Origin of the sequence: uncultured Tenacibaculum sp. (assembly GCF_947495995.1) — a bacterium.
Taxonomy (GTDB): Bacteria; Bacteroidota; Bacteroidia; order Flavobacteriales; family Flavobacteriaceae; genus Polaribacter.
In genome coordinates, this window is record NZ_CANMAX010000005.1 from 1 (window position 1) to 57,671 (window position 57,671).

The 57,671-nt window shown below is 30.4% G+C and carries 50 protein-coding genes (1 of these 50 running past the window's edge); 29 read left to right on the plus strand and 21 right to left on the minus strand.

Going from position 1 to position 57,671, the window contains the following annotated elements; all coding sequences use genetic code 11:
* From Q1A15_RS13930 to Q1A15_RS13940, 3 genes are all read right to left on the minus strand, one after another.
* Nucleotides 1-4,559: thrombospondin type 3 repeat-containing protein (locus tag Q1A15_RS13930; protein WP_299625051.1), on the minus strand; the 4,559-nt coding region annotated here is incomplete at its 3' end.
* 519 nt (nucleotides 4,560-5,078) lie between these two features.
* A complete protein-coding gene (locus Q1A15_RS13935; RefSeq protein WP_299625054.1) occupies nucleotides 5,079-6,212 on the minus strand; it encodes a cysteine desulfurase family protein in 1,134 nt (377 codons plus the stop codon).
* Between the two features lie 30 nt (nucleotides 6,213-6,242).
* Nucleotides 6,243-6,788: a Smr/MutS family protein gene (locus Q1A15_RS13940; protein ID WP_299625057.1), complete on the minus strand. Its 546-nt coding sequence runs from the start codon at nucleotides 6,786-6,788 to the stop codon at nucleotides 6,243-6,245.
* Nucleotides 6,789-6,894: 106 nt separating this feature from the next.
* On the opposite strand from Q1A15_RS13940, the gene Q1A15_RS13945 reads away from it, so the two are divergent.
* A complete protein-coding gene (locus tag Q1A15_RS13945) occupies nucleotides 6,895-7,542 on the plus strand; it encodes a hypothetical protein (protein WP_299625060.1) in 648 nt (215 codons plus the stop codon).
* 10 nt (nucleotides 7,543-7,552) lie between these two features.
* Here the strand turns inward: Q1A15_RS13945 and ppk2 (Q1A15_RS13950) are convergent, their stop codons facing one another.
* Nucleotides 7,553-8,356, minus strand: coding sequence for a polyphosphate kinase 2 (gene ppk2 / locus Q1A15_RS13950; protein WP_299625063.1), 804 nt, complete (start codon nucleotides 8,354-8,356; stop codon nucleotides 7,553-7,555).
* Nucleotides 8,357-8,362: 6 nt separating this feature from the next.
* Entirely contained in the window at nucleotides 8,363-9,220 is an 858-nt protein-coding gene (gene ppk2 / locus Q1A15_RS13955) for a polyphosphate kinase 2 (RefSeq protein ID WP_299625066.1), read from the minus strand.
* 72 nt (nucleotides 9,221-9,292) lie between these two features.
* Here ppk2 (Q1A15_RS13955) and Q1A15_RS13960 point away from each other — a divergent pair, with 72 nt between their 5' ends.
* Nucleotides 9,293-10,231, plus strand: coding sequence for a lipid A deacylase LpxR family protein (locus Q1A15_RS13960; RefSeq protein ID WP_299625069.1), 939 nt, complete (start codon nucleotides 9,293-9,295; stop codon nucleotides 10,229-10,231).
* A gap of 90 nt (nucleotides 10,232-10,321) precedes the next feature.
* Nucleotides 10,322-11,440 (plus strand): DNA polymerase III subunit beta, encoded by a 1,119-nt coding sequence (dnaN, locus tag Q1A15_RS13965; RefSeq protein WP_299625072.1) that lies wholly within the window; start codon nucleotides 10,322-10,324, stop codon nucleotides 11,438-11,440.
* Nucleotides 11,441-11,493: 53 nt separating this feature from the next.
* On the opposite strand, the gene Q1A15_RS13970 is transcribed toward dnaN, so the two are convergent.
* The 3 genes from Q1A15_RS13970 to Q1A15_RS13980 all read right to left on the minus strand — a co-directional run bounded on the left by Q1A15_RS13970 (nucleotide 11,494) and on the right by Q1A15_RS13980 (nucleotide 14,890).
* Complete coding sequence (locus tag Q1A15_RS13970; RefSeq protein ID WP_299625075.1) at nucleotides 11,494-12,870, minus strand: S8/S53 family peptidase; 1,377 nt, start codon at nucleotides 12,868-12,870, stop codon at nucleotides 11,494-11,496.
* Nucleotides 12,860-13,561, minus strand: coding sequence for a hypothetical protein (locus Q1A15_RS13975; RefSeq protein ID WP_299625078.1), 702 nt, complete (start codon nucleotides 13,559-13,561; stop codon nucleotides 12,860-12,862). Before Q1A15_RS13975 ends, Q1A15_RS13970 begins: the two co-directional genes overlap by 11 nt.
* A 372-nt stretch (nucleotides 13,562-13,933) precedes the next feature.
* The gene (locus tag Q1A15_RS13980; protein ID WP_299625081.1) at nucleotides 13,934-14,890 is read right to left on the minus strand and encodes a hypothetical protein; all 957 of its coding nucleotides are present in this window, start codon (nucleotides 14,888-14,890) and stop codon (nucleotides 13,934-13,936) included.
* Nucleotides 14,891-15,191: 301 nt separating this feature from the next.
* Here Q1A15_RS13980 and Q1A15_RS13985 point away from each other — a divergent pair, with 301 nt between their 5' ends.
* The 8 genes from Q1A15_RS13985 (at nucleotide 15,192) to Q1A15_RS14020 (ending at nucleotide 21,607) form a co-directional block, all read left to right on the plus strand.
* Nucleotides 15,192-15,956, plus strand: a complete 765-nt coding sequence (locus Q1A15_RS13985; RefSeq protein ID WP_299625084.1) for an AAA family ATPase — start codon at nucleotides 15,192-15,194, stop codon at nucleotides 15,954-15,956.
* A gap of 1 nt (nucleotide 15,957) precedes the next feature.
* Nucleotides 15,958-16,848, plus strand: a complete 891-nt coding sequence (locus tag Q1A15_RS13990) for a ParB/RepB/Spo0J family partition protein (protein ID WP_299625087.1) — start codon at nucleotides 15,958-15,960, stop codon at nucleotides 16,846-16,848.
* A 35-nt stretch (nucleotides 16,849-16,883) separates the two neighbouring features.
* On the plus strand, nucleotides 16,884-17,435 hold the full coding sequence (locus Q1A15_RS13995; protein WP_299625090.1) for a DUF5683 domain-containing protein: 552 nt from the start codon (nucleotides 16,884-16,886) through the stop codon (nucleotides 17,433-17,435).
* A gap of 1 nt (nucleotide 17,436) precedes the next feature.
* Nucleotides 17,437-18,138, plus strand: coding sequence for a 4-hydroxy-tetrahydrodipicolinate reductase (gene dapB, locus Q1A15_RS14000; RefSeq protein WP_299625093.1), 702 nt, complete (start codon nucleotides 17,437-17,439; stop codon nucleotides 18,136-18,138).
* 73 nt (nucleotides 18,139-18,211) lie between these two features.
* The gene (lepB, locus tag Q1A15_RS14005) at nucleotides 18,212-19,780 is read left to right on the plus strand and encodes a signal peptidase I (protein WP_299625097.1); all 1,569 of its coding nucleotides are present in this window, start codon (nucleotides 18,212-18,214) and stop codon (nucleotides 19,778-19,780) included.
* 2 nt (nucleotides 19,781-19,782) lie between these two features.
* Nucleotides 19,783-20,397: a WbqC family protein gene (locus Q1A15_RS14010; protein WP_299625100.1), complete on the plus strand. Its 615-nt coding sequence runs from the start codon at nucleotides 19,783-19,785 to the stop codon at nucleotides 20,395-20,397.
* Nucleotides 20,398-20,424: 27 nt separating this feature from the next.
* A complete protein-coding gene (locus Q1A15_RS14015) occupies nucleotides 20,425-21,015 on the plus strand; it encodes a Crp/Fnr family transcriptional regulator (RefSeq protein ID WP_299625103.1) in 591 nt (196 codons plus the stop codon).
* A 1-nt stretch (nucleotide 21,016) separates the two neighbouring features.
* Nucleotides 21,017-21,607 (plus strand): hypothetical protein, encoded by a 591-nt coding sequence (locus Q1A15_RS14020; protein WP_299625106.1) that lies wholly within the window; start codon nucleotides 21,017-21,019, stop codon nucleotides 21,605-21,607.
* Between the two features lie 121 nt (nucleotides 21,608-21,728).
* Here the strand turns inward: Q1A15_RS14020 and Q1A15_RS14025 are convergent, their stop codons facing one another.
* From Q1A15_RS14025 to Q1A15_RS14035, 3 genes are read right to left on the minus strand one after another with little or no spacing between them, the layout of a single operon-like run.
* Entirely contained in the window at nucleotides 21,729-23,231 is a 1,503-nt protein-coding gene (locus Q1A15_RS14025) for an oligosaccharide flippase family protein (protein ID WP_299625109.1), read from the minus strand.
* A 1-nt stretch (nucleotide 23,232) separates the two neighbouring features.
* Nucleotides 23,233-24,519, minus strand: a complete 1,287-nt coding sequence (locus Q1A15_RS14030; protein ID WP_299625112.1) for a glycosyltransferase family 4 protein — start codon at nucleotides 24,517-24,519, stop codon at nucleotides 23,233-23,235.
* Nucleotides 24,516-25,700, minus strand: coding sequence for a glycosyltransferase family 4 protein (locus tag Q1A15_RS14035; RefSeq protein WP_299625115.1), 1,185 nt, complete (start codon nucleotides 25,698-25,700; stop codon nucleotides 24,516-24,518). Before Q1A15_RS14035 ends, Q1A15_RS14030 begins: the two co-directional genes overlap by 4 nt.
* 278 nt (nucleotides 25,701-25,978) lie before the next feature.
* On the opposite strand from Q1A15_RS14035, the gene Q1A15_RS14040 reads away from it, so the two are divergent.
* Nucleotides 25,979-27,676, plus strand: coding sequence for an AraC family transcriptional regulator (locus Q1A15_RS14040; protein ID WP_299625118.1), 1,698 nt, complete (start codon nucleotides 25,979-25,981; stop codon nucleotides 27,674-27,676).
* On the opposite strand, the gene Q1A15_RS14045 is transcribed toward Q1A15_RS14040, so the two are convergent.
* A complete protein-coding gene (locus Q1A15_RS14045) occupies nucleotides 27,657-30,062 on the minus strand; it encodes a YfhO family protein (RefSeq protein WP_299625128.1) in 2,406 nt (801 codons plus the stop codon). The genes Q1A15_RS14040 and Q1A15_RS14045 overlap by 20 nt on opposite strands.
* Before the next feature lies 1 nt (nucleotide 30,063).
* Nucleotides 30,064-30,318, minus strand: coding sequence for a DUF4834 family protein (locus Q1A15_RS14050; protein ID WP_299625131.1), 255 nt, complete (start codon nucleotides 30,316-30,318; stop codon nucleotides 30,064-30,066).
* A gap of 155 nt (nucleotides 30,319-30,473) precedes the next feature.
* On the opposite strand from Q1A15_RS14050, the gene Q1A15_RS14055 reads away from it, so the two are divergent.
* From Q1A15_RS14055 to Q1A15_RS14075, 5 genes are all read left to right on the plus strand, one after another.
* Entirely contained in the window at nucleotides 30,474-31,805 is a 1,332-nt protein-coding gene (locus tag Q1A15_RS14055; protein WP_299625134.1) for a transporter, read from the plus strand.
* 18 nt (nucleotides 31,806-31,823) lie between these two features.
* The gene (locus Q1A15_RS14060; protein ID WP_299625137.1) at nucleotides 31,824-32,942 is read left to right on the plus strand and encodes a GTP cyclohydrolase; all 1,119 of its coding nucleotides are present in this window, start codon (nucleotides 31,824-31,826) and stop codon (nucleotides 32,940-32,942) included.
* Nucleotides 32,942-33,649, plus strand: a complete 708-nt coding sequence (locus Q1A15_RS14065; RefSeq protein WP_299625140.1) for a 16S rRNA (uracil(1498)-N(3))-methyltransferase — start codon at nucleotides 32,942-32,944, stop codon at nucleotides 33,647-33,649. Before Q1A15_RS14060 ends, Q1A15_RS14065 begins: the two co-directional genes overlap by 1 nt.
* A gap of 110 nt (nucleotides 33,650-33,759) precedes the next feature.
* Complete coding sequence (locus Q1A15_RS14070) at nucleotides 33,760-34,917, plus strand: helix-turn-helix domain-containing protein (protein ID WP_299625143.1); 1,158 nt, start codon at nucleotides 33,760-33,762, stop codon at nucleotides 34,915-34,917.
* Between the two features lie 411 nt (nucleotides 34,918-35,328).
* On the plus strand, nucleotides 35,329-35,970 hold the full coding sequence (locus Q1A15_RS14075; protein ID WP_299625145.1) for a DUF4159 domain-containing protein: 642 nt from the start codon (nucleotides 35,329-35,331) through the stop codon (nucleotides 35,968-35,970).
* 1 nt (nucleotide 35,971) lies between these two features.
* On the opposite strand, the gene Q1A15_RS14080 is transcribed toward Q1A15_RS14075, so the two are convergent.
* From Q1A15_RS14080 to Q1A15_RS14105, 6 genes are all read right to left on the minus strand, one after another.
* On the minus strand, nucleotides 35,972-36,487 hold the full coding sequence (locus tag Q1A15_RS14080) for a GNAT family N-acetyltransferase (RefSeq protein WP_299625147.1): 516 nt from the start codon (nucleotides 36,485-36,487) through the stop codon (nucleotides 35,972-35,974).
* A gap of 62 nt (nucleotides 36,488-36,549) precedes the next feature.
* Entirely contained in the window at nucleotides 36,550-37,086 is a 537-nt protein-coding gene (locus Q1A15_RS14085) for a Crp/Fnr family transcriptional regulator (protein ID WP_299625149.1), read from the minus strand.
* A 17-nt stretch (nucleotides 37,087-37,103) separates the two neighbouring features.
* Nucleotides 37,104-40,022 carry a glycoside hydrolase family 3 N-terminal domain-containing protein gene (locus tag Q1A15_RS14090; protein WP_299625151.1) on the minus strand — a complete coding sequence of 973 codons (2,919 nt, stop codon included), beginning with the start codon at nucleotides 40,020-40,022 and terminating at the stop codon, nucleotides 37,104-37,106.
* Between the two features lie 85 nt (nucleotides 40,023-40,107).
* On the minus strand, nucleotides 40,108-40,593 hold the full coding sequence (locus Q1A15_RS14095) for an ABC transporter ATPase (protein WP_299625154.1): 486 nt from the start codon (nucleotides 40,591-40,593) through the stop codon (nucleotides 40,108-40,110).
* Nucleotides 40,593-41,423 (minus strand): 3'-5' exonuclease, encoded by an 831-nt coding sequence (locus tag Q1A15_RS14100; RefSeq protein WP_299625156.1) that lies wholly within the window; start codon nucleotides 41,421-41,423, stop codon nucleotides 40,593-40,595. The genes Q1A15_RS14095 and Q1A15_RS14100 overlap by 1 nt, the downstream gene beginning before the upstream one ends.
* Nucleotides 41,424-41,497: 74 nt before the next feature.
* Nucleotides 41,498-42,358: a PPK2 family polyphosphate kinase gene (locus Q1A15_RS14105; RefSeq protein WP_299625159.1), complete on the minus strand. Its 861-nt coding sequence runs from the start codon at nucleotides 42,356-42,358 to the stop codon at nucleotides 41,498-41,500.
* 105 nt (nucleotides 42,359-42,463) lie between these two features.
* On the opposite strand from Q1A15_RS14105, the gene Q1A15_RS14110 reads away from it, so the two are divergent.
* The 6 genes from Q1A15_RS14110 (at nucleotide 42,464) to Q1A15_RS14135 (ending at nucleotide 45,856) form a co-directional block, all read left to right on the plus strand.
* Entirely contained in the window at nucleotides 42,464-43,186 is a 723-nt protein-coding gene (locus Q1A15_RS14110; protein ID WP_299625162.1) for a DUF1223 domain-containing protein, read from the plus strand.
* A 131-nt stretch (nucleotides 43,187-43,317) separates the two neighbouring features.
* Complete coding sequence (locus Q1A15_RS14115; protein ID WP_299625164.1) at nucleotides 43,318-43,833, plus strand: NAD(P)H-dependent oxidoreductase; 516 nt, start codon at nucleotides 43,318-43,320, stop codon at nucleotides 43,831-43,833.
* A 57-nt stretch (nucleotides 43,834-43,890) separates the two neighbouring features.
* Nucleotides 43,891-44,223, plus strand: coding sequence for a metalloregulator ArsR/SmtB family transcription factor (locus tag Q1A15_RS14120; protein WP_299625166.1), 333 nt, complete (start codon nucleotides 43,891-43,893; stop codon nucleotides 44,221-44,223).
* 32 nt (nucleotides 44,224-44,255) lie between these two features.
* Nucleotides 44,256-44,864 (plus strand): protein-tyrosine-phosphatase, encoded by a 609-nt coding sequence (locus Q1A15_RS14125; protein ID WP_299625167.1) that lies wholly within the window; start codon nucleotides 44,256-44,258, stop codon nucleotides 44,862-44,864.
* 6 nt (nucleotides 44,865-44,870) lie between these two features.
* The gene (locus Q1A15_RS14130; RefSeq protein WP_299625169.1) at nucleotides 44,871-45,344 is read left to right on the plus strand and encodes a DUF6428 family protein; all 474 of its coding nucleotides are present in this window, start codon (nucleotides 44,871-44,873) and stop codon (nucleotides 45,342-45,344) included.
* 158 nt (nucleotides 45,345-45,502) lie between these two features.
* The gene (locus Q1A15_RS14135) at nucleotides 45,503-45,856 is read left to right on the plus strand and encodes a hypothetical protein (protein WP_299625171.1); all 354 of its coding nucleotides are present in this window, start codon (nucleotides 45,503-45,505) and stop codon (nucleotides 45,854-45,856) included.
* Nucleotides 45,857-45,909: 53 nt separating this feature from the next.
* Here the strand turns inward: Q1A15_RS14135 and Q1A15_RS14140 are convergent, their stop codons facing one another.
* Nucleotides 45,910-47,211: an NAD(P)/FAD-dependent oxidoreductase gene (locus Q1A15_RS14140; protein WP_299625173.1), complete on the minus strand. Its 1,302-nt coding sequence runs from the start codon at nucleotides 47,209-47,211 to the stop codon at nucleotides 45,910-45,912.
* Nucleotides 47,212-47,417: 206 nt separating this feature from the next.
* Between Q1A15_RS14140 and Q1A15_RS14145 the strand changes: the two genes are divergently transcribed.
* Entirely contained in the window at nucleotides 47,418-47,846 is a 429-nt protein-coding gene (locus Q1A15_RS14145; RefSeq protein WP_299625175.1) for a hypothetical protein, read from the plus strand.
* Here Q1A15_RS14145 and Q1A15_RS14150 read toward each other — a convergent pair.
* On the minus strand, nucleotides 47,843-48,598 hold the full coding sequence (locus Q1A15_RS14150) for a helix-turn-helix domain-containing protein (RefSeq protein ID WP_299625177.1): 756 nt from the start codon (nucleotides 48,596-48,598) through the stop codon (nucleotides 47,843-47,845). The two genes, Q1A15_RS14145 and Q1A15_RS14150, sit on opposite strands and share 4 nt — an antisense overlap.
* A 224-nt stretch (nucleotides 48,599-48,822) precedes the next feature.
* Between Q1A15_RS14150 and Q1A15_RS14155 the strand changes: the two genes are divergently transcribed.
* The 5 genes from Q1A15_RS14155 to Q1A15_RS14175 all read left to right on the plus strand — a co-directional run.
* Nucleotides 48,823-49,218 (plus strand): molecular chaperone Tir, encoded by a 396-nt coding sequence (locus tag Q1A15_RS14155; protein ID WP_299625178.1) that lies wholly within the window; start codon nucleotides 48,823-48,825, stop codon nucleotides 49,216-49,218.
* A gap of 5 nt (nucleotides 49,219-49,223) precedes the next feature.
* Nucleotides 49,224-49,931 carry a PspA/IM30 family protein gene (locus Q1A15_RS14160; RefSeq protein WP_299625179.1) on the plus strand — a complete coding sequence of 236 codons (708 nt, stop codon included), beginning with the start codon at nucleotides 49,224-49,226 and terminating at the stop codon, nucleotides 49,929-49,931.
* A gap of 16 nt (nucleotides 49,932-49,947) precedes the next feature.
* On the plus strand, nucleotides 49,948-50,706 hold the full coding sequence (locus Q1A15_RS14165) for a hypothetical protein (RefSeq protein WP_299625184.1): 759 nt from the start codon (nucleotides 49,948-49,950) through the stop codon (nucleotides 50,704-50,706).
* Between the two features lie 49 nt (nucleotides 50,707-50,755).
* The gene (locus Q1A15_RS14170) at nucleotides 50,756-52,825 is read left to right on the plus strand and encodes a flotillin family protein (RefSeq protein ID WP_299625187.1); all 2,070 of its coding nucleotides are present in this window, start codon (nucleotides 50,756-50,758) and stop codon (nucleotides 52,823-52,825) included.
* Between the two features lie 238 nt (nucleotides 52,826-53,063).
* A protein-coding gene (locus Q1A15_RS14175; protein ID WP_299625190.1) for a DNA repair ATPase crosses the window boundary here: on the plus strand, nucleotides 53,064-57,671 show its 5' portion. Its footprint extends 249 nt past the window's final position; the window shows 4,608 of its 4,857 coding nt (coding positions 1-4,608); the start codon lies at nucleotides 53,064-53,066; its stop codon lies beyond the right edge, outside the window.

Here is a 57,671-nt window from a genome sequence, read left to right on the forward strand (position 1 = left end):
CCTGGACTTAATGAACTAAAGTCTCCGCTTGTATTTGTCACTGCCGCAACTACTGGACTTGTTCCTGTTACCTCATAGACTTCATTGCTTCCTAAACTTGGTGCTGTAATATCAATAGTTCCTGTTGGTACTGTACAGGTAGGTTGTACCGTAACACTTGCCGTTGGACTTACTGGAGTTTCATTTACAGTTATATTAATTGTAGAACTATCATCTCCACAACCTCCAGGTGAAGCTACTGTATAGGTTATTGTTACAGAACCTGCTGCAACTCCTGTTACTACTCCTGATGAACTCACTGTAGCTATAGAAGTATTTGAACTACTCCAACTTCCTCCAGAATCTCCTGTTGTTGAAATTGTTACTGTAGAAGAAGTACATACTAAAGGTCCTCCACTTAATGTTCCAGCATCTGGAGCATTTGATGTAGTTACATTAGATGTTGTTCCTTGACCTTGGTCTCCTCCAATATCTGCTGTTCCTCCATTATTAACTAAATTTGGAACTCCATTAGTATTAACACTTCCTGAAATTCTATCGCTTGATAATTGAGCTGGAGTTACATTTTCATCTGCTTCGATTGCATCTGGACATCCGTCATCATCTGAATCTAAATCTAAATGATTTGGAGTTCCGTCTCCATCTGTATCTAAATTACAGAAAAGACTTCCAAAAGGTAAATCTTGTCTAGATATAGTACCTGGTAACTCATAATCTACATCTAAAGATTCTAAACCTCCATTTTCATAAAACAAAACTTCAACCTCATGTAAACCAACTGATAAATAATAACTACCTGTAGCTGTAATCGCTGGGTGATCACCATCATTATCTACTATTTCATTTCCATTGATAAATAATTTTGATCCATCATCAGATGTTGTATAAAAATTATAATTTCCTGGTGTTGTAATATTTAAATACCCTTTAAATCTTAAACCATAAGAGTTATTGTCTTCGAATATAGAAGCAATAATAGCATCTACATCGAATGAAGTAAAAGTACCTGAAGCATCTGGATTAATCGTAGGAATATTATCAACAGTTAAACCTGCTGGTGTTCCATCGTAATATTCGTAAGAAATACTTCCCGCACATGCAGCTAATTCTGCTGTATCTAAAATACCATCATTATCATCATCTAAATCAGCTATATCACCAATTCCATCATTATCGGTATCTGTAGTATCAACAAATAGGGTTGCACTATTTACTATATTAATACAACTATTACTATTATGAGAAACTACTAAAAAGTATTCTGTATTATTTAATCCTGTTACATTTACAACTGTTAATGTGCCTGTATTTTCTCCACTATAATTTGTATTTGATGCTGCAATAGCTGTACCTCCTGAACTTGGATCTCCAATGTACCACTGATAAACTACATCTGCATTTGCATTTCCTGCCGTTCCATAATTCGGAGTTCCAGAAGTATAACTTGTTGCACTTGAAGCTGTAACTGAAGTTACTGTAAATATTGTTCCAACACCAGTTGCAATAATTTGATCTACTAGAGCAGTAGCGTCTACAGTAGTTTGAACTGCAATAAATTCTCCTCCACTTGCAGATAAACCGTTGTATCCTCCTGTTCCTCCTGTAACTCTACCATTAGAAGAAAAACCTGTTCCATCTAAAATTCCATCTGCAGGACTAGTATCTGTCCCTCCAGATTCCACAACATCTAAACAATTATCTCCATCTGAATCTGTGTCAAGATGACTAGGAATATTGTCATTATCTACATCATTAAAAGTACAATATTCAAAATCTGTAAATGTAAAAGTAACAGAACCATTGTTTGCTACATTTCCATCTTGTCGTTCTTTTCTTGTAATTACTTGGAAAGAAGAAACTACTCCATTGATTGAAACATCTGTATAACTTTGATTTGCATCTCCTCCATTTATATATGAAGTGATTGTTGGAGAATTTGAACCATTATTTTCTATTTCAAATAATACACCTGAAATATTAGGATCTCCAACAGAGCTACCATTATAATCAGTACTAATTTGATTTGAAACTGGACTACCAAAATCATTTAAGAAAACACTATTTGCTCCAGAAGGTCCTGAAGAATTAAATGTTACTTTATCACCTTGATCTATACCTGTCCATCTAAAATTAACGTTAGTTACTGGTTCACTAAAAGTAAATGTATAAACGACTGTATCTCCTGCACCATCATCTGCACTATTACCTTGCACTCTTAATGTAGTTACATCTTGAACTTGTAACTGAGTTAAATTAGCATTGGTTAAACTAGTTGTTAAATCTACATTTACACCATCATGTGCATATATATTATTAATTTGACCTGCTGTTAAGAAGTTTCCGGTCGTTCCAACATTTAAAGCACCTGACGCACAATTTAATTCTTCATTTACATCTGTAATACCATCATTATCATTATCTGTATCACATCTATCTGGCACACCATCGGAATCAATATCATCAGCATCGTTAAAACCATTACAAACATCATTAACATTTGGTACACCATCTTGATCATCATCACATTGTGGATCTCTTGAGCTAAAATCTCTAGAAGTTCCTAGAGCTTGACCAGAACTAACAACAGTTGGAATACCATTAGTATCTTGCCCTCCATTAAGTTGACCACTAGAACTATTTACTTGAGCAATTAAAATATTATCTCCTCCTTCAAGAGCATCAAAACATCCGTCTCCATCAGAATCTAAATCTAATCTATCTATAGAACCATCGTTATCTGTATCTATATCTGTACATATTTGATGAGCTCCAACAACTATTTCTATTATCTCAAATCTACCTCCACTTCTTTGATCCATTTCTATTTGGATAAATTCAGTATCAGCAGTTAGTGTATAATCTAATTGAGTTACACCTGAAACATCTTCATCATTTATAAAAAACTCATTAATACCGTTCCCTAAATCTGCTGTTGCATTTGGTAACTGAGCTACACGAAGCCTTCTATTACTTGTATTGTTTTCCCAAACATAAATACTTATTGTAGTACCTAAAGGAATTTCTTGGTTAGTAGCTGTTCCTGATAAATCAACTATAATATATTCATTAACACCATTTAGCACCAACCCTGAGTCATTGGAAAAATTGTTATTGTTTATTAACCCATGATCACCATTAGAGACATTACCTCCTGAATCTGAGTCCACTTCAGCTGACGAAGCAACTGCAACAGGTGTACAATTAGATTCTTCTGTATCTAAAATCCCGTCATTATCATCATCTAAATCACAAACATCTCCAATACCATCACCATCAGCGTCTTCTTGACCTGGGTTAGGCGTTTCTGGACAATTATCTGATTCATCTATTATTCCATCTCCATCCTGATCTTGTACACAAGTATTAAAAAAGACAACTTGCTGTGAAAAGTTAAACCCTTGAGTGCTACCACAAGCACTAAAATCTATTGACTGGAAATTTGCTGCTGTAGTTGAACTAACCGTATTTGGATTACTTAAATAAAATAAAGTAGTACCATTATTAACTGAAAGGTATAAATTATCATCCGGTCCTAGTTGAATACCAGCTACAGCATTACCTGTTAATCCTGTAGAAAAATTTTGTCCTAAAACGTGTACAGTTAATGCACTTTGCCAACCAATAAACTGATTATCAAAAGTTAAGTTACTATGACCAAAAAATAATCTTGAGCCATCAGGTGAAAATTCTAAACTATATCCTGTAAAAGTATCTTGAGTTGTAGTTAATGGAACTTTTGTCCAAGTTCCTACAGAACCAGTTGTTGGATTAAAATCTGCATACCAAATCCCACCGTTTGCAGTTCCAAATCCACCTTCTACAGCTATTGCTACTCTATCATTTTGTTGTGAAAATCGTATAGATGCACGTTCTCCCCTTCTTGGTAAAGCCGCAGGTAAAGAAAATTCTACATCTGGATTATCTGCTCTAGTTGGAGACATCAAACTTCCATCATTTATCTCCCAAAGTTTGATAGAAGCCGCACAATTCGTTGTACAACTTGCATTATCATTAGCAATTACAGCTACCCAACCACCACAACGATCACCGTTATTGGTACCAAAGATTGCCTCAGAAGCTCCTGTAACAAATTGAACATTTTTGGTAGTTACAGACATTGCATCTACATCTACTATAGAATAATATCCTGTTCCAGCTCTTAATTCATCACTTCCGTTACCGTGTAAAACATATACTTGCCTTGCATTGGTACCTGGAACTGGCATAACCGTAGCCATTTGTGTTCTTGTTCCGTTAGTTAATAACCCAGAACCATTAGTAATTACAGTTCCTGTATTATCATAAACATCTCCATCATCTACGTAGAAGATTAAGTCACCTGTGAGTGGATCACTCCAAGTTGCGGTTGCTTCGAAAGCACCTCCAGATGTTAAACCACAAGAAATTGTTGGCGGACTAGTTCTAAAGTCCATTAGATAACCTCTTCCATTCCACCAATTTGACTCAACTCCTTGAGCAAAGGCTGAATTTAGGGTAACAAGAAAAAAAACAATAGCAATTATTGCTTTTGGGGATTTGACACGGTAAAAGTTTCTCATTTTGATAACTTTCTATTTTGAAAACTTACTTAACTATATTCATTAATAGCTATCAAATATGTAAAAACAGTGAGAATCTTGTTTATAAAATACAAGGGGTATGGAGAAGACAAAATATATTCCTCCTAAACGATACTTTACATTACAAAGACCCTGACTATAAGTTAAATAACTTGATAGCGGTGGGGGGAACATATTTGAATACAAATATATATTTTTTTCATACTCGTATCCTATTTTTAAGATACTTTTTTTAAAAAAAAGTCACAATTTTGTGAAAAAAGAATAAAATCTATAAAAAAATTAACCGCAGTCTCTTTCCATTTATGGATAAATCATAGTTTTTGACTTTTATAGATATTTTCAAAACAAATCAATAAAATAACAAAAAACAATACAACAACAAACACCGATAACAAAAAACTATTTAGACAACTTCATATAATCACTTTTAAGAGACTTTTTCTAAAGACACAATAAATCACATTAAACAAAAAACAAAAACCAATTAGAGAAGACTTAAATGATTTTTTTTATTTTTTCAATTACAAAATCTATTTCTTCTAAGGTAGAAAACTTACTAAATGAAAAACGAACAGAAGATTCTTCTATTTCACTTTCGTTTAAAATATCAATAAGCACATGAGATTTTTTTGACGCACCACTTTGACATGCACTTCCACCTGAAGCAAAAACCCCATTCAAATCTAGATTGAATAAAATCATTTTTACTTCTTTAGGAAATCTTACATTTAATATAGTATGTGAAGATTTTTCAATATCATTAGACAAACCATTAAAACTAATTTCTGGGAAATTTGATTTTAACGACTTTATAAAATACTTTTTCAAATTCAAAATATATTCTAAATCTTTATCAAGATTTTCGCAAGCATATTCTAATGCTTTACTCATTCCTAAGATAGCATGTACATTTTCGGTTCCTGATCTTTTTCCTTTTTCCTGTCCTCCACCAAAAAGAATCGGTTTAATCGCTATATCATTTTTAACATACAAAAAACCAACACCTTTAGGTCCGTGAAACTTATGAGCACTAGCTACTAGAAAATCAACATTAAATTTACTTAAATCGATATCAAAATGCCCAACAGCCTGAACTGCATCTGTATGAAATAGAGCATTATTTTCTTTACAAACACCACCTACTTCTTTTACTGATAAAATATTTCCAATCTCATTATTCACCCACATTAAACTAACTAAAGTTTTATCATCAGAAAGTGATAATAAATCTTTCAAATTACTCAAATCAACTTCACCTTTATCATTAAGCTTAACGTATTCTAACTGAAAATCATAATCTTTTTGTAACTCTAACAACACATCTAAGACCGCATGATGCTCTATTCTTGAAGTAATCACTCGCTTTACCCCTAAAAACTTGACTGCATTAGACAACACCAAGTTATTAGCCTCTGTTCCACCAGAAGTAAAAACAATTTCATTAGAAGAAACATTCAACATTTTGGCAATATTCTTCCTAGATGTTTCAATTGCAACTTTTGCTTTTCTTCCAGATTCATGAATTGAAGATGGATTCCCATAGTTCTCCATCATAGATTTAGCCATAACATCCACCACTTCTTTTAACATAGGAGTAGTTGCCGCATTATCAAAATACACTTTTTTCATAATGAAATTATTTATTGCAAAAATACCACTTTAATGATTCTGAAACACATAAACCTCTGTAGCTCCTAACCCATATTTTTGATAAGAAGCATCATAAAATTTTACCGGATATCTATTTAATAGGTAATGCAATTCAGATTTTAAAACTCCTTCACCAACACCGTGAATGAATATAATTTTAGAAATCTTTTTTTGAATACAGTATTCAACTTTTCTTTTAGCTACATCCATTTGAATAGATAGAATATCGTAATTATCCATTCCTCTTTTAGATTTTACTAATTTTTCAATATGCAAATCTACCTCCATGACAACCTCATTTCTATCTTTAATAAAAGAACTCTTTTTCTTTTTAAAAGAATCTACTTCTTTTTTCTTTAAAAAATTTCCATCTATTCTTGTACGTTTAGAAATCTCAATTTGCTCTACTCCTATTTTTACAAGTTCAGTTTTTTTAAAGACTATTTCCATTTCATCATCAGTTTTCACCCATACATCTTCACCAGTAATTCTCACTACCACACCTTTAATAACATCGTCTAAGACAGCTACTTTATTACCAATTTCTAAACACATAATTAACTTTTACTTAAAAACAAGATCTCTAGCTCTTTCTTACTTTTGCAACAGAAAGTATAGTGCAAAAATACACTTAAAGTCCCCTTTTAACACCATTAAACTAATGATAAAAACCACTAATTTCGAAACTAAAGTTTTTTTTGAAGATGCAGGAAAAAATTCAAATGTTTCAGAAGAAAGGAAAGATTTATTGTATTCAATTGCCGATAAGATAGTTGACGAACTAGAAGATCGAGACAAAATTAACTTAAATTTTATATGTACTCATAACTCAAGAAGAAGTCAAATGGCGCAAGTTTGGGCTTTTTATGCAATTGATTACTTTAAACTTAACAATATCTTTGCTTATTCTGGTGGTACAGAAACAACAGCTTTTCACAGAAATACTGTGAAATGTCTACAGAAAACAAGCTTTGATTTTAGTGTTGAAGATTTCTCACACCAAAATCCTTTATATTTAATTTCATTTAAAGGTTCGAAAGAATCAATTAAAGGTTTTTCTAAATTGTTCGATAATGAAGACAATGATTATCCGTATATCGCAATTACAACTTGTGATCACGCTGATGAGAATTGCCCATTTATACCTGATGCTTTAGGAAGATTTCACCTACCTTATACTGATCCAAAAGTAGCAGACAACACAGATAATCAAAACGAAAAATATTTAGAAACCAGCAAAAAAATTGCTGGTGAACTATATTTAGTTTTTGAAGAAGTACAACGATTAACTTCTGAGCAATCTATATAAAAAAAACTGCTTAAATCTCCGTGTTTTTATCGTAGGGTATACTATCTAACACATGCTCGATACATTCAATTCTGGCATCTGTTTTTCTGTTTGCTTTTATGATTTTCCATGGAGATAACTCTGTATTTGTTTTCTTAAACATTTTCTTTTTATACTCAGTATAATCATCCCATAAATCTTGTGCGCGTTCATCAACAGGAGTCATTTTCCATTGTTTTAAAGGATCTTTTTTTATCTCATCAAAACGTTTCTGTTGTTCTTTTTTAGAGATTGACATATAGATTTTCACCAAGCGGATTCCAGACTGAAGAATCATTTTTTCGAAACCATTAACTTGTTTCATAAATACTTTATACTCCTCTTCAGTACAAAATCCATTCACAGGTTCAACCACAGCTCTGTTATACCAACTTCTATCAAACAAAACTAATTCACCTGCCTTTGGTAATTGCTCAACATAACGCTGAAAATACCATTGCGTTTGTTCTTCTTCTGTTGGTTTTGGTAACGCGACAATTCGCATAAAACGAGGATTAATCCTCTCTGTAATTCTTCGAATCGCACCACCTTTTCCAGCAGCATCTCTTCCTTCAAAAAGAATTATAATACGCTCATTATTTTGTATCGCCCAAGTTTGCAATCGAATTAACTCTACTTGAAGCTCTTCTAATTTTTCTAAATAATTTACGTAACGTAAAGCTTTATCTATATTATATGGATCTCTGGATAAAATTGCTAAAAGCCCTTCTTTAGAGTTTAACTTTTTAGCATCATCTTCAGATAAATTTGTTTGACCTCTCTTCTTATTTTCCATATACTTTTAATCATTTTGTATTACAGATCTGTAATATCTCATTACTACATTTGGATCTGGATTCAAATATGTAACTGCATCTTCTTTTCCATCGTAATCAAACTTTGATAAAACATGACGCATTGCTTCTAATCTAGCTGTTTTTTTACTGTTTGTTTTTATGATAGTCCACGGACAATATGTTGTATGCGTGTTGCTAAACATTTCGCCTTTATAATATGTGTATCTATCCCACAACTCTTGTCCTTTTTTATCTACCGGACTAAATTTCCAGTGTTTTAATGGATTATCCATTCTGGCTTCAAATCGTCTTAGTTGTTCTTTCTTCGTGATTGACAACCAAAACTTAATTACAGTTATACCATCTTCGTATAGCATATGTTCAAATTCAGGTACTTGAACTAAGAACTTTCTGTATTGCGCATCTGTACAAAACCCCATTACCGGTTCTACAACTGCTCTATTATACCAACTTCGATCGAAAAAAACTATTTCTCCTGGGTTTGGTAATTCTTTTATATATCGCTGAAAATACCACTGACCTCTTTCAACTTCAGTAGGTTTATTTAATGCTACCAAACGAGAAGAACGCGGATTTAAATGCTCCATAAACCTTCTAATATTTCCTCCTTTTCCAGCAGCATCTCTTCCTTCAAAAATTATAGCGACTCTTTTATTATTTTTAGCAACCCATTGTTGCAGTTTTACCAATTCAATTTGAAGACTTTTTAACTCTTTACTGTACTCTAATTCTCTTTCAACAGACTTAAATGAAAAGTTATTCTCCTCAATAAAAGTCAATAAGTCATCATTGCTCTTAAATCGAAGAAAATCTTCAGCTTTTATATCTCTCTTATTTTTCATGTAAAATAAATCTTGTACTAAATTATAAATTCTACATTAGAATACTATATGTTTTTTTGTTATTTTCGTCTAGTGAAAAAATTAATTTTATTATTCTTTATCGTAATTAATTGCTATAGTCAAAGGAAATATTCGAAACAATTTAGCTTTGTAAACGATAACGACCTTTACATATCTTTCTATCAAGATAGATACTACACTAATGGTGCTTTTTTAACCTATTCTTACTTAAGTTCGAAAGAACCCAAAGAAGTAATTAAGAAAATATACAACTTTCAACTCGCACAAAAACTATACTCACCTTTTAAAGCTAACGTTAGTTTTTTAGATGAACACGATAGACCTTTTGCTGGTTATTTATACGGAAGATTTGGGATTGGATATTTCTTTAAAAACAAATCTTTTTTAAAACTTAATGGAGATATTGGGGTTATAGGTCCGTCTGCTTTCGGTGAAGAATCTATGAATTTCGTACATGATATTTATGGTTTTGAACCTGCAACTGGATGGAGATACCAAATACAAGATGCATTCGCTCTTAACTTAAACGCAGAATATTCTAAGCAAATTGCTTCTTCTAAATACATAGATTTAAATTGGAACAGTAGTCTGAATTTTGGAACAGTTTTTACAGATATTTCCACAGGTTTTATTTCTAGAATTGGAATTAAACCTCTGCAAGATATTGCTAACAGTATTGCTTTTGACAGTAACTTGAACAACGAATTCAGCAATTTTAACAACGAAACAGAAGTGTTTTTCTATGTAAATCCTTCTGTTAGATATGCTATTTATGACGCTACCATACAAGGAAGCTTTTTAAATGACAATAATATAGTAACCTATGAACTTAAGCCTATAGTTTTCACAACTGAATTTGGCTTTAAGTTTACCGCAAATAGATTCAATTTTAAATATGCTATAATCCATCATTCCAAGAAATTAAAGAGTGTAAACGTACCCAATGGTAATTTCTACGGAAGTATTTCGGTGAATTATGGGTTTAATTAATCAACAATGCTATTAAAAGTGTTAATAAATTAATTTTAAATATAACTTGAATAGAATATCTTTGTACATCAAATTCTTTAGAAAAAAACAATGAAATTTATTGTATCTAGTTCACATTTACTAAAACAACTACAAATTTTAGGTGGTGTAATTAACAGTAACAACACATTACCAATTTTAGATAACTTTTTATTTGAGCTTTCAGAAAATCAATTAAAAGCTTCTGCTTCTGATTTAGAAACTACAATGAGTGCCATTGTAAATGTTGAAAGTACAGATACTGGAGCTATTGCTATCAATGCTCGTTTATTATTAGATACTTTAAAAACTTTTCCTGATCAACCTTTAACTTTTAAAACTGAAGGAGAAAATACAATTGAGATTAGTTCTGAACAAGGTAAATATGATATGGCTTTTTATGATGGAGAAGAATTTCCTAAAGCTATAGAATTACCTTCACCAAGTAGTACAGAAGTACCATCACACGTTTTATCTACAGCTATTTCTAAAACTATTTTTGCTGCCGGAAACGATGACTTAAGACCTGTAATGAGTGGTGTATTTTTCCAGTTTAACTCTAAAGAATTAACATTTGTTGCTACAGATGCTCATAAACTAGTAAAATATACAAGAACTGATGTTTCTGCTGATAAGTCTGCTGAATTCATTATGCCTAAAAAACCATTAAATATTTTAAAAGGTATTTTAGGAGGTTCTGAAGAAAATGTTACTATCGAATATAACGATACTAATGCTAAATTTACTTTTGAAAATGTGGTTTTAGTTTGTCGTTTAATTGATGGAAAATATCCTAATTACGAAGCTGTAATTCCTAAAGAAAATCCAAATAAATTAACTGTTGACAGAGCTTCTTTCTTAAACTCTGTTAAACGTGTTTCTATTTTCTCTAGTAAAACTACGCATCAGATTAGATTAAAAATGGCAGGAACTGAATTAAACATTTCTGCTGAAGATTTAGATTACGCTAACAAAGCTGATGAGCGTTTAAACTGTGATTACCAAGGTGATGATATGCAAATTGGTTTTAACTCACGTTTCTTAAGCGAAATGCTAAATAACTTAAACGCTAACGATGTTCAATTAGAAATGAGTTTACCAAACAGAGCAGGAATTTTAACTCCTATCGATGGTACTGACGAAGGTGAACATGTAACTATGTTAGTTATGCCAGTGATGTTAAACGGATAATTCACAAAAGAATTCATATAACAAAAAGAGATTAGACTTGTTCTAATCTCTTTTTATTTTTTTACAAACTTTGTTTTCTTAGAAAATCGTCCTGATTCTGTTTGAACAGTAATCATATATATATTACTACTAAGTTTAGTAATTATATCATTAAATTCAAAAGAATGAATTCCTGGTTTCAAATTAAACTCTTCTACTACTACTTTTCTTCCGCTTACATCAAAAATTTTTAAAGTTGCTTCTTCTGACACACTGGACTCAATTAATATATTCATATAATTACTTGATGGATTAGGATATAGTGATATTAAATCTAAAGAAACATCATCTGATTTATTTTCATTATTATAATAATCGAACAATAACTTGAGACTTCTATACATATTTAAACTTCCTCCAGATGTAGTTTTGTATTGTAAATAATCAAGTTTATCACTTCCTTGTAAAATGAAATCTTTGATTAACAATGCTGTTTTTTCCGGATTTTGCTGTATATCAAAATCAAAACTCTCAAAAAACATCTGATACATTAAACCAATAGTACTGGTTACATAAGGTACTGCTGCAGAAGTACCATCAAAAAAACCAAAATCTCCTGAGTTCAGTAATGTAAAACTTCGTTCACCTGGCGCTCCAATATCAACAGATTGCTCTCCATAAGCTGCATATTCTAATTGTGAACTATTTTTCATTGTATTGGTAACGGTTATTAGAAAATCACTTTGGCAAGTAGACGGCATATCACCTTCTATATCTACATCTATGTCTTCATTGGGAACAGATGAAATTACCAAAACTCCTTCTTTACCTAATGCATCGTAATAATTACACCAATCTTCATTTTCATAATTCCACAATCCATCTTTTCCCCAAGAACAATTTACTGCTACAATAAAAGCTCCTTCTTTACCATTAGTTTCATTATACCTTTTCCTCATTTGAAGTATATAAGCTAAAGATTCTTTTATCTGAACTACAGAGTTACCTTTAACCAATCCCATTAATTTCACTAATCTTGGGTTTTGTCGTTTATCAACTAAAAAGTTTTTTATCAAACTAAAGACTGGAGTTCCGTGCCAATTACCCAAATTTCTATTGGTAATATCATTAGAATGCTCTGAGAAATTCCATCCCAAAACATCATCTATATAACCATTCAAATCGTCATCTATCCCATTACCTTCTATTTCATTTTTATTCTTCCAAATGAAACTTTCATCAAACAAACCCAATTGCATTGGTGAATCTATAATTGCAATAACTGGTGCTTTTTTAGGTTTTTCAGTTTTCTCTACTAATTGTAAAGCTTCAGCATACTTAACCTCTTTAAAATTTTGAGAAAAAATTGGTAATAGACTACTTATAAAAGCAAAAAAAACCAAGAGTAACTTTACTCTTGGTTTTACACATTGTTGATTCCTAGTACTCAAACTCAATAGTAACTGAATTATTAGACCCTTTATACTTTCTTCTAGCTTTCATGTGATAACATGGAGTTCTTGTGAAAGACTTAGTTTCGTTCTTCTTGATTCTAGTCCACTCACCAGCGATTGTACTCCATCCGCTTGAAGAAGTTTTCTTGTAACTAACACTGTAATAACCTCTTTTCCAGAAATTGTGTCCAAAAATATTTACAGTCACTGTATTACCATCTATAGCTTCACTGTAATAAGTTGAATATTTCCAACCTCTAACATCACTGCTGTAAGGAGGATTTTCTGTTAAGATTAATCTTTTGTTAGTATCAACAATATTTTTTCTTACTATTCTATATGAAATCTCTGCGCTTACATCTTCATTACTATCATCTTTAGCATCTACACCTTCTTCTCCTGAACTTAATTCAGTAACATCTTCTGTTTTAGATAATAAATTTAAATTGAAGTTTTCATCAGTCCATAAATCAAGAACTGAAGGATCGTTTGATCCGATTTCTAAAGTAACTGAATTTGCTTTAGCAGCATCGTACACTGTTACTTCTTTTGTAAATTTTCCTAAAATAGAATTTTCTTGATCTTCTATCTCTGGCATGTTAGACTCATCTGAACATGAGTTTAAAAATGGCATAGCTGCGATAGCTACAAAAAGGAATGCTGCTTTTAAAGTTTTAATTTTTTTCATCGTTTAAATTTTATTGGTTTTTAGATTTTCAATCATCTTTTAAAGACATTAATTGACTTTGGTCTAAACCCTTGGCCTTAGGCGTTATTTACACTTCAAAAGTAAATACCAATCTCGTTTCAAACGCTACACAAAAAGGTAGTAACACACTAATAAACAACAAACTAAACTTTATTGTAGTATTTTTAAAAACAGGTCTTTTTCCTCATCTTTATTTGATGTTATTTTAGTAATGTTTTTATAAAAAAGTAGAGCCTTGAAAATTATCAAGACTCTGTTTTGCTAACAATTATCACTAAAATTTAATAGAATAATGTTCTTTTTATGGTCATTAAAATTTAAAAATGACTTTATAAATTCTATTTAATTTGATTAAAACGAGAAGAATATATCGTGGAAACTTCCTGTTGGACTTGTTCCCCAATATGTTTCATGTAAAGAACCTCCTGAATCAATATCATATGAAGCTGTTCCAAAGTTAAATAATGAAATCTGAGTTGTAAAATAATTTGTTCCATTCCAACTTCCACCTACAGCAACTGTTTGTGTTGGTGCTCCAGAGTAAGAATTTATATCAACTAATAAATCATAGTTTAATGAGTTATTAGAAATTGTAGGAACCCAAAACGAAAAAAATAAAAACGAAACTCTTCTTTCTACCCAAGTAGAACCACCTAAAAAGTTAACAAACCCCCAGTTTTCATTAAAAACAGCTCCTCTTAACCTTACGTTATTTGTAATATTTGTGCTACCAAATTGAGAAGGTCTTGCTGCTAAAGTTCTTGCCTCAACCTTTTTGTTTTTATGTTTATAAACAGATAATTTTTTACTGTAATTGTAAGGAACTTCTGTCTTCAACTCTATTCTACCAGCATTATACTTTTCTTTGAAATCGTCAATTTCATCACCTGAACCAGATCTGTATGTATAGACAAAATCTTCATCAATTCTATAGATTTTATCATCAATAATTACTTCTGCATTTTGATTCAAAATTGATAAAAATAAAGGACTATTAGAATTAACTTTTGGTAATTTTTGCTCTTTAATGTTTAATTTTTCGGCCTCTTCTCCACTTATGTTATACAATAACAGTAACGATAAAAAACCTTTTTCTTGAGCATTTTCTTTAGCCTCTGCTAATAAATCTGCACTATTTTTCTCTTTAATATAACCTTCTACTTCATCAAAAGATCTAAACTGTAAAATATCTTTTCCAATTCTTTGTTGAATTACAGCTTGCTCTTGTTCTATAGTAGTTACAACCTCTTCCTCTTTACATCCTATTACCATGATAGCCATCATGATTAATAAAAATACTTTTTTCATTATAATTTTAATTTAATTAGTTTTTACCTACTCATACGCTTTTCGGTTTCCGCGATTATTAGGTTGATCAATCCTATTCGAACAATTGTTTTTGTTGTTAAGTAATTAAATAACAACACTGCAAACATAGTTTTGTACTGATTTAAAACGCTCATGTATAATCCTGTTTAAAAAAGTGAAAACCCCCTCAAAAAAAACAGTTAAGAAAACCATAATCGTACTTTCTTTTTTTTGTTAATATTTTAATATTTAATAAGTCATAAATAATTGTATTTTTACGTTCGGTAAATACATGAAAAGTATGAGTAAAATCATTGCAATCGCAAATCAAAAAGGAGGAGTTGGAAAAACTACAACTTCTGTAAACTTAGCCGCTGCTTTGGGCGTATTAGAAAAAAAAGTATTACTTATTGATGCAGATCCACAGGCAAATGCCACATCTGGATTAGGTATTGATGTAGATAGTGTTGATATCGGAACCTATCAAGTACTTGAACATACTGCGACTGTAAAAGAGGCAATCATTAAAACTGAATCACCAAATGTTGATTTAGTTCCTGCTCATATTGACTTAGTAGCTATCGAAATTGAATTAGTAGATAAAATTGAGAGAGAATACATGCTTAAGAAATCTTTAAAAGAACTTGAAGATGATTATGATTATATTCTTATCGACTGTGCTCCTTCTTTAGGTTTAATTACGTTAAATTCTTTAGTAGCTTCTAATTCTGTAATTATCCCAATTCAATGTGAATATTTCGCATTAGAAGGATTAGGAAAATTATTAAACACTATTAAAAGTGTGCAAAAAATCCACAATAAAGAACTTGAAATTGAAGGATTACTTTTAACCATGTATGATGCCAGATTACGTTTATCTAATCAGGTAGTAGACGAAGTAAGAAAGCACTTTAACTCTATGGTTTTTGAAACTATAGTGCATAGAAATATTCGTTTAAGTGAAGCTCCTAGTTACGGAGAAAGTATAATTTCATATGATGCCACAAGTAAAGGTGCAGTAAATTATATTAATTTAGCAAATGAAATCATAAACAAGAACTCATAAAATGGCAAAAGCAACAAAGAAGCAAGCATTAGGAAGAGGATTATCAGCTTTGTTAAAAGAAACTGCAGAAGTAAATTCTGCTGCAGATGAAAATGCCGACAAAGTTGTTGGTAGTATTATTGAAATAGATTTAGAACTAATTGAGGTTAACCCTTTTCAACCAAGAACTTATTTTGATGAAGAGGCATTACAAGAATTAGCCAACTCTATTAAAGAGCTAGGTGTAATTCAACCAATTACAGTTAGAAAATTAGCTGAGGATAAATTTCAATTAGTATCTGGAGAAAGACGTTTTAGAGCTTCTAAATTAATAGGTAACAAAACAGTTCCTGCTTACATTCGTATAGCGAATGATCAAGAAATGCTAGAAATGGCATTAGTTGAAAACATTCAAAGAAAGAACTTAGACCCTATTGAAGTTGCCTTATCATACCAAAGGTTAATTGATGAAATAAAACTTACACAAGAACAATTAAGTGTTCGTGTTGGTAAAAAAAGATCTACGGTTACAAATTACTTACGTTTATTAAAGTTAGACCCAATTATTCAAACAGGAATGAGAGATGCTTTTATTTCTATGGGACATGGTAGAGCTTTAATTAATGTTGAAAGCCCTTCAGATCAATTAAAAATTTATGAGAAAATCTTACGTGATAAATTATCAGTAAGACAAACAGAAGATTTAGTTAGAGCTTTAAAAACCGGTAATATGGCTAAAGCTCAAAGCAAGAAAAAAACATTACCTACTTCTATTGCAAATAGTATGCAGGATTTAAATACTTTTTTCGACGCGAAAATAAATGTTACTGTTGGTAATAACGGAAAAGGTAAAATATCGATACCATTTAAATCGATAGAAGATTTTAACAGAATAAAAGAATTGCTTAAGTAATATTGAAAATACTTAATTACATACTAATATTTTTGGTGTGCACTAGTTTATATGCACAGAAAGATTCTACTAAAGTTCAGCAAGTTTCACAACTACAATTAGCAGGCCCAAGAGTACAATACAATCCATTATCACCTTCTAAAGCAGCTTTTTACTCTGCTATTTTTCCAGGTGCAGGACAAATTTATAACAATCGTTACTGGTGGCAACTTCCTTTAATTTATGGAGGTATGGCAACCAGTATCTATTTTTTTATAGATAACAGTAACGAATACGATAGATTTAGAACTGCTTTTCGATTAAGAAAAGCTGGTTTAACTGATGAATTTACTAATCCTGATGGAACACAAATTATTTCAGATGCCGGTTTAGAAAGTGCCCAACGTCAATTAAGACAAAACAGAGATTTATCACTGTTAACCACTGTATTAATTTATGTACTACAAATAGTTGAGGCCAGTGTTACTGCACACTTAATACAATTCGACGATAGTGATGATCTATCTTTAAGTCCGGCTGCTATACCAAGCAGAGACGCTTATGATGCTTCACCAAAAGTTGGTTTAACTTTAAAATATACTTTTTAAGATGAAAATAGCCTTATTAGGTTACGGAAGAATGGGTAAAGAAATTGAAAAAATTGCCCAAGAAAGAGGTCACGAAATTGTGATTAGAGATAATGGTGAAGAAACTTATGATATAAAATCAGCAGATGTAGCTATCGACTTTAGTATTCCTAATGCTGCTTTCAATAATATTACCAACTGTTTTAAGAATAATGTTCCTGTTGTATCGGGAACCACAGGATGGTTAGATAAATACGATGACGCTTTAGAGATTTGTAAAGCAAATAATGGTGGTTTTATCTATGCATCAAACTTTAGTTTAGGTGTAAATATTTTCTTCGAACTTAACAATCAGTTAGCAAAAATGATGAGCGCTTTAGATCAATATAAAGTTGATATCGAAGAAATTCATCATACTAAAAAATTAGATGCTCCAAGTGGTACAGCAATTACTTTAGCTGAAGGAATTATTGATAATTCTGAAAGAAAATCTTGGGAATTAGACGGAGAAGCAACTCAAGAAAATATTCCAATTACTGCAATTAGAACACCAGACGTACCAGGTACTCATACCATAAATTACAATTCTGTTGTAGATGCTATTGAAATTAAACATACGGCACACAATAGAAAAGGTTTTGCATTAGGAGCTGTTATAGCTGCTGAATGGCTACAAAACAAGCAAGGAGTATTTAGCATGAGAGATGTGTTAAACATTGGTTAAAACACTAGTACTGTTTTAACAAAAAAAGGTAGATTGCGTCTTAATATTGATCAAAAAATTAAACTAGAAAATTATGTCGTTTACAGGATGGTTTATTTTATTCTTAATAATTCAATTAATCCATTTTTTAGGAACATGGAAATTATACGTTAAAGCAGGAAGAAAAGCTTGGGAAGCTGCTGTTCCTGTATATAATGCCATCGTTTTATTAGGAATTATGAAAAGACCTAAATGGTGGGTTATTTTATTATTTATTCCAACTGTAAACTTAATTATGTTTCCAGTAATTTGGATTGAAACGTGTCGTAGTTTTGGTTTTAAAAGTACCAAAGATTCTATTTTAGCTATAGTTACTTTAGGATTTTATATTTTCTATATTTCTTACTTTAATGAACCTCAGTACGATCAAAAAAGAGCTTTAAAAGCTCCAACAACTGCAGGAGAATGGGTAAGTTCAATTGCGTTTGCAATAATAGCTGCTACTATAGTCCATAATTATTTTATTCGTCCTTACGTAATTCCATCTTCATCTTTAGAAAAAACATTACTAGTAGGAGATTATTTATTTGTAAGTAAGTTTCATTATGGTTCTAGAGTACCAATGACTACAGTTTCTTTACCTATGATTCATGATAGTATTCCTGGTTTAGGAACAAAGTCTTACTTATTTAGTGATGATTACGAAAACAGAAAAAACTCTTTAATTAATAAACTACAGCTACCTTATATGAGGTTACCTGGTTTAAAGAAAATTAAAAGAAACGATATTGTTGTTTTTGGTCAACCTGCAGATACTTTAAGAAATATGAATATTCTTACTTCTGACAGGAATTATTACAAACCAATAGACAAAAAAACTAACTTAGTAAAACGTTGTGTTGGTATTGCTGGTGATAGTTTAGAAATTAAAGACGGATATATCTACATCAACGGAAAAAGAACTGTACTACCAAAAAGTGCAAAACCACAATGGAATTTTATTGTAGATACTGAAGGACAAGAATTGTCTTCTGGCGATTTTAAACGTTATAATATTAGAGAAGCAAGAATTTTTAAAGATGGTAGATATTACCTGACTTTAACAGATGCTGAAGCTGCAGCTTTTAAAAAGAATCCTAAAGTTAAGAGTATTGAAAAATCTAATACACCTAAAGGATTTTACGATCCAGGAATTTTCCCTCACAATCCAAAATATGCTTGGTCTGGTGACAACTTTGGTCCTATTTATATTCCTAAAAAAGGAGCAACAGTTGAATTAAATGCTGAAACTATTCCTTTCTACAAAAGAATTATACAAGAATACGAAAGAAACGAATTGACATTTTTTGGTGATGATATTTACATCAATGGTAAAAAAGCAGATTCTTACACTTTTAAACAAGATTATTATTGGATGATGGGAGATAATCGTCAAAACTCTTTAGATGCAAGAGCTTGGGGGTATGTTCCTTTTGACCATGTAATTGGTACTCCTGTAATGGTTTGGTTTAGTTATGATAAAGATACTCGTAAAGTTCGTTGGGATAGAATGTTTACTACTGTTTCTAACGGAGAGTCTAAATCTTATTTTTGGTTTGGTATCGCAGCTGCATTAGGTATTTTTGCATTTGTATTTATGCCTAAGAAGAAAAAAACAAAATAATTTTGAGTCTTTTTATCCCCACATATTTTTCACCTATTGGTCAGTATGCTGCAATTTATCAATCTGACAGTATTGTTTTTGAAACACAAGATAACTTTCAAAAACAGACTTACAGGAACAGATGTTATGTATACGGAGCCAACGGTAAACTTTCTTTAAATATTCCTGTAAAGCATCTTAAAAGTACTTCTGGAAGAAAGAGAACAAAAGATATATTAGTTGAAAATGACTTTCCTTGGCAAAGTCAACATTTTAAATCAATAAAATCAGCTTATCAAACCTCTCCTTATTTTGAGTTTTTTGAAGATGATATCGTAAAAATCTTTGACAAAAAATATGTATATTTATTAGATTTAAATATTGATACGTATTTATTTGTTACAGATGCCTTGCAAATTTCACAAGAATATTCTAAAACAAAAGAATATGAAGTTTCACCTTCGATAAACGATTATAGGGAATTTTCGATCGCAAAGAACGGTGTTATAGTAGAAGTAGATGAATACACCCAAATGTTTGACCATAAACATGGGTTTATTTCTAATCTTTCTATTTTAGACCTCCTTTTTATGGAAGGTCCAAATGCGCTTACTTTTCTTGAGCGCATAAAGATTTAGTACAATTATATTTTCAATTTTTAAACTATGGAAATTGATATTATCACCGACCTATTAAGATCGTATTACAGTGAAATCTCTGATGAGGCCATTGAGAAGTTTTCTACAATTATTACCCAAAAAGAGTTTCTTAAAGATCATGTTGTAATAAAAAATGAATCTAGAACTACACGGTTTTACATTATAAAAACTGGAATTGTAGGAAGTTTTGCGCAACATAAACAAAGCGATAAAGAGTATATTAGAGCGATTCATAACGACAAAACAATATTTACTAACATTTCTTCGTTAGGGAACAATAACAAAAGCAGTTTTAACTATTATAAATGTTTATCTGACTGTATTGTTTACGAAGGGAGTTATCCTGAATTTATAAAACAAACGAGTTTAAATCATGAACTTTCTATTCTTTACAATAGGATTTTAGAAGATGCACTTTTAAAATCTCAAAAAAGAATAGATGAGTTATCATTTATGGATGCTACTCAAAGATATTTAGCATTAAAAAATAATATCCCCAATATAGAAAACCTTATAGCTCAATATCAAATAGCGAGTTATATTAGTGTTACCCCTGTACAGTTGAGTAGAATTCGAAAAAAAATGTATTCACAATAGAATGAAGAACGATTTTATTTATGATTTCTGTAAGATATATATGCCTGAAATATCTGAAGAATCTGTTAATGAATTTAAAAGTATACTAAAAGAACAAAGCTTCAAAAGCCAAGAAACTATTGCTTCTGAGCGTAATGCTCAGAAAAAGTTTTACATCATAACTGATGGTATTATTGCCAATTATTCTCAAGATAAAAGAACTACCAAAGAATATATTAGAGCCATATTATTTGACAAACATATCTTTGTTAACTTAACTGACATTGATTTTGCTGAAGATATCTCTACAGATTATTATAAGTCGTTAACCGATTCAAACTTTTTAGTTGGTGAAGTAGAAGATTTTTATGCTTTAGCTTTAAAAAACAATGAACTCTTCATTTTATTAAATAAGTTAAACTACGTTTCTATTTACTATTTACATAATAGATTAGACAGGCTTTCATTATTAGACGCTACAGATCGTTATTTAATTTTAAAGAAACGAATTCCTAATATTGAAAACTTAATTCCGCAATATCAAATAGCAAGTTATTTAAATATTACTCCTGTTCAGTTGAGTAGAATTCGAAAAAAATTATATTCAAATTAATTTATAAACAAATGTTTATCAATTAAATGCAAGTTTTAATCTAAATTTGTATGACGAAATAATTCCCTATAATTAGTCGTATAAAAGGCTTGCTTTATCCCCCATGTTAATGCAAGTCTTTTTAATTTTTAAACTTTCCTGCAAATCTTCCGATTAGAGCATTAAACTGCGTAGAAATTTTCAATTTATATACCACATATAAGTAAGCTACTAATATCAATACACTCTTAAGGATAATGTTAAGTAGTATATGAACTGGAATTTTTCCTAAATAAAGTTCAGGTATAGAAAAATCCCAAAAGTAGAAAGCTCCGAAAAACAGTAATATAATTGCAGTTATTTTATACGTCTGCTCGGTATATGGATTCATATTAAACTTTTCTTTCACAAACCATAGCTTAATCACATTAAAAACAAATAATGAAATTAGTGTTGATAATGCTAAACCTTCTGTTCCGAAGTCTAAAGAGAAATAAAATAATTTATTTAGTAAATACACAGAAGCTGCCATTCCTAATCCAATAGGAAGAATCATTCTGTAAAACTTCGAGTTGTTTATTATATCTCTATTGTTTCCTAACGACATAGTAAACATTTTCGCTAAAGAAATCATTAACACAACCATTTCTCCTCCCGAATATCCTTCTGGCATAATTCGAAATAATTGACTAATACTACAATTCACTAACAGGAAAAATAGCCCGCTAATTAGAATTAAGTTTAAAGAACTTTTTTGATATAAATTACTCACCTCTTTTTCATTATTCTCATTCAATGACTTTGAGGTTAATGGTTGTAAAATTTGTCCTAATGCTCTACCTGGAGCTTCAATAAAAGAACCTATATATACAGCTACAGCATAGTAACTTGCTTTTTTGATTTCTTCCTTTCCAGGAATCATTAACTTATCAATATCAATAATTATTGCTCCTGCACTTCCTGCTAAAAATATATAAGCAGAATATTTTAAAATCTCTTTTGTATTGGTTGGTAAACGAAAAGAAAGCTTAGGAAAATATACTTTAAATGCATAAAACATCATGATTAATGTTCTTACTATATAAAGTATCATTAACGTATATATAAACTCAGATTTGGTAATGAAACCCCAAAAAACAGCTAATAACAACACAAATACTACTGCTCTATTATAGAACTCTTTCAATACATTTCCTAAAACTGTTTTTAAATGCACTTTTGCCCAAGAATAAAACACCTCAAAGTATGCACAGCAAACAGCTATCACATAAATCACAAGCGTGTAATCTTCAACTTTATTATCATTTTTAGCATTTAAACGTGAGATTATAAAATCGTGAAAACCATCCCAAAAGAAACCTATGGGTAATGCGATTAATAACGGCAAAACAATTACTGATGATAAGAACTTATCTTTATCTTCTTGTGTTTGGTACGATGAGAAAAATTTAATAATTGTGTTATGAATACCAAAAGCAATTAATGGCATAAATAAATTAGACGCTGATAACAGGAATGTGATAAGTCCGTGATATTCATCTTGAAGAATATTAGGATAAAAAATAATAGCATTAATCGCTCCAATAGCAAAACCTAAGTAAATTACTATTGTATTCCTGAAAGATTGTTTAAAAATTATTCCCAATTTATTCTTTGATTACGGCTTTAATTATGTTTGATAATTTCTCAGTTAATTTTTTTCTATGAAAATATTCAACTCCTTCTGATGAAAGTTCTAAATTTCCGCTTTTATATTTCTTATATAAATCTGAAATTGTTTTTTTAGCCAACTGAGTATTTGAAAAGTCAATTGCTATTCCTGACTTTGTATTTGCTAAAATTTCAGCTAAATCTCCATCTTCAGGCGCAAAACCAATAATTGGCCTATTGGCTTGTAAATATTCAAATGTTTTACCAGGAATCATTTCTTTAGCACTTGGATAATCGTTTACTACAATTAAAAGTACTTGCGATTTTCGTTGATTCAATTTTGCTTCTATATGCGGAACATAACTAATACGCTTTACATCTTTAAAATTTCTTACAGCAATCTCATTGTCCCAAATAGAATCATCTAATTTACCAATAAATTTCAACTCTAAATCTTCTGCAAACTCTTTATTTTCTTCACACAATTCAGATAATGATTCCCATAATGCATTCGGGTTTCTTTCCGAATTCATAGAACCGATATGCGTAATACTAAATTTTTCATCTAATGTATAGGCTACAGTTTCTAAACTTTCTTCTGTATCGTAACCATTAGTTATTACATCTATCGCTTTATTGAAACCTACATACTTTTTCTTGGCGTGATTGCTTACCATAATTACCTGATCAGCTGCTCTAACGACTTCTTCTTCTAGTATGAAGTGTTTTTTTCGTGCTGATTTTGTTAACGGTAATAAATGAAAATAATCTATACTTGTCCATGGATCTCTAAAATCTGCAATCCACTTCACTCCTATTTTCTCCTTTAATCGTTTTCCTATAAGATGTAAACTGTGAGGCGGACCTGTAGTAATAATTGCATGAACAGTGTTATTAGATAAATAATTTTCTAACATTTTCACTGAAGGTTTCACCCAATATTTACGAGCATCTGGTATAAAATAATTTGCTCTTATGTACAGTAAAACTCTAGAAAGAAATGAAGGATTCGGATCTAAAAAACCAGCACTCTTTTCTGTTTCTTTCTTTTTAAACTTAGCTACAATATTATTTGGTTCAAAAATCGGACATTTAATTACTTCTATTCCTTCAGGAATATCAGCTGCTAAAGTCTCATCAATTGTTGGATAAAAAGGATTTTCTGCAGTAAAAACAACAGGTTCTATTCCAAAGTTTCTTAAATACTTTACAAACTTCAACCAACGTTGAACTCCCGGTCCACCTGCAGGCGGCCAATAATATGTTACAATTAAAACTTTCAATTTAAATTATAGTATAAATCTGTTAATGCTTTTGCAGTTATTTCCCAAACAAAATGATTTCTCACAAAGTCTTTTCCGTTATTTCCATATCGTTCTCGTAGTTCTTCACTTCGATATAATACTTTAACCTGAGCTGCGAAATCTTCACTATTACGTTCTTCATGTACTAAACCAGAATCGTATTTTTCTACTAATCTTTTTTGTGCTATGGCATCACTAACTACGATTGGTTTTCCAAATCCCATATATTGGAAAATTTTATTTGCATAAGCAACATCGTGTTGAATACTTCTTCGTAATGGCGAAATACAAACATCGCTAGCTTCTATATAAGATGGAAATAATTCTAAGTTTTGCCATCCTTCAAAATCAACATACGCCTCTACACCTAATTCTTTTACTCTTTGTTTCAAAACAGTATCTGTAGTATTTAAACCTACTATTACTAATTTAAGATTTGGAATTTCTTTAATTAAATTAGGCACAGCATTTATCGCCGTTAACAAACCTCTTCTAATGTTTGTATCTCCTAAATATAGAATAACGAAATTATTCTTATAACGTTGTATAATTTCTGAAGATATATTTGCCTCTTCGTAGAACGACTTATTAATTGTGTTGGGTACAAGTAAGACTTTTTCAGGTGAAGTTACACGATCTTTTAATTGATCAACAAATTCTTGTGAAACTGTTAGTACTTTAGTTGCTTGTTCTAAAAACACATCTTCTTTTTGCTTCCACTTTTTAGGAGAAATAATGTATTTCCCAGGAAATTTCTGAAGATGTGGATAAAACTTCATATTCTCAGGAAGATTATCATGAACATCTAAAACAACTGGTAAGTTAAAATGTTTATTTGCTGAAAAAACTGCTTCTGCAACTCTAATATCATGACAATGTAAAGCTTCTATACTATTTTTAATGACAAAGTCTTTAATCTTCTTTCTCATCATCATTGTATAAAAAGGAACAGTATAAGCTAAAGCAGATAGTTTATATTCTAATTTAGAACTCATGTATCTTCTTACCTGTATTCCTTTTACCTCTTCATTTAAAAGTTGCTCGCCATAGGTTAAGCAAAATAAGTATACCTCATGTCCACCTTTGATAAGTTCTATCGCTTCATTTTCCACTCTTGGATCTGGAGGATATACATTATCAAGTATCATTCCTATTTTCATAATAAAATTGCTTTAGCAAAAAAAGAAATTTAATTAGAAACAAATCTATTGATTATTAATAGAACATTAAGTAAAAGTTGGAAATAAAAAAAGGAGTGAACACTCCTTAGAATAATTTTTCAATCGCCATTTTCCCGCGGAATATTTTCTTAGTCTTTTCGTTGTACAAATTTAGCTTTGACAACTATATTTTAAAAGTTTTATATTGCACTTTTTATAAAATGTATGCAATCTTCTTCGTTATTACGAAGAAAAACAACCAAATAATCCGCTATAACTTGAAAGAAAAAATATTCTTTTTATTTTTTTTCGTGCTCTTCATTTGTACTTCTCAAAACACAACTGAAAGTTATAATTCTATATTACGAGAGCTTAAAAACTCTGATTTAGATAGCTTTTATAACTACGGAAAAAGATTACGAAACTCAAAAGACATTTGCGAAAGACTTTTAGGAAAAAACGCTGAAATCTACTACAATTATAGATTAAACAATTTCCGTGAAGTTGAAAAAATGTCTGAACAAATCTTGCATGAAACTGATTCAATTTTAAAAATTACACCAGATCTTTTTTGTGTTTTAAATCAAAAAGCTTCTGCACTAAATAGAGCATTTTGGACTTACAAAAATTTAGAAGAGTATGAAAAAGCATATCATAAACTAGATGAACTTTCTGATTTTGTAAAGTCAATAGAAAATCCAGAGTTTAACACTTTTTATTACCTTGTTACTATAGACATTTGTAGAGTATATATTAAGAATGAACTTGGAATGGAAGATGAATCTGTTGTTATTTTAAAAAGATTACTTTCAAAAATTAAGACAAAAGAAAATGAAATAGATTCTGATTTACAAAACAGTTTTTTACTAAGCAAAAAGGCAGATGTTAATAATTTATTAGGTCAAACTTATTTAGCTTTAGGAAGAAAAGAAAAGCAAGAAAGATTAATTGATTCTGGATCTCAATATTTTGGGAAAGCATATGAGTATGCAAAACTTTTTAATCCTCCTCATCCAGATACTGACTTGATGTATGCTTTAAAAATGACTGAAGTTCGCATTTCTCAAGAGAAATATCTTAAAGCCTTGAAACTAATTAACGATTATAGTAAAATAAACAACGGCTATAAATACCAAGAAGAAGAATTCTTAAAAAAAGCGATTTGTTATCATAACTTAAAGCAATCAGATTCTGCTATTTTTTACGCACAAAAATTAATTCGTCTTCCTAACATAAAGAAAAGTTGCTTGATTACAGGTTATGATATTCTCTCTAATGAATATAAACTCAATAAGAAATTAGATAGCGCTTTTAAGTATTCTGAATTAACCTTAAAGGAATTCGACAATGCTAGAGCTCAAAAAGATAAAACTTATCAGTTATTATACGATAACGACATTGAAAAAATAAAACAACTAAATAGAGCTATTATAGCTGGTGAAAAAAGTAAAAACAAGAACATCATACTTTTATCAATGCTTATCATTTTGGGTGGTTCAGTATTTTTCTTACTTAAAAGAAAAAAATATAAAAAAGAATTTATTAAAAAACAGCCTGAAGAAAAACAAGTAATAACTGAAAAGCAAGATCAAAGAGAGGTTCAAAAAGTAGCTTATAATATTGATGTTGATCTTGAGAATAAAATCTTAGCAAAAATTGATGCTACAGATAAAGATCTTAGCTTTTTAAGTTCAGACTTCACTATAAATACACTTGCTAAAGAGCTAGATACAAATTCAACATATATTTCTTTTATTTTTAATAAAGCAAAAAAAGAAACGTTCAAACAATATTACAGCAGAAAAAAAATTGAGTATATCGTAGCTTTATTAAAAGAAAATAAAGTGTATAGAAATTACTCTGTACAAGCTTTAGCTGAAGAAGTAGGCTACGCTAATGCTTCAGCTTTTGCTAGAGTTTTTAAAAAGTATATGGATAGTACTCCTTCAGCTTTTATTAAGAATCTAAAGGAGTAATTTTTTTACGTTCGAAAAAATACCAACCTAAAGGAATTACAATTAGTAAAACATAAAATAACATGGCTATTTTACCTCCAGTTTTTATTACCTGAGGTTCAAACTTAAATTCTATTTTATGTTCACCTGCAGGAATATTCATTCCTCTAAGTACATAATTAACTTGGTAATGTGGCATTAGTTTTCCATCAACATAAGCATTCCAACCATCTTTATAAAAGATTTCTGAAAACACTGCAAATTGATCGTTTTTCGTATTACTTTTATACGTAAGATGATTTGGTTTATATGTTGTTAAACTGATTGTTGATAAAGAGTCTGTTTTAAAACTAGTAGTTCCTGAATAATCTTGCCTTCTAATTACTGCAACTTCTTTAGTATTTATCTCGTCTAACGCTTTCATTTCATCGTTAGCAGAATCTACTTCTTGTAAACTAGAAATAAACCACGCATTACCATTCGCTTTATCATTCAATTGAACTTCTGTTTCGCTTCCAATCAAATACTTTGTATTTAACATATTAAGAATCTCGAAGTTATTTTTTGCTATTTGATATTCAAAAAGCTCTTGATATCTCATCATTTTCGCTGCATGATAACCTCCAATAGAATTATGGAAATAAGAAGTTCGTCCTTCGTTTGTGATATTCGCTGCAAAATTAGCTACTCTATAATGAGATTTATCACGTAAAATCTTTTTATCTGCTTCATTAGCCGTGAATGGTCGTTGTACATTTCTTGCTGAAGTAAAATCCTCTTCATTTACATATCTTAAATCTGTACTTAGTAAATCAAAAAGAATTAAAACTGCTGTTATTCCTAACACTGGAACAAACTTTACTTTTTCTTTGATAAAGAACCATAATGTTCCTCCAGATAAAGCTACAAGTAATAACGATCGGAATGTATCTGAATATAACATTGATTTTCGATCAGCAATTAAAGCATCGATAAGTGATGGTAATTGTTTGTACTGACCATCTCGTATTCCTTCGAATGTTGATGACATTAAAGCTAATACTAATCCTAAAACAATAATTCCTCCAGTTACGGCAAGAGCTTTTATTAACAATTGTTGTTTTTCGTCTTTTGAAATTTTAGAACTAAAGAATTCTCTCAATCCTAAAATTCCAAGTAACGGAACACACAACTCTGCTATTACTTGTATCGATGAAACCGCTCGGAATTTATTGTACAACGGAACATAATCAATAAATAAATCGGTAAGAATCGAGAAGTTTTTACCCCAACTTAGTAGTAATGAGAATATCGTCGCACTTACCAACCAATATTTTAATTTTCCTCTGACAAAGAAAACTCCAAGGAAAAATAAAAACCAAATAACTGCTCCGATATATGCTGGCGCTTCTACAATCGGTTGAGTTCCCCAATACGTTAAAACTTGTTCTGAATAATCTTTTGCTACTTTTTTACCCGCACTTTCTTCAATTACTTGATAAAAATTAGAACTTTCATCTAGCTTTTCTACTGTTCCACCTCCCATGTATCGAGGCACAATAAGATTGAACGTTTCTAAAATACCATAACTATATTCAGTAATATAAGCTTTATCTAAACCTTTCGTTTTTTCTTTAGGAGTTCCATCTGGATTAATAGTTAATTCTGATTTTCCTCTTGTACTATAGTTTGCATATTCCTTAGTTGATAATAAACGTGTAGCATTAGTACCTATTCCAATGATAAAAGCTACCAATAAAATTCCAACTTGTTTTGAAAATTCTGGCAGTTGTCTTTTCTTAAAAGCATCTATAGCTTCTACAATTCCTAAAATCAATAAACAAAAACCTAAATAGTACGTCATTTGAATATGATTCGCTACTATTTCTAAGGCCATACCTAAAGCAGTAACTATAAAGCCAAGTAAATACCTTTTTTGAAAAACATACAAAACTCCAGCTACAACCACAGGCATGTAAGCAATTGCATGTGCTTTAGCATTATGTCCGGCTCCGAAAATAATGATTAAGTATGTAGAAAACCCAAAGGATAAACTTCCTAAAATGGCTAATTTCCAGTCTACTTTTAATGCATTTAACAACAAAAAGAAACCAAGGAAATACAAAAATAAATAGTCTGCTGGTCTAGGTAAAAAACGTAAAGCGTAATCTATTTGTTTAATTAAATCGTTTGGAAATTTTGCTCCTACCTGATACGATGGCATTCCACTAAAAGCATTACCAATCCAATAAGGTTCTGCATTTTCTTTCGCTCGGAAATCATTCATTTCCTTTGCCATTCCAATATATTGGGTAATATCGCTTTGTTTGATTTGTTTGCCTCCTAAAACAGGATTAAAGTATAGCAATGCAGCAATCATAAACAATACGATTGCACCTAAATGGGGTAAATATTTAGTGAATTTCATGTTAGTCTAGTTCTTCAAAATCAATATATTCACCTACTGATTTATCACTTTGTTTGGTTGAGTTTGGTTTTTTGTCAATTATTGTTTCTCCAATTTTTACATCATTTTTATTTGTAGCTTGACGGTTTTGATTTCTCATTTTTTCTTCCATCTTACTCATCGCCTTCTTCATTAAATAAGGAGCAAATAGTCTTGCTAAAAATTTAAAAGAATAGTAAATTATACCAATAATAAGAAGTGTTTTTATTAAACCCATATAATTTATATTGCAGTATCTTAAGTTATAGTTTTTCTAAAATTCCATCAAAAATAACAATTTGAAGCAAAACCTTGCGTTAATAGTTTGGTAAACTTAACGGATTGATATTTTTACTGTATGTTTGTAACTGTTGTAAATTGTATGTGTTGAATATGATGAAAAGATTTTTTTATGTACTCCAATTATTGGTTGCAATTCCTTTATTTGCTCAATATACTGATGTAATTAACTCTAATAGACCTGGTTTTTCTGAGAGTCCTTACAGTGTTGGTATTGGTGTTTATCAATTAGAAACTAGTATTTTTCATCGACAATTCGAAGCACAAACACCTATATTTAGTAATCCTAGAGCAACTGGATTAGACTTACATTTTAGAATGGGGGCTTTTGATGAAAAGTTAGAATTCAATCTAACCACTTCTATTCAACAAAGTCAATTTGCTTTTACTAACGTATTTCAATCAACAAGATCTGAATTTGGTTTAGGTCAATTAACAATTGCTGCTAAATATTTAGTTTTTAAACCTAAATATCAAGATAAATCTAAGGAAATTAGAAGCTGGAAAAAAAGACATTCTTTTGATTGGAAAAGATGGATTCCTCACGTAGCTGTTTATGGAGGAATAAATTTTGGTCCGGTTCTAGACGATTTTCACGCCAGAGGAGGTATTACTCCTAAAATTGGTGTATTACTACAAAATGAGTTTTCACACAAACTTAATGTAGTTACTAATATTTACTATAATTATATGTTTGGTGATTTACCTGAATTCTCTTACGTAGTTACTGGTACATATAACTTTAACGATAAATGGTCTGGTTTTGCTGAACATCAAGCTTTATTTAATAAAAACGAAAATCAGAGTAATTTAGGTGTGGGTGCTGCATATTTATTTAACAAAAACTTACAGATTAATTCTTCTCTTCGAGGAACATTTCAAGAAGAAACTGTAGGATTTTATGGAAGTATTGGAGTTTCTTACAGAATTGACAAACACGTAGATCAATTTGAAGAATTAGATGAATTTGGAAATAAAATTGAAGACGACGAAGTTCAAACGTACAATAAAGGATTCTTTGGTAGACTTTTCGATAAAATTGGAAACTTATTTAAGAAGAAAGATAAGAGAGAACCTCAGTTAGAAGAAGGAACTAAACCTGAAGAAGTTGAAGAAAAGCCTAGAGGAAGAACTCGTCAGAAATCTATTCTTGATGATCTAACTAAGAAAGACGAAAAGGCTAAAAAGAAAACAACTAAAGAGCAAAAGAAAGCCGAGAAGAAAAAGAAGAAAGCAGAAGAAAAGGCAAAACGAAAAGCTGAAAAAGCAAAAGCTAAAGAAGAAAAGAAAAAGAAAAAAGAGCAAGAAAAATTAGAAAAAGAAATTAGAAAACTAGAAGAAGAACTGAAAAAAGAAGAGGAAGAAGAAAAAAAGAAACAAGAAAAGAAAAAGAAAAAGGACGATGATCAAAAAGAAGATCAGTAGAAATCATACATTTGCTTTATGATTGAACTGAAAGAAATAAAAACTAGAAAGGAAATAAAACAATTCGTTTTATTTCCTTTCTCTTTATACAAAGGCAACAAATACTGGGTTCCTCCTATCATAAATGATGAAATTAATAATTTTGATCCTTCAATAAACCCTGTATTTGAACACGCAGATGCTCGCCTTTTTGTTGCTATGAAAAACAAAAAAATTGTTGGACGAATTGCTATAATCATCAATAATTATGAAGTAGAACAACAAGGAATTAAGAAATTAAGATTTGGTTGGTACGAAGTAATCGATGATATAGAAGTTAGTAAAGCTTTAATTGATAAAGCTATCGAAATAGCAAAACAAAATAATCTTGAATACATTGAAGGTCCTGTAGGATTTAACAACTTAGATAAAACTGGAGTTCTTATAGAAGGTTTCGATCATCTTGGTACTATGATTACTTGGTACAGTCTTCCTTATTATAAAGAACACTTAGAGCAATTAGGTTTAGTAAAAGAAAAAGAATATTTAGAAAATAAATTTGAGTTTAAAAATGTTAATGCCCCTAAATATGAAAAAGCTGGAAATTTAATTCAGAAACGATATAACTTAAAAGAATTAACTTTTACCGCTACAAAAGATATTTTGCCTTACGTAGATGAAATGTTTGATCTTTTTAGCAAGTCATACTCAAAACTTTCTACTTACGTTCCTATTTCTAATGCACAAATAGAATTTTTCAAGAAAAAATATATATCGTTTATTAACCCTGAATACATCAAATTTGTTGTTGATAGTGATAACAAAATGGTTGGTTTTTCTATAGTAATGCCATCTTTCGCTAGAGCTTTACAGAAAGCTAAAGGAAAATTATTCCCTTTCGGATTATATCATCTGTTAAAAGCCAGAAAAAAGCCAAAAAATATTACATTCTACCTAATTGGAGTGCATCCAGATTACCAGAACAAAGGAGTTACTGCTATACTATTTAGAGAAAATATTAGAACCTTTACGGAAAAAGGAATTCAAAATTGTATTCGTACTCCAGAATTAGAAGATAACACAGCTATTTTCAAAATTTGGAAAGATTTTAAACCCGTAACGCACAAACGAAGAAGAACGTACAGATTAAATTTATAATGCAACTTTTTTATAATCCAGATATCACTGAAGAAACTCAGGAAATTATTTTCAATAAAGAAGAAAGTCGTCATATTGTAAAAGTACTTCGTAAAACTACAGACGACCATCTAACTATTACCAATGGAAACGGATTTCTGTTTACAGCTTCAATTGTAATTCCAAGTGACAAGAAATGTCTTGCAAAAATTATTAAGGTAGAACATCGTCCTAAAACATGGAAATACAATTTACATGTTGCCATTGCTCCTACAAAAAACATTGATAGATTAGAGTGGTTTATAGAGAAAGCTACTGAAGTTGGTATAGATGAAATCACACCTATTTTATGTCAGAATTCTGAAAGAAAGGTTGTAAAAGACGAGCGTTTACATAAAATTATGCTTTCTGCCATGAAACAATCTTTAAAATTGAATGCTGTAAAAATGAACCCATTAGTTAAGTTTTCTGATTTTATAAATACAGATCATAACGCTGATTTATTTGTTGCGCATTGTATACCTTCAGAAAAGAAAAGTCTAAAAAACATTGAGCGTTTTTCTTCTAACATCTTAGTGTTAATAGGACCTGAAGGTGATTTTTCTAAAGAAGAAGTAGATTCAGCTATAGCAAAAGGTTACACAGCAATTACACTTGGTGAAAGTAGATTACGAACTGAAACTGCTGCTTTAACTGCTGTTCAACACATCAATTTCTTACATATATAATTAACTATACATCAACAATATGGGGAAAAGCACCCTCTAAGTAAATTTTCTTAAATAATTAATTTTATTTAAATTTAGGTTCATAATCCCAATCAACCTAGGATAAATTTATGCAACTTACCCTTAACATTACTGACATATTCAATGTATTTTTGTTAGTCAGCGCATTAGTCGGTTTCTCTTTAAGTCTTTTCATGTTTTTCTCTAAATACGGAAAAGATAAGAGTCTACTATTCTTAAATTTAATGATTTTAACCATTGCGTTAAACAACTTCCAATCTTGGGTTTTAGCTTTAGAATTATTTCAACATAAATTTTCTTTATCTTATATACAAATTCCATGGCACTTTTTAAGTGCACCTTTCTTTTATGCATTCTTAGTGAATTACTTAGACATTGTTGATAAACAAAAGAAATTACTTAAATATTTCTTATTCACTTTTATTGTAATGTGTGTAGCACAAATAAGTTTTGTCATATTTGTTTCTGGTGGCGGCACAGTAGAAGAATTAAATTATGTTTATGAACGCTACACTTCTATAGAAGAAGTAATTAGTTTTGCCGGTTCTATAAGTGTTTTTGTATACTCTTTTTATGTACTTAAAAAGAAGGAGAATTTATTTCAGAAAATATTATCGTTCGATAATTTAAAATGGATTTACAACTTCTTTAGATTAACCGGATTTGTGTACTTACTTTGGATTTTTGCTTTGGTTATAAAGTTTAGTCTAAATTTTTCAGGCTTTATTTATTCTTATTATCCTTTACGTATTTCTACAACTACGATTATTTTCTATTTAGGTTATCAAGGACTTAAATATTTAAGAATTTTAAAAGAACGTAAACACATTAGAGAAGAAATTGAAGAGGAAGATGTTCTTGTTGAAGAAGTTAAAATTAACGATCAAGAGAAAGATCAATCGACTAGATATGAAGAACACTTTTTTAATGTTGATGCTTATGTACGTACAAAGAAAAAATTTTTACAACCTAAGTACACATTAAACAATCTTTCTAAGGATATAAATATTGGTACAAGTACCTTATCTGCCATTATAAATAACAACGCTAAGAAGAGTTTTGTTGATTATATTAATGAAATGAGAGTAGAACAAGCAAAAAAATTTTTACTCAATCCTAAATACGAAGATTATACAATTGCATCTATTGGTTTAGAGTCTGGATTTAACTCTAAATCTGCTTTTTACGATGTTTTTAAGAAACATACTGGATGCACTCCTCTAGCTTTTAAAAATGCAAACATTTAGTTTTTTACATTAAAAAATCAGTCCGAAATCGTCCAAATTAGATGTTTTAGGACTTCATTTGTCATCTCTAAATTATATTTACTATCAGATTGAATAAGGTTGTATTTCAAAGAAAACCATTTTATTCAATTTCTAAGATATATAGAGAGAGTTTTCTCTCTATGAAGAGGGAAAAGCCAAAACACTGTTTTTAAAAAACAGTGTTTTTTTTATATAAAGTTGTCCTAAAACGTCCAAACCATATGTTTTAGGAGTCTACTAATGAAGTTGTTACATATATTTGTAAACGAAAACTTACATAAACCGGTAAATATATTTAGGGATTAATATTTACTACTTTCTTCACAAAAAAAACACCATTGGAAGGGAATGGTGTTTTTTTTTTATCTTGCTGTTAGATTTAACTACTCTATGAGATTTACATTTATTATTTCAATATTCTTATTTCCATTAATTTTAAACTCTCAACAAATTGGTATTTTAAAATACGATGGTGGTGGTGATTGGTATGCAAATCCTACTTCGCTTCCTAACTTGATAAAATTTAGCAATCAAAATACTAAAACAGCTATTGACTCGAATATTGCAACTGTAAGTCCAGATAGTGAAGATCTATTTAGTTTACCTATAGTTTTTTTAACAGGTCATGGGAATGTTTATTTTGACGATAAAGCTGTTGAAAATTTAAGAAACTATTTAATTTCTGGTGGTTTTATTCATATATCAGATAATTATGGATTGGATAAATACATCAGAAGAGAAATGAAAAAAGTTTTTCCGAAACTAAGCTTTCAAGAAATTCCAACTTCACATCCTATATTTCATCAAACTTTTGATTTTCCAAAAGGATTACCTAAAATCCATGAACATGATAAGAAAGCTCCACAGGGTTTTGGTTTATTCTATGAAGGTAGATTAATTGCCTTTTATGATTATGAAAGTGACTTAAGTGATGGCTGGGAAGATAAAGCCATTCACAATAACCCAAATGAAGTTAGACAAAAAGCTTTAAAAATGGGATCTAATATTATCGAGTTTGCTTTTAAGAATTAAATTAAAGTTGTTTACCGTAATAGTTTAAATCAATCAGTTCTCCTTTCGTAGTTCTATAATCTTTAGTTAAAACACCTTCTAATGTAAAACCACATCTTTCTGCTAACGCTATACTCCTATAATTTTCTTTAGATATTCTACAGAATAGCTTTTTAAATTTATGCGCTTTCACAACGTTTTCTAACAAATAACGAAAACTCTTAGTAATAATTCCTGAACCTTCGAAATTAACGTCTATAAAAGCTCCTAACTCAGCTTTTGGGATATTCCAATCGATATTCTTAAAATCTATAAAGCCAATTAATTTTTCGTTATAAAAAATAAGATAAGGATAGTACTCTTTTAATTCAATTCTCTTTGCAATTGTTTCACAATAGGCAATTGTATCACTTTCTGTTTGCGTGTATTTAACTGTTCCTGCAAAAAAGTCTTCAAGTCTGTGTTTATTGGTCTGAATTAGCTCAAAAAATAGTTGAGCATCTTGAATCGTAAGTAATCGTATAGTAAAATCATCCATTTCCTTAGTAAATTTAATAATTCAAAGAAACGATTCGCTAAAAGAATAAATATTGATTCAAATCACGATTTTTTTATCCTACTCAAAGTTTCAGAAGCCATTCTTAAGTAATTTGCGATATGTTTATGTGGAATTTCTTGAAATAGCTCTGGATTTCTTTCTAAAGCTTTATAATAACGTTCTTCTGGCGATGTTAACAATAGGTCTTTTTCTCTTTCAAATTGATATAAAATGATTTCTTGTAATATTTCATTCCACAATTTTAAGTATTCTGGATTTCTATCTAAAAAATTATTGAATTCTTCTTTCGTGAGATAAAAAACAGTTGTCTTTTTCAATGCTTTAATCTCTAATTCACTATTGGTATTAGATAAAAAAGAATCGATAGCTGTTATTATTGAGCTTTTATATCCGAAATACAAAATATGCTCTTCTTCCTTATTTGTAAAGAAGACTTTTACACTACCAGAAGTTATAAAATAAATATTTGTATCTCGGGTTCCTTGAACTTTTAAAAACTCATCTCTTTTAAAGGATTTCTGTTTTGTTAAAATACCTTCTTTATAGATATGATCTCTTAATAACTGATAAGTTTTCAAAATCTATGAAATACAAATTAATTTATAATTGCATCTTGAATAACTTTTTGAATTTTAGTTCTGATATTACTCTTCACTAACTTTCTATTATTCATAGTAGGAAAAACTCTATTAGATAAAAACACATACAAAATACCTGTATCAGGATCTGCCCAAGTATAAGTACCAGTGAATCCACTATGCCCGAAACTATTTTCTGAAACACAACCACAAGTTGGCTTTTCTCTTGGATTTATTTGAGGCTTATCGAAACCTAAACCTCTTCTATTTCTAACTTGAGGATAATATCTTGTATTAAACTTTTCAATTGTTTCTGGTCGGAAATATTTTACACCTCCATAAGTTCCACCTTGAAGATACATTTGCATGATTTTAGCCACATCGTTTGCATTAGCAAATAAACCAGCATGACCTCCTACTCCACCTTGCATTGCAGCTCCCATATCGTGAACATAACCTCTTAGTAACTGCTCTCTATAATAATCATCTTTTTCAGTTGGCACAACTTCTTTCCAATTGAACTTTGTTAATGGTAGATACGAAGTTCTATCTAATCCTAAAGAACTGTAAAATTCATTTTCAACAACTTCATTTAAAGGCATTTTGTATTTTCTCTCAACTACATCTTTCAAGATATAATATCCTAAATCACTATACTTGTATCCTTTCCTGTCTCTTAAATCAGAATCCTTAATTCTTGTGTAAATTGAATCTTTATAATCTTTATTCAAATACAAGTTTTTAGCTACTTTTATTGGAAACTTTTTAGTTTTCTTAGTGCTATAATATTCTTTTGAAACTTTACCTGTAATAGAATCTATTGTTCTGATATAAAATGGAATCCAAGATTTTAATCGTGCATAATGCGATAAAATCTGTTTTATATTCAAATGCTCTTTATTACTGTCTTTATAGGAAGGTAATAAATCAACTAAATCAGAATGAAGAGATAATTTTCTGTTTTCTTCTAGCTTCATTACAGCCGGTAATGTTGCTAATATTTTAGTTAAAGAAGCTAAATCGTAAACATCAGACTTCTTTACTTTTCTTCGCTTTGCATCTGTTTGGTATCCAAAAGTCTTGTGATAAATTACTTTACCATGTCTTGCAATTAAAACCTGACCTCCTGGCGCCATTTTTTGCTGTAAAATTGTGTCAATATAACGATCTACATATTTTAACGTATCTCTTGATAATCCTACAGCTTCAGGAATAGTGTATTCAAATCTATTTAACGGAGAAATAATCATTCCGTTTCCTGCTTTGAATTCATTTCGAATACTTATTGGTAATTTTCCTGACAATTCAAAACTTCCAAAAATAGCTTGTGCAGAAAGTTCTTGAGCTAATTTACTATTCTGATAAGAAACAATAATGTTTTCAATATTAGTAAATGTCTTTACTTGTAGTAAACTGTATGGATTTGCAAAAACATCTAATATTACACGTTTATTTCTTGCAATCTCTTGTAACCAAACTAAATCTTGATTCGAAAATTTATACGATTTCCATGGATTTTTGTTCGACTTATGAAATCCTACAATTACTAAATTATAATCTTCTAACTTCTTTACTAAGTTATCTAAATGTTTGTCTGAAATTACATCTACTTTAGTATAGTTTTGAAGCATTTGAACAAAATCACTTCCATCATCATCACCTAAAGCTACATAAGCTATATTTTTAACTTCTAACTTTTTAATTGGTAATGTTTCTCTGGTATTTTTTAAAACAGTTATTGATTTTTTAATTAACTCACGATGCAACAATTCATCTTGAGGCGTATTTAAATCTACCAATAAACTATCTGTTTTAATAGGATCAAAAGTTTGTAATCCTACTAAATATTTTGCTTTTAAAATTTTCTTTACTGACTTATTGATACGTTCAATATCTAAATCTCCTTTTTCAAGAGATTCTTTGAATAATTTTACTGTATTCGGAATATCTTGTGGAATCAATAAAATATCATTTCCTGCTAAGAAAGTTGCTAAATTAATTTCTGCTGCTGTAGCATAATTAGCGGCTCCTTTCATATTTAAACCGTCTGTTAAAACCAATCCTTGAAAACCTAATTTCTCTTGTAATAAGTCAGTAACAACATTTTTAGACAAAGATGACGGTAAATTCACGTTAGATTCTAGCGAAGGAATACTTAAGTGGGCTGTCATTACACTTGCCACACCTGCATCAAATTGTTTTTTGAATGGATATAATTCTATTGAATCTAATCGTTGCGTTGTAAAATTAACTGAAGGTAATGTTAAATGAGAATCTGTTGCCGTATCTCCATGACCAGGAAAATGCTTAGCATTGGCTAAAACTCCAGCACTTTGCATTCCTTTTGTAAACGCTACAGACTTTAAAGCTACATTTTCTTTACTTTCTCCAAAAGAACGATTTCCAATAATTGGATTATCTGGATTTGTATTGATGTCTACAACTGGTGCAAAATTGATGTGAATTCCAACACGTTTACATTGCTCACCTATTCTTTCTCCTAATTTCTCTAGTAATGAATTATCTCTAATCGCACCTAAGGTCATATTCCAAGGAAAACGATACGTGTTTTTTAAACGCATGTCTAATCCCCATTCTCCATCGAAACCAATTAATAACGGTACTTTTTTAGATAAACTTTGATACTTATTGGTTAACTCTACTTGTTTTTCAGGAGTTCCTTTCATGAAAATTAAATTTCCAACATGATGTTTGGTAATTAACTCTGAAATAAACTTTTCGTGCTTGGCATCTTTATTCGAATAAGCCTGCACCATAAATAATTGTCCGATTTTTTCTTCTACAGACATGGAGTCAACTACACTGTTTACCCATTCATCTTGTAAAATATATTGCTTAGCTCGTAACGGATCTACTTGTTGAGCTTGCATAATTCCTGTAAAAACTATAGCTAATAATAGTATCTTTTTCTTCATATAAACCGTACACACATTAATTTAATGAACTCGAAAGAGTTCGAATTTCTAATACTGGGGATTTCTTCTTCTTTTAAAACAATTCTTATACCAAAAATCGGCTGTGCCAGCTTTTATCTGCTGTAACCTCCCATTTTGTTTCGAATTCTTCTTTGGTATTTACCATATTGTTAAACACTACTGTATTTGTAGTAATTTTCTGCTGTTTTGCATATTCTTGAAAATCGCTCAGCTTTACAATATTGATGTTGTCGCTATCTTTAAAAGAAACATTCATTTTATCCATTAGATCAACATTGAATTCTTCTTCTAATGATTTTATAAAACGAACAGATGCATCAATTGAACAACCAGAAGCTGCATTAAAATTCTCATCAATTGCCAACACAATAAACTGATTGTATTTAATAGCAAATGATCCTTTTAAATCATCTCCATGCCTAGTCCATTGGTCTATAAACAATAATGCTCTTGCTGAAATTACTTCAATTTCTTCTTGTGTAAACTCTCTATCTGATTGGTATACCCATACTCGAGCTGAGTTAGGTAAATCGCTATATGGTATATACATTATCTTAAATTAAATTTTTGTTGTAACGCTTTTAACTTTTCTTCATCACTCATTTCTGGCGTTTGAGGTGAACTCATTCGTTCTTTTATTAAGCGTAATACTTTTTTAGTATACAATGGAAAGTCTGCCTGTTGAATCCATGAGTTATATCCTGGATTTTCTTTAAGTACATCTTCTACTTTTCTTCCTTTATATTTTCCGAAAGAGAAAATTTCTTGTTGCTCATCATCAAATAAAATAAAACCAGCAAAATCAGCTCTTTTTGTATGCGCAGAAAACTCGCTTAATTCTTCTACCGAATTTCCTATATCTTCGTATTTATCTAACTGTGCTTTTAATATTTCATAAGTAGCTAAAGTATCTGCTTCTGCTGAATGTGCATCTTCTAAATCTTTTCCACAATAAAATTTGTATCCTGCACTTAATGTACGTTGCTCTTTTTTATGGAAAATTACCTGAACATCAATAGCTTTTCTATTATCCATATCAAAATCTATTCCCGCTCTAAGTAATTCTTCCGCTAATAATGGAATATCAAACCTGTTTGAATTAAATCCTGCTAAATCTGCGTCCAAAATCATTTCATTAATTTTTGGTGCCAATTCTTTAAAAGTAGGTTCTGTAACAACTTTTTCATTTGTTATTCCGTGTACATCTATAGCTTGCTGTGGAATTTCTATTTCTGGATTTACTAACCAAGTTTTGCTTTCTTGTGTTCCGTTAGGAAAAACTTTTAATATAGAAATCTCAACAATTCGATCTGTTGCTATGCTTATTCCAGTTGTTTCTAAATCGAAAAAAACGATAGGTTTTTTTAGGCTTAACTCCATGTAGTTTTATCGTAGTATTTTATAAATTCTTTTTTTATCACTTATCTATAACAAAGATGAACATTATAACGCTATTATTCGTTATTTAGTTCGTCTTTAAATTCGTTAATTTTATCTAAATGTTTTTCATCTAAAGTTGGTTCTTTGAAATCGTATTTCTCGAACTCATCTAGAATAGTTTTAGCTACAATGTAACGAGCTGTAGGTTTGTCGTCTGCCGGTATTATATACCAAGGAGCATGACTAGTAGATGTTTTATTTATAGCATCTTCATAACAAAATTGGTACTTATCCCAAAGCTTACGCTCTTTTAAGTCTCCTGCAGAAAATTTCCAGTTTTTCTCAGGAATGTTTAAACGTCGTAACAATCTGTTTTTTTGTTCTGCTTTAGATAAATGTAAAAAGAATTTTAAAATTATGGTACCATTTTCAGCTAAATGCTTTTCAAAATTATTAATTCGCTCCATTCTATCATGATAAAAAGCGTCATTTAAATCTTCTAAACTTTTAACTGTTGGAATATTTTCAGAAAAGACATATTCTGGATGTACTCTAGTTACCAATACGTTTTCGTAATGTGTTCTATTAAATACACCTACTTTTCCTTTAGCTGGTAAAGCGATGTAATGTCTCCATAAAAAATCGTGTTTTAATTCTAATTCCGTAGGAACTTTAAAACTGTGTACTTCTACTCCCCTAACATTAAACTGCTTAAAAACTTCACGTATTAAACTATCTTTTCCTGCAGTGTCCATTCCTTGTAGACAAATAAGTGCGCTGTATTTACCTTCTGCATACATTGTGTTCTGCAAATCGGCAATTTTCTTTCGTACTTTCTTTAATTTCTTTTCTGCATCTTCAATATATTCTAAAGTTTTCTTCTTTTCTAAAGTAATCGATTCACTAACTTTATAATTATCTGTATCCATCTTCATACTGTATTAATTCTATAAATGTAAAAAAAATAAAACAGCTCTTAAAGCGATATTGTAAGTCTTTTATTAAAAAAACTACTAATTGAAAAATAAATTTAAAACCATATGTTATCTCGCTTCACACTTATTTTACTTATCGCTTCTTCTAGTTTATTTTCTCAACAAAAACCTGTAGTTGTTTTAGAGCTTTTTACCTCACAAGGTTGCTCTAGTTGTCCTCCTGCAGATCGATTGTTAGAAGAAATTAAAAGTGCTTCAGATAATAAACAAGTAATTCCTATTGCTTATCATGTTGATTATTGGGATTATATCGGTTGGAAAGATCCTTTTGCAACAGGAGCATACACAGATAAACAAAGAGATTATGCAGATAAATTTTACAGTAGCTCTATATACACACCGCAACTCGTAATTAATGGTGATGAACATTTTGTTGGTTCTGATAGAGTTAAAATTTCAAGAAGAATAAAACAAATTCTTCATCGAGGCTCAAGCTCTAATACAGTACAAATTAATAATACTGCCATAAAAAATAATAAAGTTGAGTTTTCATACACTGTAGAAGGAGAAGCTAAAAAAAGTAAGTTGCATTTTCTTTTAGCTATAAACAAACGAGTAACTCAAGTTAAAAGAGGAGAAAATAGAAATAGAACACTTGCCAATTCTAATATCGTAGTTCAGGAAGAGATTGTTCCGTTAACTAAAAAAAATGGAAAATTCACACTTAACATTCCTAAATTAGTAACTAAAGATGACACATTACGTTTAGTTGTTCTAATAAAAGACAAAGAACTAACTGTTACCTCTGGAGCACAACAAGTACTGTAATTTCATAATTAATTTAATTAACATTTTACCTTGTTTAAGATTGTTTTAATCTTGACTGCCATTGAATTTAGCAATTGTTAAATCATACTTTGTATTTGATAACTATGTAATTTTCATCAAAAATTAAACAAATGAATACTACAGTTATTATAAAAGCTAGTGCTAACAAAAATGGAAATACTCAAAAAATAATCAATCATTTCAATACTGATAATAGTGTAGATGTTATTGATCTTTTAGATTATACAATAGGTCATTTTGATTATAATTTTAAAAATGCTAAAGACGATTTTCTTCCTTTAATGAAGCGTATTGCTGAACAATACGAAACTATTATTTTTGCTACACCAGTATATTGGTACACTATGAGCGGGCACTTAAAAGTATTTTTCGATCGTTTATCTGATCTTTTGCATTACCAAAAAGATTTAGGAAGAAAATTAAGAGGTAAAAACATGGCCATGATAAGTAATTCTGGAGAAAATGATAGAAGAGATGGATTTGACATGCCTTTTATTGAAAGCGCTAAATATTTAGGAATGAATTACCTTGGAGATATTCACGTATGGTTCAATTCAGAAGACAATACTATTCACAACGAAGCAATCAGTAAACTAGAAAACTTTAAAAATTCTTTGTTGAAATGATTTAAAAATTTCTTCATTCAAACCTTTTATCGTAATATTGCAATATATAAATATTGTATGGGATTAACGAAATCAGAAATATTTTCAAAAAAGCAAAATGACATCGCTCAAATAGCTAAAGTTTTAGGACATCCGGCTAGAATTGCTATACTTGAACATATTGCTAAAGTTGAGACTTGTATTTGTGGGGATTTAGTAAATGAAATCGGACTTGCACAACCTACAATTTCTCAACACTTAAAAGAATTAAAAAAGATCGGAATCTTAAAAGGAAATATAGAAGGTACAAGTATCTGTTATTGTTTAGATGAAGTAAAATGGGAAGAAATAAAAGACACGTTACAACAATTTTTAAACATATTTTCGAATCAAAACAATAGTTGTTGCTAAAAAAATTTAATCATTAATATCGTAATATTACAATGAAGAAAGAATTAATTAAAACTATTGAAAGTATTGCTTCTTTATCTGTTAGTGAAGAAAGAAAAGAAGTATTGTTTCCTTTAGTTGCTTACATCAAAGAAAAACAAACTAAAAACGAAGACATAAACATCAACTTTATTTGTACACATAACTCAAGAAGAAGTCATTTGGGACAAATATGGATGCAGACTTTGGCTTCACATTTTAAAATCAACAACCTTAAAACTTATTCTGGCGGAACTGAAGAAACAGCATTAGCTACACCAATAGTAACCACATTAGAAAAGCAAGGTTTTGATATTAATGTGATTGGTAATAATGAAAATCCAGTATACGGAATTAAATACGACGAAACCTCGCATCCTATTATTGGTTTTTCTAAACGCTACGACAATCCTTTTAATCCGAATACAAGTTTTGCTGCTGTTATGACTTGTTCACAAGCAGACGAAGGTTGTCCATTTGTTGCTGGGACAGAAAAAAGAATTGCGATCACTTATGAAGACCCTAAAATTTCGGATAACACCAATCTAGAAGCAGAAACATATTTAGAAAGAAGCAACCAGATTGCTTCGGAAATGTATTTTATTTTATCACAATTAAATTAAAAGATTATGAAACTTACAGAAATAAAAAACCACTTAAAAAACTTAAGTACAATTGCTTTTCAATTACCTGACGGAAGCTTGGTTCCTGAACATTTTCATGTAACTGAAGTAGGTAAAGTTACCAAACACTTTATCGATTGTGGCGGTGTGTTACGTAAAGAAGAAAAAATTAATTTTCAGTTATGGAATGCAAACGATTATAACCACAGATTGCACCCAGAAAAACTAATTAACATTATTGAACTATCTGAAAAGACATTAAATCTTAAAGATGTAGATATTGAAGTAGAATATCAAGGAAATACAATTGGAAAATATGATCTAGATTTTGATGGCACAAACTTCAAATTAGTAAACACAGCAACAGCTTGTTTAGCAGAAGATCAATGTGGAATTCCTCCAAAACAAAAACCTAAATTAAAGCTTTCGCAAATTCAAAGTCAAGGTATGAGTTGCGATCCTAATTCTGGTTGTTGTTAATTAAAAATACAAGAACAAGTAACAGAATAATTTTAATATTAAATCGTATATAAAACTGAGCTTCAACGCTCAGTTTTTTGTTTCCAACGAATTACGAAAATATATTTCAATTTTAAAACATTATCTTCGCGGCGAATAACCCCTAAATGTTTTACTAAATGAAATTATTAAAAAGATTTTTTTCCTTTTTTTTGATTTGTTTTTTATCATTCCATTCAATTTCATGCTCAGATTGTAATAACGAAAATCCGAGAGCTAGAGTTACAAATACAGGCGACAGTGAAATAAGTGTACAAATAAATACTGCAATTGGTAGCCGAGAAAGCATCGACATTATTGAACCTGGAAAATCTTCTGAATTTAGAAGCTACGATACAGGAAATGTTATCTTTAATATTGTGATTAATGACAATGAACAAATTATAGAAACTGTTGAAATGGATTTTTGCTCTGAATATGAAATTATTGTAGACGAAGATTCAATCGTTACGATTTCTACTGGAATTGAATAAAATTCAAGACATAATAAAACATAAAAAATCCCGAGAAGTTTCTCGGGATTTTTTTATTTATCATTTTCAAATGAATATTTATTCTTGTGTTTATAAGGCCTAATAATAAGTCTTGTTTCTCTATCAAATCGTATATAATTGTACATCCAATTCAAGAAAACCACAGCTTTATTCCTAAAACCAATTAGAGAAAACAAATGTACGATCATCCACACAAACCAAGCGAAAACTCCTTGAAATTTCCATTTTGGTAAATCTACAACAGCTTTATTTCTACCAATAGTTGCCATCGAACCTTTGTCGTTATACACAAAAGGTTTCATTTGTTTCCCTTTTAAATGCAATAAGATATTTTTCGCCAATAACTTTCCTTGTTGAATAGCCGGTTGAGCCATCATAGGATGACCATAAGGATAATCTTCAGAATTCATACAAGCTACATCTCCAATCGCAAATACCGTATCATGATTCGCTACTCTATTAAATTCATCAACCTTATACCTTTCTGCTCGTTCTACAACACAACCAGCTTCTAACCCATCAATTGAAGCTCCTTTAACTCCTGCTGCCCATATTACCGTACTAGCTTTAAAATGATCTTCACCATTTGTTGTTATTGTATCTCCATCATAATTTAAAACCCTAAGGTTTTTCCACACATCAACTCCTAATTTAATAAGAAAGTCTTCTGCTTTTTCTGAAGCTTGTTTACTCATTCCTTTTAAAAGACAATCAGCTCCTTGAATCAAATTGATTTTCATCAAACGGATATCTAAATCCGGATAATCTTTAGGTAGAATTTCTTTCTTCATTTCCGCTAAAGCACCCGCTAATTCAACTCCAGTCGGACCACCACCTACAATAACAAAATTCATAAGTTTTGTTCGCTCTTCTAAATCTGACGTTAACAATGCTTCTTCGAAATTTTCTAATATTAAACTTCTAATATTTAAAGACTGTGGAATAGATTTCATTTCCATCGTATGTCTTTTAATATTTGTGTTTCCGAAGAAGTTTGTTGTTGAACCTGTTGCAATAACTAAGTAATCGTAAGATAGGCTTCCTATAGAAGTAGACACCTGTTTTTCTTCTGCATTTATATCTGTTACTTCTGCTAACCTGAAATAAAAGTTTTCTACATCGTTGAATCTTTTTCTAAGCGGAAAAGCAATACTGTCTGGCTCTAAACCTCCTGTAGCAACTTGGTATAATAAAGGTTGAAATGTATGATAATTATGTTTATCTAAAAGAACAACTTGAAGTTCTTTATCTTCTAAACCTCTTGCTGCAGCCAACCCTGCAAAACCTCCACCAATTATAACAACTCGCGGAAAGCTGGTTTGAGGTATATTCATATGGTAATTTTTTATATCAAAGTAGATTGTAATAACAAATTTAAATAAAAGTTTTCTTTTTACATTTTATTTTCTTCTAACAAAATCAAGATGAACATAGTATCAAAAATGTCGTTTTATCAAGAATTAAAAAAGGGGTTTTTATAGAGACTTTCATCTAATATTTTTATAGCTTTGTCTTAACTAAGAAATAACAACATAGCTTTATGTTTTCTATTTTTAAGAAGAAGAAACAGAAATACTTTATTATTAACTGTAACACAGACAGTGTTTTAATAAACGGAACTCCATTAAGTTTTCCAACAAACTACAATACTCTTGTAGAAGTTTTAGGTGAACCTTCACGTACAATTAGCACAACTAAAGAATATATAATCTGGGACGATTATGGCTTTGCTTGTAGCTTAAAAGATAGTGATGAAATTGTCGCAATAAACGTATACCAAGGTAACAACATTAGCGAATATGTTCCTAAAAAACCTTATACAGGGACATTATTTTTTGAAGATGACGATATTACATTTAATGAATTTAGTAAAATCGGACTTGGTAAAATTGCTATCCTTAGATTAGGTAGCGAAAATGAAACTAGGTTTGGTTTTAGTATAGGTGTAAACAACGACTACAAAGCTTAACTTCTATTCTTAAGTTTTAGTAATTCTTTCTCTAAGAATAACAATTTGTTTTCCACCTCATCCCCCACTTCAGGTAATCTTCTGATAAAAGAATATTTGGCCAGCCAAAGTTCTTTTAATACAGATTTAGAGAATATTTTCTCTTCTATATTTTTGTGCTCTGCTTTTAAAACAACTTGATCTGAGATAAAGTAAATTTTTCTTACTATCACTTCATCTTCTAAAACAGCAATTACTACTTCTCCATTTCCATAGGAATCAATGTCATCTAACTCAATATATTCACCAATAATAACATCTTTTGGATACAAACCTTTATCATGGTCTGTCATTTCCAAATTTGTAACAGTAAAAGCTCTTAATTTCTTGTCTTCTTCAACAGGCAAACTCAGTTTTGGCAAATCTTCAATAAACTTTGCATTGTTATAGTGTTTACCATACTTGGTTATTTTTTGTTCAGAAACATAAGGAATAACAGCTAACGTTTCTTTCTCTAAATTATCTACAGTTAAGATTAGATCTTCTTTAAAGCGTAATAATTCATTAACCGTTAAATCAGAAGTTAGCAAACTATCTATTGAAATGCTAAAATAATTAGCAATCTTTATTATAGTATCTATTTTAGGCTCACTTCTACCTTCTTCATATGCACCAAGGGTTGCACGTTTTAAATCAAACAATTCTGCGAAAGATTTTTGACTTAATCCTTTTACTCCTCTAATTTTTTTAATGTTTCTACCGAAAAAAGACATGTTTTGCTAATTTAATTTGCAAATATTAAAATTATTTGTATCTTTACACTAACAATATTAGCTAATAAAAACCAATATTGCTAATTTTTCTAGAAAAAAAGGTCGCTAAACTATTAACTATTTTATTATGATTCTATTAACTTTACACTTTGCAGTATTTGTGGTTTCCACTATTGCTTAAGAAAATATCAATTACATAACTATCTAACTATAACGAATTGCTAATGAACATTCACTTTAATAAAACAAAAAACTTTTTATTAGAATTAAACTTTACAATTAGTAAAGAAATCGAAACTGATGGGATTTTTGTTATTGAAAAAGAGAATTTTGGAATTAAAAACTTAATCATAGGTGTTGCATATCCTATACTAGTCATGGAACAATTTATATTTAAAGCAACACAACCTAATGAAGCAATGTTTAGAGCATTACTTCAAAAAAACAGAGATATAATTCATGGAGCTTTTGTACTCGATGAAACAGGTGAACGTGTCATTTTTAGAGACACACTACAATTAGAAAATTTAGATATTAATGAATTAGAAGCCAGCTTAAACTCGTTAAGTTTATTACTTAGCGAATATTCTGAGCAGATCATTAATTTCTCAAAATATTAGAAATTATGAATTTTTTTAAACGACTTTTTAAAATAGGACAAGCTGAAGCAAATGCTGCCATAGATAACATGGAAGATCCTATAAAAATGACAGAACAAGGAATACGTGATTTACGCGTAGATCTTGAAAAATCATTAGAATCTTTAGCCCAAGTGAAAGCTCTTGCAATTAGAGCAAAGAACGACATTGATGAATTCACTACTAAAGCTAATGATTACGAACAAAAAGCAATGTTAGTGCTTACAAAAGCTAAAAATGGAGAATTAGAATTTAATGAAGCAGATGAATTAGCAAAACAAGCATTAATTAAAAAAGAAGAGATACATTTGCAGATAGAACATGCAAAGAGTGAAGCTACTAATTTCGATACTTCTGTAGCGCAATTAGAAGGAAATGTTCAAGAAATTAAAAGCACAATTAGCAAATGGGAAAATGAATTAAAAACCCTTAAAGCTCGTGTAAAAGTTTCTAAAGCAACAAAAAATCTAAACAAGCAAATGGCTGAAATGGACAGTACAGGAACCGTTGCTATGTTAGAAAGAATGAAAGAAAAAGTACAACAAGAGGAAGCTTTAGCTGAAGCCTATGGTGATTTATCTAAATCATCAAAAACTATAGACCAAAAGCTAAACGAACTTACAGACACAAAAAACAAAACAGCTGAAGATAATTTAGCACAACTAAAAAAACAATTAGGATTTAACGACGAATAAATTTTATTAACTAGCTATGACACTAACAGACATTGTATTTTCTGATGTAAACATCACATTAACCATTCTTTTAATTCTACTTTTGACTTATTGGCTTATTACCATGATCTCAGGTGTAGACTTCGATTTAGATGTTGATGTAGACGTGGATATAGATGTCGATGTAGATGCAGATATTGATGTAGACGTAGATTCTAATATAGGGACTGGTATTGAAGGAAGCGATATTGACTTTCATGATGTAGCTAATACAGAAGTTAATCAAGAAGATATTGTAGGTAAAAGAAGAAAACCTTTAAAATGGTGGCAGGTACTATTAATCTACTTCAACTTTGTTGGTTTACCATTTATGTTCACATTTACATCGTGGATTTTCATATGGTGGCTTATAACTACTTTAGGTACAACAATTACTCATAGCTATAATAGCACTTTTGGCTTCATTATAATGTTAGGAAGTTTTTTCCCTTCATTATTTGTTACTAAAATCTTCACTACTCCTTTTAAAGCGTTTTTTAAAAATCTTAATCAGGATGGAGATGCACCAGCAGAAATTATTGGACGAAAAGGAACAAGTTTATCTAAAATATCTGATAAAAAGTTAGGAAGAGCTGAAATTAAAGTAGATGGAAATACACTTAATATCAACATAAAATCTTTAGATGGAAAAGAAATAAGTTTTAATTCTCAGATATTAATTATAAAACAAAGCAACGATAAACTATTCTACTATGCACAAGAATATAAAACAGATAGCATAGATATAAACTTTTAAAAAATTAAATTTACAACAAATAAAAATCAATAAAAACTAATTAATTACTATGACAGATTCAATTATTCAACTTTTAAGTGTTGGCATTGGTATAATACTATTCATTATTATAGTATACTTTGCAATTATTGCAATGTTTTACAAGAAAGTACCACAAGGAGAAGCCTTAGTTCGTACTGGATTTAAAGGAACAAAAGTAGCAACCGATAGAGGTATGTATGTGGTTCCTGTTTTTCACCGTGTTGAAATCATGGATATTTCTGTAAAGAAAATTCAAATTGAACGTATTGGAGATGACGGACTAGTTTGTAAAGACAACATGCGTGCAGATATTAAAGTAGCTTTCTTCGTTCGTGTTAACAATGAAGTAGATTTTATTAAAATGGTGGCTCAAACTATTGGTTGTGAAAGAGCCTCTGATATAGAAACTTTAGAAGAATTATTTGAAGCAAAATTCTCAGAAGCTTTAAAAACCGTAGGTAAAAAGTTTGATTTTACCGAATTATATGAAGCTAGACGTGAATTTAGAGATGAAATCGTTGATATTATTGGTACAGATTTAAATGGGTATACTCTTGAAGATTGTGCGATTGACTATTTAGAACAAACTCCTGTTAGTTTCTTAAAAGCAGACAATATTTTAGATGCTCAAGGTATCAAGAAAATTACTGAGTTAACAGCCGAACAAAATATTCAAGCTAACTTAATTAAAAGAGACGAAGAAAAAGTAATTCGTAAACAAGATGTTGAAGCTCGTGAAGCAATCTTAGAATTAGATAAGCAATTAGCTGAAAAAGAAGAACAACAAAAGCGTGAAATTGCAAATATTAAAGCTCGTGAAGAAGCAGAAACTTTAAAAGTTGCTGAAGAAGAACGTTTAAAATCTGAAAGTGCAAGAATCGCAACTGAAGAAAAATTACAAGTAGCTGAAGAAAATAAACAACGTCAAGTTATTGTTGCTGAGAAAAATAAATTACGTACAGATGCTGTAGAGGGTGAAAGAGTAGAAAAAGACAGAATGTTAGAAGCTACAGAAAGAGAGCGTATTGTAACTTTAGCACAAATAGAAAAAGAGAAAGTTGTTGAAGTAGAAAAGAAAAACATTCAAGATGTGATTCGTGATCGCGTAATGTTAGAGAAAGGTGTGGTTGAAGAGCAAGAAAACATGAAAGATATCGAAGCTTTCAAAACTGCAGATCGTGAGAAACAAGTTAAAATAACTATTGCAGAAGCTAACGCAGAAGAAGCATTAATTAGAACAATTAAACAAGCAGAAGCTCAAAAAGAAGCTGCAAAGCAAAAAGCTGAAGAGATTAATATTGAAGCTCAAGCTCAAAAAGAAGCTAGTGAAAAAGAAGCAGAAGCTCGTAAAACATTAGCAGAAGCAACAGCTAAAGAAGAAGCTACAATTGGTATGTCTGAAGCACAAGTGATGCATGCTAAAGCAGATGCTAATGAACGTCAAGGATTAGTAGAAGCTACAATTATTGAGAAGAAAGCAAAAGCTGAAGCTGCAGGAATTTTAGCAAAAGCTGAAGCTGTTAAAGAAGAAGGTTTAGCTGAAGCACAAGTAATAAAAGAAAAAGCAATTGCAGATGCTGCTGGTATCGAAGAGAAAGCTGAAGCAATGAAGAAATTAGACGGTGTTGGTAAAGAGCATGAAGAGTTCAAGTTACGTTTAGAGAAAGAATTACAAGTAGACTTAGCTCAAATTCAAATCCAGAAAGATATCGCAGATGCACAAGCACAAGTTATTGGTGATGCATTAAGAGCTGCTAATATTGATATCGTTGGTGGAGAAACAATGTTCTTCGATCAAATTATCGGACAAATCACTAAGGCTAAAGGAATCGATAGATTAGTTCAACATAGTGACAACATTCAAGATGTAAAAGATGCTATTTTAGGTAGCGATGATGTTAAAGGAAACTTATTAGAAAAAGTAAAAGATTTCGCTAACCAATACGGAATCTCTTCTGAAGACATCAAAAACTTAACAGTAGCTAATCTTTTAATGGACTTAAAAGATAGAGCAAACACTTCTGATGAAGAAGGATTATTCAGTAACCTTTTCAACCTTGCTAAAGGATTAGGATTATCTGATAAGAAATTATCTTAATAAATAGAAATAAGAGTCTAGTTATAAGATACTAGACTCTTTCTTTTTTAGATATATAAATCTAAAAAGGTTTAAAATATAAAATTGTCATTCCGATCGAGGTACGAATAAAAGAATCTGTGAATATATAAACAGATTACTTCTTTACACTGCGTTTCAATCGCAATGACAATTTTCTTTTAAAACCATACTTATAGTAAGTTCTACACATTCCACTCGAATTGACACAAAAAAATACATGGAAAACCAAAACAATCAACAATTAGACGGAGGAACATATGAAATCATTCAAGGTAGATTGCAAAAACAAAAGCAAGAACTACAAGATCGATTACATAAGCTAAATGATGCTAGAAAACATGTTTTTGGTAATATAGAAACCAAATTAATTGCTAACGATAGAATAAACACTGAAAATAACTGTATCGCCAGAGATATTGTTTCTTTTGGAAACATTTCAATCTTTGGATATAACGTGCATTTTGGTTTACGTACAGATATTAAACTTTCAGATGTATTTAGTATTTATGAGTTTAAAGAAAATCATTTTCACTTACAGTCTTTAGACATGATCCATGATGAAACTTTCATCAGTGATTTCACCAACTTATATAAATACTATAGAAATACCATTTTCTCAAAATTCGCCATCATTGGAAACTATTTACACATGGTTTTTCAATTAAGCGAAAACACAAAGGATATTAAAACCTTTAAATGGTTAATTAACGATAATCAACTTCAGTATATAGACAACCGTAGTGAACATGAATACAAATTCCCTACGCAACATGAATTCAAATGGCAAGAAGTAACTCGTGATATGCATCGTTATGGAACGCATTCCCACATTTCTGTTCTTGACAAAGTTTTTGTGGAAACCATTGGAGGTGATTTAACCATAAAAATTGAAGACAACACAGACGACGGAAAAGGAATCCTTTCTGAGCCTGTTGAACACATAGATCAAACCTTAGATGACGGTCAGTTTCGCTATGGTGATTTAGGAAACTTAATCACTTTAGAAATCAAACCTTTCCAGGAAGATCCTCGTTACTTCGTGTACAATCATAAACTACAAGAAGTACAACGCATCGAAAGTATTAAAGATACAGCTGTTCAATTACCAGACGGACACGGTATTATTTTTCCTAACGGATATTATTTACAAACTGGAGAATATAAAATATTCGAAAGTGATGTAAAAGAGGTAAAATTTCAAAAGAAAGTAAGTTCTCCAAACGGTGAAGATTTCTTATATGTTTTTTACGCAACAATCCGTGGATTATACGTATTGATGTCGTACAATATTATTGAGCAAGAAGTTAAAACTCCAATTATTTGTAACGGTTTTACCTTACTTGAAAACGGTGAATTATGCTACTTTAAAACTGAAAATGAACAAACCAAACATCATGTAGTTCAAATTTGGCAAACTCCATATTTAAAAGGAGATTTTATGCCTTCGCAACATACAGATAGCTTACTGTTCAAAATTGGAAATAAAGACATTGTTCGTGCCATGGCAGAATGTCACGAATTAATCAATCTTTTAAACAAAGAAGATAATTACACTGGTTTATATAATGATATCGCCAAAATATCCAAAGATATTAACGATACATATTATTGGTTACCAGAAGCAGATACACACCAATTAAATGAACCTATTCTTCAAATTAACGAAGCAGCAAATGCCGCAATTGAAGAATTTGAAAAAGTAGTTCAGTTAAAAAAACAAGCTTCAAAGGAAACCAAAGAAATTAATAAGAAATCAGATGAACTTTTTAGTAAAATAAAAAGTACTTCATTTAAATCTATTGATGATTTTGTTGGATTATTAAGCCAATTAAGAACCTTACGTGGTGAAGTAATCAGTTTACACGATGTTCGCTATATCCAAAAAGAACTTTTAGAAGCTTTAGAAGAGCAAGTTGCTGAGCAAAACACATTAATTTCTAAACGTTGTGTACAGTTTTTATTAAACGATAAAGCATTAGCTCCGTATCATAAACGTGTTGCTGAAAAAGAAGCTTCGTTACCAGAAATTAAGAAAGTAGTTGAAGCGAAAGCTTTAGAAAAAGAAGTCAATCAAATTACTGCTGATCTAGAAATGCTGATTGATATTGTTTCTAATCTTGAAATAGAAGACACTTCGCAATCAACGAAAATTATAGACAATATCTCTTTAATTTTTGCGACGCTAAATCAGTTAAAAGCAGGAATTAAAAACAGCATAAAAAGTTTAGGAAGCTCTGAGGCTAAAGCCGATTTTGTTGCACAGTTAAAATTAATTGATCAAAGTATTATCAATTATATTGACATGGCTACTACGCCAGAAAAGTGTGATGAGTTTTTAACAAAAACTGCCATTCAGCTTGAAGAATTAGAAGGAAAATTTGCCGACTTTGAAGAGTTTATTACGCAGATTATAGAAAAACGTGAAGAAATTCATGCCGCTTTCGATACGCGTAAAAACAACCTTATTGAAAAACGTAACAAGAAAGCAGTGGCATTACAAACTGCTTCTGAACGTATTTTAAAAGGTGTTGAGAAAAAAGCGCAAAGCTTCGATACTATTGAAGACATCAATGGATATTTTGCTGCGGATTTAATGATTAATAAAGTTAGAGACATTATTAATCAGTTACGTGAATTAGACGACGCTGGAAAAGCAGAAGCTATAGAAACGAAATTAAAAGTTGCTAAAGAAGATGCGCTTCGTAAACTTAAAGATAAACAAGAGTTATACGAAGATGGTGAAAACATCATCAAACTTGGTAAACATAAATTCGGAGTTAATAAACAAGTTTTAGATTTAACGATTGTATATAAAAACGAAGAATTATATTATCACTTAACAGGTACTGATTTTTACGATACTATTGAAAACGATATTTTATTACAATCTAAAAAATATTGGAATCAAGAATTAGTTTCTGAGAATAACGAAATATATCGTGCTGCTTATTTGGCGTACAAGATTTTTAAAAATATTCCAGAAACTGAATTGATCAATAAAACACAAGAAGAATTATTAACTGTTGTTCAGCAAGAAAGTAGCAACTTATATTCTGAAGGTTATGTAAAAGGAGTTCATGATAGTGATGCGAGTCAGATTTTACATACATTAGTTCATAAACATCATGAATTAGGACTACTCACCTATTCTCCTAATACAAGAGCTTACGCACAGTACTTTTGGAATTCTCTTTCGGAAGAAGCTCAAACTTTATTAAACACCAATATTAAAGCTTCTGGTGAAGTATTAAGTGTTTTTCCAAATAGCGATTCGTTTGCTTTCATTATTGAAAATTTAAGCACTAAAATTGCTAAATTCGCTCAGCTAAGCAAATTGTTTTCTGAATCAGAAAGTGAGCAAATTGCAAATTATCTTTTTGAAGAATTGAAACAAAACAATTCATTTCAAATTAGTACAGATGCGTTTGGTTTAAAAGATGAGTTTGTAAAAACATTAAAGAAACAAGATGCTTATCATAAATTCAGAAACGGAATTGATAAATCAAATGAATACACTGATAAAATTCATTTAACAAAACAATGGGTAAGTTCATTCTTGTCTTCAGCAGAAAATTCGAAACAAAATTATATCAATGAAATTGTTGCTATTTTATTATTTGAACACGAATCAACTTCTGAAGTTAAAGCAGTTCATCCGATAGAAGACATAAAAGATTTAAGAGGAGATCACAGTACAATTATTGAAGGAACTTTTGTCTTCAACTATCATGATTTCATCTCGAATTTAGCACAATTTGCTACTGTAGAAGTTCCGAATTTCATCAGATATAAAGAAGCGAAGCAAGAAGTAACTGAACAATTAAAAGAAGATTTAAAACTAGAAGAATTTAAACCAAGAGTTTTATCATCTTTTGTAAGAAATAAATTAATTGACAAGGTATATTTCCCATTAATTGGAGACAATTTAGCAAAACAATTAGGAACGGTCGGAGACAATAAACGTACCGATAGAATGGGAATGTTATTATTAATTTCTCCTCCTGGTTACGGTAAAACTACGTTGATGGAATACATATCGAATCGTTTAGGTTTGGTATTTATGAAAATTAACGGTCCGGCAATTGGTCATGAAGTGACTTCTGTTGATCCGATGTCAGCTAACAATTCTGCGTCTAGAGAAGAATTAAAAAAGCTTAATTTAGCTTTTGAAATGGGTGATAATGTGATGTTATATTTAGATGATATTCAACATTGTAATCCAGAGTTTTTACAGAAGTTTATTTCACTTTCCGATGGAACTCGTAAGATCGAAGGAGTCTTCAATGGAAAATCGAAAACGTATGATTTACGTGGAAAGAAATTCTGTGTAATTATGGCTGGTAATCCATATACAGAAAGTGGAGATCGTTTTCAGATTCCTGACATGTTAGCTAACCGTGCCGATATTTACAATTTAGGAGATATAATTGGAGATACAGCACATTTATTCAAGTTAAGTTTAATAGAAAACTCATTAACATCGAATCCTGTTTTACATCAATTGAGCAGTAAATATTTTGAAGATGTGTATGCTTTAATTGATAAAGTGGAAAATAATACCGCTGATGTTGATTTAAAAGGAAATCATACCAAACAAGAAATTCAGGATTACACTTCTGTTTTAGAAAAAGTAATTACGGTTAGAGATACTGTTTTAAAGGTTAATCAGGCTTATATTCAATCGGCTGCTATGGAGGACCAGTACAGGACTGAACCTTCTTTTAAACTTCAAGGTTCGTATCGTGACATGAATAAACTGGTTGCAAAAGTGGTTCCTATTATGAATGATAGCGAATTACAACGATTGTTATTATCGCATTATGAA

Bases quoted from the DNA above. Each gene is read 5' to 3' on its own strand.
- Q1A15_RS14015 (WP_299625103.1), top strand. From the start codon at position 20,425: ATGGAAATTGATATTATCACCGACCTATTAAGATCGTATTACAGTGAA.
- Q1A15_RS14050 (WP_299625131.1), bottom strand. From the start codon at position 30,318: ATGGGTTTAATAAAAACACTTCTTATTATTGGTATAATTTACTATTCT.
- Q1A15_RS14165 (WP_299625184.1), top strand. From the start codon at position 49,948: ATGACACTAACAGACATTGTATTTTCTGATGTAAACATCACATTAACC.
- Q1A15_RS14140 (WP_299625173.1), bottom strand. From the start codon at position 47,211: ATGAATATACCTCAAACCAGCTTTCCGCGAGTTGTTATAATTGGTGGA.
- dapB (WP_299625093.1), top strand. From the start codon at position 17,437: ATGAAAATAGCCTTATTAGGTTACGGAAGAATGGGTAAAGAAATTGAA.
- Q1A15_RS14125 (WP_299625167.1), top strand. From the start codon at position 44,256: ATGAAGAAAGAATTAATTAAAACTATTGAAAGTATTGCTTCTTTATCT.
- Q1A15_RS14170 (WP_299625187.1), top strand. From the start codon at position 50,756: ATGACAGATTCAATTATTCAACTTTTAAGTGTTGGCATTGGTATAATA.
- Q1A15_RS14060 (WP_299625137.1), top strand. From the start codon at position 31,824: ATGATTGAACTGAAAGAAATAAAAACTAGAAAGGAAATAAAACAATTC.
- Q1A15_RS14105 (WP_299625159.1), bottom strand. From the start codon at position 42,358: ATGAAGATGGATACAGATAATTATAAAGTTAGTGAATCGATTACTTTA.
- Q1A15_RS14070 (WP_299625143.1), top strand. From the start codon at position 33,760: ATGCAACTTACCCTTAACATTACTGACATATTCAATGTATTTTTGTTA.
- dnaN (WP_299625072.1), top strand. From the start codon at position 10,322: ATGAAATTTATTGTATCTAGTTCACATTTACTAAAACAACTACAAATT.
- Q1A15_RS13975 (WP_299625078.1), bottom strand. From the start codon at position 13,561: ATGAAAAAAATTAAAACTTTAAAAGCAGCATTCCTTTTTGTAGCTATC.
- Q1A15_RS14120 (WP_299625166.1), top strand. From the start codon at position 43,891: ATGGGATTAACGAAATCAGAAATATTTTCAAAAAAGCAAAATGACATC.
- Q1A15_RS13940 (WP_299625057.1), bottom strand. From the start codon at position 6,788: ATGTGTTTAGAAATTGGTAATAAAGTAGCTGTCTTAGACGATGTTATT.
- Q1A15_RS14075 (WP_299625145.1), top strand. From the start codon at position 35,329: ATGAGATTTACATTTATTATTTCAATATTCTTATTTCCATTAATTTTA.
- Q1A15_RS13935 (WP_299625054.1), bottom strand. From the start codon at position 6,212: ATGAAAAAAGTGTATTTTGATAATGCGGCAACTACTCCTATGTTAAAA.
- Q1A15_RS14135 (WP_299625171.1), top strand. From the start codon at position 45,503: ATGAAATTATTAAAAAGATTTTTTTCCTTTTTTTTGATTTGTTTTTTA.
- ppk2 (WP_299625066.1), bottom strand. From the start codon at position 9,220: ATGAAAAATAAGAGAGATATAAAAGCTGAAGATTTTCTTCGATTTAAG.
- lepB (WP_299625097.1), top strand. From the start codon at position 18,212: ATGTCGTTTACAGGATGGTTTATTTTATTCTTAATAATTCAATTAATC.
- Q1A15_RS14110 (WP_299625162.1), top strand. From the start codon at position 42,464: ATGTTATCTCGCTTCACACTTATTTTACTTATCGCTTCTTCTAGTTTA.
- Q1A15_RS14155 (WP_299625178.1), top strand. From the start codon at position 48,823: ATGAACATTCACTTTAATAAAACAAAAAACTTTTTATTAGAATTAAAC.
- Q1A15_RS14100 (WP_299625156.1), bottom strand. From the start codon at position 41,423: ATGGAGTTAAGCCTAAAAAAACCTATCGTTTTTTTCGATTTAGAAACA.
- Q1A15_RS14020 (WP_299625106.1), top strand. From the start codon at position 21,017: ATGAAGAACGATTTTATTTATGATTTCTGTAAGATATATATGCCTGAA.
- Q1A15_RS14055 (WP_299625134.1), top strand. From the start codon at position 30,474: ATGATGAAAAGATTTTTTTATGTACTCCAATTATTGGTTGCAATTCCT.
- ppk2 (WP_299625063.1), bottom strand. From the start codon at position 8,356: ATGGAAAATAAGAAGAGAGGTCAAACAAATTTATCTGAAGATGATGCT.
- Q1A15_RS13980 (WP_299625081.1), bottom strand. From the start codon at position 14,890: ATGAAAAAAGTATTTTTATTAATCATGATGGCTATCATGGTAATAGGA.
- Q1A15_RS14065 (WP_299625140.1), top strand. From the start codon at position 32,942: ATGCAACTTTTTTATAATCCAGATATCACTGAAGAAACTCAGGAAATT.
- Q1A15_RS14115 (WP_299625164.1), top strand. From the start codon at position 43,318: ATGAATACTACAGTTATTATAAAAGCTAGTGCTAACAAAAATGGAAAT.
- Q1A15_RS14045 (WP_299625128.1), bottom strand. From the start codon at position 30,062: ATGAAATTCACTAAATATTTACCCCATTTAGGTGCAATCGTATTGTTT.
- Q1A15_RS14130 (WP_299625169.1), top strand. From the start codon at position 44,871: ATGAAACTTACAGAAATAAAAAACCACTTAAAAAACTTAAGTACAATT.
- Q1A15_RS14145 (WP_299625175.1), top strand. From the start codon at position 47,418: ATGTTTTCTATTTTTAAGAAGAAGAAACAGAAATACTTTATTATTAAC.
- Q1A15_RS14035 (WP_299625115.1), bottom strand. From the start codon at position 25,700: ATGAAAATAGGAATGATACTTGATAATGTATATCCTCCAGATCCAAGA.
- Q1A15_RS14090 (WP_299625151.1), bottom strand. From the start codon at position 40,022: ATGAAGAAAAAGATACTATTATTAGCTATAGTTTTTACAGGAATTATG.
- Q1A15_RS13985 (WP_299625084.1), top strand. From the start codon at position 15,192: ATGAGTAAAATCATTGCAATCGCAAATCAAAAAGGAGGAGTTGGAAAA.
- Q1A15_RS13945 (WP_299625060.1), top strand. From the start codon at position 6,895: ATGATAAAAACCACTAATTTCGAAACTAAAGTTTTTTTTGAAGATGCA.
- Q1A15_RS14160 (WP_299625179.1), top strand. From the start codon at position 49,224: ATGAATTTTTTTAAACGACTTTTTAAAATAGGACAAGCTGAAGCAAAT.
- Q1A15_RS14095 (WP_299625154.1), bottom strand. From the start codon at position 40,593: ATGTATATACCATATAGCGATTTACCTAACTCAGCTCGAGTATGGGTA.
- Q1A15_RS14080 (WP_299625147.1), bottom strand. From the start codon at position 36,487: ATGGATGATTTTACTATACGATTACTTACGATTCAAGATGCTCAACTA.
- Q1A15_RS14150 (WP_299625177.1), bottom strand. From the start codon at position 48,598: ATGTCTTTTTTCGGTAGAAACATTAAAAAAATTAGAGGAGTAAAAGGA.
- Q1A15_RS13990 (WP_299625087.1), top strand. From the start codon at position 15,958: ATGGCAAAAGCAACAAAGAAGCAAGCATTAGGAAGAGGATTATCAGCT.